The organism is Vibrio caribbeanicus ATCC BAA-2122 (assembly GCF_000165125.1).
Lineage (GTDB): Bacteria > Pseudomonadota > Gammaproteobacteria > Enterobacterales > Vibrionaceae > Vibrio > Vibrio caribbeanicus.
This window is the reverse complement of record NZ_AEIU01000023.1, coordinates 1-57,671: the sequence shown is the minus strand read 5'-3', so window position 1 is coordinate 57,671 and position 57,671 is coordinate 1. Positions and strand designations below refer to the sequence as shown.

The 57,671-nt window shown below is 42.3% G+C and carries 50 protein-coding genes, 1 other RNA gene and 1 pseudogene (1 of these 52 running past the window's edge); 34 read left to right on the top strand and 18 right to left on the bottom strand.

Features of this window, described 5'->3' with window-relative positions; all coding sequences use genetic code 11:
* Both leuB and leuA read right to left on the bottom strand, forming a co-directional pair.
* Window positions 1-662: the 5' portion of a 3-isopropylmalate dehydrogenase gene (leuB, locus tag RH40_RS02840; protein WP_009599806.1), read on the bottom strand. It extends 430 nt beyond the left edge of the window; only the first 662 of its 1,092 coding nucleotides appear in the window; it begins with the start codon at window positions 660-662; its stop codon lies off the left edge, out of view.
* Between the two features lie 51 nt (window positions 663-713).
* Window positions 714-2,261, bottom strand: coding sequence for a 2-isopropylmalate synthase (gene leuA / locus RH40_RS02835; RefSeq protein WP_009599805.1), 1,548 nt, complete (start codon window positions 2,259-2,261; stop codon window positions 714-716).
* Window positions 2,262-2,663: 402 nt separating this feature from the next.
* On the opposite strand from leuA, the gene RH40_RS02830 reads away from it, so the two are divergent.
* The 6 genes from RH40_RS02830 to ilvN all read left to right on the top strand — a co-directional run bounded on the left by RH40_RS02830 (window position 2,664) and on the right by ilvN (window position 10,157).
* A complete protein-coding gene (locus tag RH40_RS02830; RefSeq protein ID WP_009599804.1) occupies window positions 2,664-3,191 on the top strand; it encodes a phosphatase PAP2 family protein in 528 nt (175 codons plus the stop codon).
* A 4-nt stretch (window positions 3,192-3,195) separates the two neighbouring features.
* Window positions 3,196-4,266: an MJ1255/VC2487 family glycosyltransferase gene (locus tag RH40_RS02825; protein WP_039954088.1), complete on the top strand. Its 1,071-nt coding sequence runs from the start codon at window positions 3,196-3,198 to the stop codon at window positions 4,264-4,266.
* 365 nt (window positions 4,267-4,631) lie between these two features.
* Window positions 4,632-5,591, top strand: coding sequence for a transcriptional regulator LeuO (gene leuO / locus RH40_RS02820; RefSeq protein WP_009599802.1), 960 nt, complete (start codon window positions 4,632-4,634; stop codon window positions 5,589-5,591).
* A gap of 158 nt (window positions 5,592-5,749) precedes the next feature.
* On the top strand, window positions 5,750-7,552 hold the full coding sequence (locus tag RH40_RS02815) for an AMP-dependent synthetase/ligase (RefSeq protein WP_009599801.1): 1,803 nt from the start codon (window positions 5,750-5,752) through the stop codon (window positions 7,550-7,552).
* A 384-nt stretch (window positions 7,553-7,936) separates the two neighbouring features.
* Entirely contained in the window at window positions 7,937-9,661 is a 1,725-nt protein-coding gene (locus RH40_RS02810; RefSeq protein ID WP_009599800.1) for an acetolactate synthase 3 large subunit, read from the top strand.
* Window position 9,662: 1 nt separating this feature from the next.
* Window positions 9,663-10,157, top strand: a complete 495-nt coding sequence (ilvN, locus tag RH40_RS02805) for an acetolactate synthase small subunit (protein ID WP_009599799.1) — start codon at window positions 9,663-9,665, stop codon at window positions 10,155-10,157.
* 46 nt (window positions 10,158-10,203) lie between these two features.
* On the opposite strand, the gene serA is transcribed toward ilvN, so the two are convergent.
* The 5 genes from serA to zapA all read right to left on the bottom strand — a co-directional run bounded on the left by serA (window position 10,204) and on the right by zapA (window position 13,538).
* Window positions 10,204-11,433, bottom strand: coding sequence for a phosphoglycerate dehydrogenase (serA, locus tag RH40_RS02800; RefSeq protein ID WP_009599798.1), 1,230 nt, complete (start codon window positions 11,431-11,433; stop codon window positions 10,204-10,206).
* Between the two features lie 230 nt (window positions 11,434-11,663).
* Window positions 11,664-12,320 (bottom strand): ribose-5-phosphate isomerase RpiA, encoded by a 657-nt coding sequence (gene rpiA / locus RH40_RS02795; protein WP_009599797.1) that lies wholly within the window; start codon window positions 12,318-12,320, stop codon window positions 11,664-11,666.
* A 101-nt stretch (window positions 12,321-12,421) separates the two neighbouring features.
* Window positions 12,422-13,006 (bottom strand): 5-formyltetrahydrofolate cyclo-ligase, encoded by a 585-nt coding sequence (locus tag RH40_RS02790; protein WP_009599796.1) that lies wholly within the window; start codon window positions 13,004-13,006, stop codon window positions 12,422-12,424.
* Between the two features lie 29 nt (window positions 13,007-13,035).
* A non-coding RNA gene (gene ssrS / locus RH40_RS20215) (6S RNA) lies at window positions 13,036-13,219 on the bottom strand.
* A gap of 19 nt (window positions 13,220-13,238) precedes the next feature.
* Complete coding sequence (zapA, locus tag RH40_RS02785; RefSeq protein ID WP_009599795.1) at window positions 13,239-13,538, bottom strand: cell division protein ZapA; 300 nt, start codon at window positions 13,536-13,538, stop codon at window positions 13,239-13,241.
* 238 nt (window positions 13,539-13,776) lie between these two features.
* Here zapA and RH40_RS02780 point away from each other — a divergent pair, with 238 nt between their 5' ends.
* The 3 genes and pseudogenes from RH40_RS02780 to RH40_RS02770 all read left to right on the top strand — a co-directional run bounded on the left by RH40_RS02780 (window position 13,777) and on the right by RH40_RS02770 (window position 16,781).
* Entirely contained in the window at window positions 13,777-14,355 is a 579-nt protein-coding gene (locus RH40_RS02780; protein WP_009599794.1) for a YecA/YgfB family protein, read from the top strand.
* 11 nt (window positions 14,356-14,366) lie between these two features.
* Window positions 14,367-15,543, top strand: a pseudogene (gene ubiH, locus RH40_RS20585) (2-octaprenyl-6-methoxyphenyl hydroxylase).
* 20 nt (window positions 15,544-15,563) lie between these two features.
* Window positions 15,564-16,781 (top strand): FAD-dependent 2-octaprenylphenol hydroxylase, encoded by a 1,218-nt coding sequence (locus RH40_RS02770; RefSeq protein ID WP_039954086.1) that lies wholly within the window; start codon window positions 15,564-15,566, stop codon window positions 16,779-16,781.
* 39 nt (window positions 16,782-16,820) lie between these two features.
* Here RH40_RS02770 and RH40_RS02765 read toward each other — a convergent pair whose 3' ends face one another.
* The 3 genes from RH40_RS02765 to ygfZ all read right to left on the bottom strand — a co-directional run bounded on the left by RH40_RS02765 (window position 16,821) and on the right by ygfZ (window position 18,961).
* Window positions 16,821-17,027 carry a DUF1107 domain-containing protein gene (locus RH40_RS02765; protein ID WP_009599790.1) on the bottom strand — a complete coding sequence of 69 codons (207 nt, stop codon included), beginning with the start codon at window positions 17,025-17,027 and terminating at the stop codon, window positions 16,821-16,823.
* Between the two features lie 481 nt (window positions 17,028-17,508).
* The gene (locus tag RH40_RS02760; protein WP_009599789.1) at window positions 17,509-18,000 is read right to left on the bottom strand and encodes an aminoacyl-tRNA deacylase; all 492 of its coding nucleotides are present in this window, start codon (window positions 17,998-18,000) and stop codon (window positions 17,509-17,511) included.
* On the bottom strand, window positions 17,993-18,961 hold the full coding sequence (gene ygfZ / locus RH40_RS02755; protein WP_009599788.1) for a tRNA-modifying protein YgfZ: 969 nt from the start codon (window positions 18,959-18,961) through the stop codon (window positions 17,993-17,995). The genes RH40_RS02760 and ygfZ overlap by 8 nt, the downstream gene beginning before the upstream one ends.
* A 187-nt stretch (window positions 18,962-19,148) precedes the next feature.
* On the opposite strand from ygfZ, the gene RH40_RS02750 reads away from it, so the two are divergent.
* Together RH40_RS02750 and RH40_RS02745 are read left to right on the top strand one after the other, a co-directional pair.
* Complete coding sequence (locus tag RH40_RS02750; RefSeq protein WP_009599787.1) at window positions 19,149-19,409, top strand: FAD assembly factor SdhE; 261 nt, start codon at window positions 19,149-19,151, stop codon at window positions 19,407-19,409.
* Window positions 19,378-19,776, top strand: coding sequence for a protein YgfX (locus RH40_RS02745; RefSeq protein WP_158091815.1), 399 nt, complete (start codon window positions 19,378-19,380; stop codon window positions 19,774-19,776). Before RH40_RS02750 ends, RH40_RS02745 begins: the two co-directional genes overlap by 32 nt.
* Before the next feature lie 13 nt (window positions 19,777-19,789).
* Here the strand turns inward: RH40_RS02745 and nadB are convergent, their stop codons facing one another.
* Window positions 19,790-21,403 (bottom strand): L-aspartate oxidase, encoded by a 1,614-nt coding sequence (gene nadB / locus RH40_RS02740; RefSeq protein WP_009599785.1) that lies wholly within the window; start codon window positions 21,401-21,403, stop codon window positions 19,790-19,792.
* A 502-nt stretch (window positions 21,404-21,905) separates the two neighbouring features.
* On the opposite strand from nadB, the gene rpoE reads away from it, so the two are divergent.
* The 11 genes from rpoE (at window position 21,906) to acpS (ending at window position 31,022) form a co-directional block, all read left to right on the top strand.
* Window positions 21,906-22,484 carry an RNA polymerase sigma factor RpoE gene (gene rpoE, locus RH40_RS02735; RefSeq protein WP_009599784.1) on the top strand — a complete coding sequence of 193 codons (579 nt, stop codon included), beginning with the start codon at window positions 21,906-21,908 and terminating at the stop codon, window positions 22,482-22,484.
* A 31-nt stretch (window positions 22,485-22,515) separates the two neighbouring features.
* The gene (locus RH40_RS02730; protein ID WP_009599783.1) at window positions 22,516-23,124 is read left to right on the top strand and encodes an RseA family anti-sigma factor; all 609 of its coding nucleotides are present in this window, start codon (window positions 22,516-22,518) and stop codon (window positions 23,122-23,124) included.
* Window positions 23,121-24,089 (top strand): sigma-E factor regulatory protein RseB, encoded by a 969-nt coding sequence (gene rseB / locus RH40_RS02725; protein WP_009599782.1) that lies wholly within the window; start codon window positions 23,121-23,123, stop codon window positions 24,087-24,089. Before RH40_RS02730 ends, rseB begins: the two co-directional genes overlap by 4 nt.
* Window positions 24,086-24,556 carry a SoxR reducing system RseC family protein gene (locus tag RH40_RS02720; RefSeq protein ID WP_009599781.1) on the top strand — a complete coding sequence of 157 codons (471 nt, stop codon included), beginning with the start codon at window positions 24,086-24,088 and terminating at the stop codon, window positions 24,554-24,556. The genes rseB and RH40_RS02720 overlap by 4 nt, the downstream gene beginning before the upstream one ends.
* Before the next feature lie 103 nt (window positions 24,557-24,659).
* The gene (gene lepA, locus RH40_RS02715) at window positions 24,660-26,453 is read left to right on the top strand and encodes a translation elongation factor 4 (RefSeq protein WP_009599780.1); all 1,794 of its coding nucleotides are present in this window, start codon (window positions 24,660-24,662) and stop codon (window positions 26,451-26,453) included.
* An 85-nt stretch (window positions 26,454-26,538) separates the two neighbouring features.
* Window positions 26,539-27,435, top strand: coding sequence for a signal peptidase I (gene lepB / locus RH40_RS02710; protein ID WP_009599779.1), 897 nt, complete (start codon window positions 26,539-26,541; stop codon window positions 27,433-27,435).
* Between the two features lie 15 nt (window positions 27,436-27,450).
* A complete protein-coding gene (gene rnc / locus RH40_RS02705) occupies window positions 27,451-28,128 on the top strand; it encodes a ribonuclease III (RefSeq protein ID WP_009599778.1) in 678 nt (225 codons plus the stop codon).
* Window positions 28,121-29,098, top strand: coding sequence for a GTPase Era (era, locus tag RH40_RS02700; protein WP_009599777.1), 978 nt, complete (start codon window positions 28,121-28,123; stop codon window positions 29,096-29,098). Before rnc ends, era begins: the two co-directional genes overlap by 8 nt.
* Before the next feature lie 87 nt (window positions 29,099-29,185).
* Window positions 29,186-29,911 carry a DNA repair protein RecO gene (recO, locus tag RH40_RS02695; protein ID WP_039954084.1) on the top strand — a complete coding sequence of 242 codons (726 nt, stop codon included), beginning with the start codon at window positions 29,186-29,188 and terminating at the stop codon, window positions 29,909-29,911.
* Window positions 29,908-30,639: a pyridoxine 5'-phosphate synthase gene (gene pdxJ, locus RH40_RS02690; protein WP_009599775.1), complete on the top strand. Its 732-nt coding sequence runs from the start codon at window positions 29,908-29,910 to the stop codon at window positions 30,637-30,639. Before recO ends, pdxJ begins: the two co-directional genes overlap by 4 nt.
* Before the next feature lie 2 nt (window positions 30,640-30,641).
* On the top strand, window positions 30,642-31,022 hold the full coding sequence (gene acpS, locus RH40_RS02685; RefSeq protein ID WP_009599774.1) for a holo-ACP synthase: 381 nt from the start codon (window positions 30,642-30,644) through the stop codon (window positions 31,020-31,022).
* 11 nt (window positions 31,023-31,033) lie between these two features.
* On the opposite strand, the gene barA is transcribed toward acpS, so the two are convergent.
* Window positions 31,034-33,817 (bottom strand): two-component sensor histidine kinase BarA, encoded by a 2,784-nt coding sequence (gene barA, locus RH40_RS02680; protein WP_009599773.1) that lies wholly within the window; start codon window positions 33,815-33,817, stop codon window positions 31,034-31,036.
* 218 nt (window positions 33,818-34,035) lie between these two features.
* Between barA and rlmD the strand changes: the two genes are divergently transcribed.
* From rlmD to eno, 5 genes are all read left to right on the top strand, one after another.
* Window positions 34,036-35,355 (top strand): 23S rRNA (uracil(1939)-C(5))-methyltransferase RlmD, encoded by a 1,320-nt coding sequence (gene rlmD / locus RH40_RS02675; protein ID WP_009599772.1) that lies wholly within the window; start codon window positions 34,036-34,038, stop codon window positions 35,353-35,355.
* Between the two features lie 68 nt (window positions 35,356-35,423).
* Entirely contained in the window at window positions 35,424-37,643 is a 2,220-nt protein-coding gene (relA, locus tag RH40_RS02670) for a GTP diphosphokinase (RefSeq protein WP_009599771.1), read from the top strand.
* A gap of 74 nt (window positions 37,644-37,717) precedes the next feature.
* Entirely contained in the window at window positions 37,718-38,521 is an 804-nt protein-coding gene (mazG, locus tag RH40_RS02665) for a nucleoside triphosphate pyrophosphohydrolase (protein WP_009599770.1), read from the top strand.
* Window positions 38,522-38,671: 150 nt separating this feature from the next.
* Window positions 38,672-40,312: a CTP synthase gene (pyrG, locus tag RH40_RS02660; RefSeq protein ID WP_009599769.1), complete on the top strand. Its 1,641-nt coding sequence runs from the start codon at window positions 38,672-38,674 to the stop codon at window positions 40,310-40,312.
* 77 nt (window positions 40,313-40,389) lie between these two features.
* A complete protein-coding gene (gene eno / locus RH40_RS02655) occupies window positions 40,390-41,691 on the top strand; it encodes a phosphopyruvate hydratase (protein ID WP_009599768.1) in 1,302 nt (433 codons plus the stop codon).
* 71 nt (window positions 41,692-41,762) lie between these two features.
* On the opposite strand, the gene RH40_RS02650 is transcribed toward eno, so the two are convergent.
* A complete protein-coding gene (locus RH40_RS02650; RefSeq protein WP_009599767.1) occupies window positions 41,763-42,980 on the bottom strand; it encodes a multifunctional CCA addition/repair protein in 1,218 nt (405 codons plus the stop codon).
* Between the two features lie 88 nt (window positions 42,981-43,068).
* Here RH40_RS02650 and RH40_RS02645 point away from each other — a divergent pair, with 88 nt between their 5' ends.
* Window positions 43,069-44,682, top strand: a complete 1,614-nt coding sequence (locus RH40_RS02645; protein ID WP_009599766.1) for an ExeA family protein — start codon at window positions 43,069-43,071, stop codon at window positions 44,680-44,682.
* Window positions 44,675-45,421, top strand: coding sequence for a general secretion pathway protein GspB (locus RH40_RS02640; protein WP_009599765.1), 747 nt, complete (start codon window positions 44,675-44,677; stop codon window positions 45,419-45,421). Before RH40_RS02645 ends, RH40_RS02640 begins: the two co-directional genes overlap by 8 nt.
* 52 nt (window positions 45,422-45,473) lie before the next feature.
* On the opposite strand, the gene RH40_RS02635 is transcribed toward RH40_RS02640, so the two are convergent.
* From RH40_RS02635 to RH40_RS02625, 3 genes are all read right to left on the bottom strand, one after another.
* Entirely contained in the window at window positions 45,474-46,085 is a 612-nt protein-coding gene (locus tag RH40_RS02635; protein WP_009599764.1) for a TIGR04211 family SH3 domain-containing protein, read from the bottom strand.
* Between the two features lie 174 nt (window positions 46,086-46,259).
* Complete coding sequence (locus RH40_RS02630; RefSeq protein WP_009599763.1) at window positions 46,260-47,519, bottom strand: inorganic phosphate transporter; 1,260 nt, start codon at window positions 47,517-47,519, stop codon at window positions 46,260-46,262.
* A gap of 127 nt (window positions 47,520-47,646) precedes the next feature.
* The gene (locus RH40_RS02625; RefSeq protein WP_009599762.1) at window positions 47,647-48,327 is read right to left on the bottom strand and encodes a TIGR00153 family protein; all 681 of its coding nucleotides are present in this window, start codon (window positions 48,325-48,327) and stop codon (window positions 47,647-47,649) included.
* A 206-nt stretch (window positions 48,328-48,533) separates the two neighbouring features.
* Between RH40_RS02625 and RH40_RS02620 the strand changes: the two genes are divergently transcribed.
* Window positions 48,534-50,051, top strand: a complete 1,518-nt coding sequence (locus RH40_RS02620) for a CYTH and CHAD domain-containing protein (RefSeq protein ID WP_009599761.1) — start codon at window positions 48,534-48,536, stop codon at window positions 50,049-50,051.
* A 31-nt stretch (window positions 50,052-50,082) separates the two neighbouring features.
* Here the strand turns inward: RH40_RS02620 and RH40_RS02615 are convergent, their stop codons facing one another.
* Window positions 50,083-50,832, bottom strand: coding sequence for a potassium channel family protein (locus tag RH40_RS02615; protein WP_009599760.1), 750 nt, complete (start codon window positions 50,830-50,832; stop codon window positions 50,083-50,085).
* 263 nt (window positions 50,833-51,095) lie between these two features.
* On the opposite strand from RH40_RS02615, the gene glnE reads away from it, so the two are divergent.
* Both glnE and hldE read left to right on the top strand, forming a co-directional pair.
* Entirely contained in the window at window positions 51,096-53,930 is a 2,835-nt protein-coding gene (glnE, locus tag RH40_RS02610) for a bifunctional [glutamate--ammonia ligase]-adenylyl-L-tyrosine phosphorylase/[glutamate--ammonia-ligase] adenylyltransferase (RefSeq protein WP_009599759.1), read from the top strand.
* 52 nt (window positions 53,931-53,982) lie between these two features.
* The gene (gene hldE, locus RH40_RS02605; protein WP_009599758.1) at window positions 53,983-55,413 is read left to right on the top strand and encodes a bifunctional D-glycero-beta-D-manno-heptose-7-phosphate kinase/D-glycero-beta-D-manno-heptose 1-phosphate adenylyltransferase HldE; all 1,431 of its coding nucleotides are present in this window, start codon (window positions 53,983-53,985) and stop codon (window positions 55,411-55,413) included.
* Window positions 55,414-55,456: 43 nt separating this feature from the next.
* Here the strand turns inward: hldE and arcA are convergent, their stop codons facing one another.
* On the bottom strand, window positions 55,457-56,173 hold the full coding sequence (gene arcA / locus RH40_RS02600) for a two-component system response regulator ArcA (protein ID WP_009599757.1): 717 nt from the start codon (window positions 56,171-56,173) through the stop codon (window positions 55,457-55,459).
* Window positions 56,174-56,490: 317 nt separating this feature from the next.
* On the opposite strand from arcA, the gene RH40_RS02595 reads away from it, so the two are divergent.
* Both RH40_RS02595 and RH40_RS02590 read left to right on the top strand, forming a co-directional pair.
* Window positions 56,491-56,895, top strand: coding sequence for a DUF3293 domain-containing protein (locus RH40_RS02595; protein WP_009599754.1), 405 nt, complete (start codon window positions 56,491-56,493; stop codon window positions 56,893-56,895).
* Entirely contained in the window at window positions 56,892-57,377 is a 486-nt protein-coding gene (locus RH40_RS02590; RefSeq protein ID WP_009599753.1) for a putative 4-hydroxy-4-methyl-2-oxoglutarate aldolase, read from the top strand. Before RH40_RS02595 ends, RH40_RS02590 begins: the two co-directional genes overlap by 4 nt.
* The last annotated feature ends 294 nt before the right edge of the window (window positions 57,378-57,671 follow it).

The following is a 57,671-nucleotide window of genomic DNA, read 5'->3' as shown; positions in this document are numbered from 1 at the left end:
TCAACATCTGGATAATCAACCGCAACCTGTTCCACAACTTCACGCCATAGAATGGAGCTTTGCAACACATTGGCTTTATCAATCGAGCACACTTTTTTGTTTCTTAGACGAGCGGATTCAAAGGCAATTTTTGCAATACGTTCTATTTCAAAACGGTGGTAGATCTCAGTATCATAGGCTTTTTCCATTGGACCACTGCCTTCGCGTCCTTTTGGCTGGCCAAAGTAGATCCCCCCAGTTAATTCACGAACGACAACAATATCGAATCCACGTTGTGAAATATCTGCTCTTAAAGGAGAAAAGTTTTCTAGACCAGCATGGATCTGGGCCGGCCTTAAATTACAAAATAACTGAAAATGTTTACGTAGCGGAAGAAGTGCGCCTCGTTCAGGTTGTTCATTTGGCGGCAAGTTTTCCCATTTAGGGCCGCCTACTGAACCAAATAAAATTGCATCGGCTTTTTCACACGCTTTGAGAGTAATTTCTGGTAACGGACAACCGTGTTTATCGATGGCAATGCCACCGATATCGTGTTCTTCTCGGGTGAATTGAATGCCATGTTTCTTCTCTATGGCATCAAGAACTTTTTGAGCTTGTGCCATAACTTCTGGACCAATACCATCTCCTGGTAAGATTGCAATTTTGTGTGATTTGTCTGTCATATAAATCCTTAGATAAAGAGTCGTATAATGTGCTGTGTTAAATCACACGATTTATACGGTTGTTATTTTTTTCTTTTTGATAGCATCAATCTTATCGGCACGATGGATGCTATTAATAACATGGAGTAAGGCTTGCCCAGATGCTTCAACAATATCTGTAGAAACGCCAGTTCCATGGTATTTGCGACCTTTATAATTAGCGATAATATCGGCTTGCCCCAAACCGTCTTCACCTTCCCCTTTCGCTGTTAAATCGAATTTATCTAAAACGATGTCATAGCCGGTTACTCGATAAATACATTGATACAGTGCATCAACAGGGCCGTTTCCCACAGCGGCTTCTGATTGTTCTGTATCGCCACATTGCAACTTGATACTTGTGGTTGCCATGACACTACCAGACTGAACACTGAGGTAATTCAATTTGTAGTGATCGTCTTCTTCGCGAAGATTAGAGAAATGCATCAAAGCTTCTAGGTCATAGTCAAAGACTTGCCCTTTACGATCAGCCAATTTCAAAAAGTCTTGGTATAACACGTCGAGATTGTATTCATCTTCTTTGTATCCCATTGTGTCCATATGACTTTTAACGGCGGCTCGACCGCTGCGACTGGTAAGGTTCAGAGCTTGGTTTTTTAACCCAATGGATTCGGGAGTCATGATTTCATAAGTATTTTTGTTCTTTAACATTCCATCTTGGTGAATACCTGATGAATGGCTGAAGGCGTTTGCCCCAACAATGGCTTTGTTGTCTTGAATCGGCATATTGCAAAGTTGACTCACCAACTTGCTGGTTCGATGAATTTCATCGTGTTTCATACCAGTCTTAACATTTAGTAGTGACTCTCTGGTTTTAATGATCATGGCAATTTCTTCCAATGAACAGTTTCCAGCTCTTTCACCAATACCATTGATGGTTCCCTCTACTTGCCTTGCCCCCGCTTGAATGGCTGCGATGGAATTAGCTACTGACATGCCTAAATCATCATGACAGTGTACTGAAATCACCGCTTTATCAATATTAGGAACTCGATCGAACAGTGTTGCTATGATCCCACCAAACTCATTTGGAACCGTATAACCAACAGTATCCGGAATATTAATGGTATTGGCCCCCGCATTAATCGCGGCCTCTACCATACGGCAAAGGTTATCAATCGGCGTTCTGCCTGCATCTTCACAGGAGAACTCGACATCATCCGTGTAACGACGAGCATGTTTAACCGCTTTCACTGCCATATCAACAACGTCGTCGTAGCTGCGGCGAAGTTTATCTTCTACATGGATGGTTGAGGTTGATATAAAGGTATGAATACGGAATTGCTCTGCGACTTTTAGTGCTTCAGCGGCAGCATCTATATCTTTTGGTACCGCGCGGGAAAGAGCGCAGATACGACTGTTTTTGATATGTCGAGCAATGGTTTGCACCGACTCAAAGTCACCAGGTGAAGAAACAGGGAAGCCTGCTTCGATAACATCCACGCCAAGTCTTTCTAACGCGTAGGCAATCTGTAACTTCTCTTTTACTGTTAGACTAGCAGACAATGCCTGCTCTCCATCACGCAACGTAGTGTCGAAAATAATGACTTGATCGTTCATGTTTACTTCCTTAGTGACCCGATGTTAAAACATCTGTTGAGTTATATACTTCCCAAAATTAGGTATAAAAAAACCCGCATCTCTGTGCGGGTCTTTGCTATTCGTTGTGGTTATTTTCTTTCCACAGCCTACCCGCGCGACTTAAACACGATAAGGAGCAGGCCCAGCAGAATAGAAAAATGCGTTATCATTGTTAACGAATCCTCAAAAAGCGTTACATAAACCACAAAATTAAGTTAATTAATTAGTATCGCACTCGAAGAACAACGTCAACCATTAAATGAAATTTTTATCTGGATATCTCTGAATAACATTATTCATCGAAATGGTGTTAAAGGTTCACCAACTTGTCACCAAAGCCGATTAATTTGATCTGACTTCAAGTGAAATGAGGAATAGATGATGCGATCTATTGAATCTCTTATCAAGCTCGATCTTGCTTTCTCGATAATGTGCTTACGACACAAATATCATCGGCCAATGGTGCGTTTGAGTCGGGCAATTTCCCATACCGGAGATGGTCATTTGTACGCAGTAGTGGGATTGCTCGCTTTTTTATTCGGTGGCGAGCAAGGTAAAACATTGTTGGTGGTCGGATTACTGGCCTTTAGCATTGAGCTTCCTGTTTATTGGCTTGCTAAAAATACGTTTAAGCGTGAGAGGCCAAGTGAAATTTCACAATTAATTGTCTCTTTTATTACCCCTCCAGATCGTTACAGCTTACCTTCAGGACACTCTGCCGCAGCCTTCCTTATGGCATTGAATATTAGTCATTTTTATCCTCAACTCACATTGTTTGCTTTTACTTGGGCGGTGTTGATAGCGTTTTCAAGAGTTGTACTGGGTGTCCACTTTTTGAGCGATGTTGTATTAGGGGCAGTGTTAGGGCTCGGCTGTACGATAGTCTCTCTTGCTATCGCCGGAGGATAGCGCGTTGAAAATACTTTATGGTGTGCAAGGAATGGGTAATGGCCATATTGCTCGCGCCAGAGCAATGTCTCAGCATTTAAAAAAAGAGAGCTTTCAAGTTGATTATCTTTTTAGCGGACGCGCTTTCTCAAAGTATTTTGATATGGAATCTTTTGGCCAGTACCAAATGAGGCGAGGTCTTTCATTTTCTACTAACAGAGGTCAAGTCAGCTATGCGAAAACTCTGTTGCATAATAATATGTTTCAATTTTACTTGGATGTAAATTGTCTTGATCTCTCTGGTTATGATCTAGTGCTGCATGACTTTGAGCCGGTTTCTGCTTGGGCTGCGAGGCGGCAGAATATTCCCTCGATAAGCCTCTGCCATCAAAATGCGTTTCGCTATAAAGTGCCGCAAAAAGAAGTGAGTTGGTTTGATAAAGTAATTCTTCGTTACTTTACTCCCGCAAATCATTATCTGGGTTTACATTGGCATCACTTTGAACAGCCTATTTTACCCCCGATAGTGCAGAAAGGCTTATTACCTAAGTGTGAAGAGCCTTTTTTTCTCGTTTATTTACCTTTTGAAAGTCTCCAAGATATAAAAGGACTCTTATCTAGATTTAGTAACCAGAGCTTTCTTTGTTATCACCCAGATATTATGAAAGCTCACTCGGTGAATAATATTCAATGGTGTCCACCTAGCTTTGATGCATTTAAAAGAGATCTTAGTTGCTGCCAGGGCGTGATTGCAAATGGGGGCTTTGAGTTGGCATCAGAAGCTCTATTGTTTGGAAAGAAATTATTACTAAAACCTCTTTCTGGGCAGTTTGAGCAAGTGAGCAATGTAGCGACACTTGAAGCTATGGGGTTGGCATCTAGTATGGAAATCTTAGATCCATCAATCGTTCGTTTGTGGCTCGATAAACCACAAAACTCTCGCATTTATTATCCAGATGTTGCCAAAGAAATCGTCAGCTGGATAAAACATGGAGATTGGGACGATAAACATTCTTTGGTTGAACGGTTATGGCAACAAGTCGATTTTCCAGTGGTTACGCATCATTCCACTCCGTCATCCATTTCATTTTTATAATATAGAAATATTGACAGGATCTTTATATTTAACAAGCCATCAATAAACCCGGCAAATAGCTGAAACTACGATTTAACATGCCAAGAAAGATCCAATTCTTTATCAATATTTATAAAAACTCTTTTTTTATTATTTTTTATGACAAATTTAACCATCTGTTATTTATAGGTATTTTAATATTCGAGGTGAAAAATTATGATAAGTTGTCAATCTTGTTGCTTATCCCAGAAGTATTCGTTGATAGTACGTGTTAATCGCAAACCATGCGTAGTGTAAATATAAATGGTGATGCGAATAGTAAGTTTTCTATTTCGAGTTCAAATGAATTGAGAACATTTATATTGATGAATTAAAGAGGCTGACCCATGATTGACAAACCAGAGTCTATGAGTGCTATATCAAGTTACCGTATGGAAAGTACACTACGTGGTGTAGATCTAAATTTACTAACTGTATTTGATGCGGTAATGCAAGAACAAAATATCACTCGCGCAGCACACAATTTGGGGATGTCCCAGCCAGCGGTAAGTAATGCGGTAGCGCGTCTTAAAGTGATGTTTAATGATGAACTATTTATGCGTCAAGGTCGTGGTATTCAGCCAACTCAGCGTGCCCGTCAGTTATTTGGCCCGATTCGTCAAGCTCTACAGTTGGTTAGAAACGAGCTTCCAAGCTCAGTATTCTCTCCTGAAACATCGACGCGCCTATTTAAGCTTGCTATTTGCAGCCCTTGCGACATCCGTTTCGCACCTAAAGTTATGTCGACCATCCATGAGTCCGCACCCAATGTTCAACTTCATTTAGATGCAGAATTTGATCGTCATTTAGCCGAGCGGATGCGTTATCAGGAAATTGACTTTGTGATTGATTATGCGCGATTTGATGAGCAGGGTTTCTCTAGTACGGAAATTTTCCAAGATGAATTGGTCGTGGTTGCTTCAAAATCTCACCCACGTATTCAAGGGCAAGTGTCGCCAGAAACGCTATTGAAAGAGCGCCATGCGAAACTTTCTAGAGTTCATGGTTTACGTAGTTTTTCTGAACAAGCATACCGTGAGCTTGACGTTCAAGCGTATTATGAAGGAACAAGCTTAAGTAATGTCCTTTACGTTGTGGGTCAGTCAGAGTTAGTCACCATTGCTCCTCGTTGGATGGTGGTTAATGCGGCAAACAAAGATCAGTTGCAAGTGATCGATTTTCCTTTTGAAAATGGAAAAATTAGCGGTTATCTGAGCTGGCATGAATCAAGTGAAAAAGATAAAGGGCACATCTGGCTGCGTGATCAACTAATGATGAGCTGTGGCGAGGTTGTTGCTTTAAGCTAACGTTAATATTTTTATAAAGACCCAACAAGCTGATGTTTGTTGGGTTTTTTTATAAACGATTTTTATAACTTTGAACCCAGTTGGTTGCCTTTTTCGACCTTAAATGTACACTTGTGCGCTATTCAAAGCTTACGGGTGTAAGCTAAAGGTAATGAAAGATGACCAACCCAGATTTTCATATTGTAAAACGAATCCGAGAACAAGTTTCTCAAGGCTCAGAACGGATTGCCTTAAAATACAAAGTGGGCGATTGTTGGAATGGTATAAGCTGGAGGCAGTTTGGCCAGAGTACGGATAAATTATCACTTGCACTCCTTGCTTTAGATGTGTTGCCTCAAGATAAAATCGGCATCTTTTCTGAGAATATGCCACAGTGGACGATTGCTGATTTTGCATCACTACAAATCAGAGCCATCACAGTACCTATCTATCCAACCAGTACAGAGCAGCAACTTGCATATATCTTAAATGATTCTGATGTGGAGATATTATTTGTTGGCGAGCAAGCTCAATTTGATGCTGCCACCTCCATATTTTCTCAATGTGATCGGCTCAGATTAATCGTAACTATGTCTGATAACATTGATACTCATCAGTACCCATATGCAACTTCTCTCCAACGGTTAATTTCAAATGCAGAGTCTAACTATCTTCCCTTGCTAGAGCAGCGACTATCAGATGCGAATTTTGACGACTTGCTGACTTTGATTTACACGTCCGGAACCACAGGGAAACCAAAAGGTGTCATGTTGGACTATGCCAATGTTGCGGCGCAGCTAGATGGTCACAATCAACGTTTAAGCTTAACTCAGGATGATGTCTCTCTGTGTTTCTTGCCTTTATCTCATGTTTTTGAAAGAGCGTGGAGCTTTTACGTTTTGTATAAAGGAGCAACCAACTGCTATTTGCAAGATACATCAGCGATAAAACAAGCGCTGGTGGAGGTTCGTCCAACGGTCATGTGTGCCGTTCCTCGTTTTTATGAAAAAATCTTTTCTGCAATTCATGAAAAGGTAGCCAAAGCCCCTTTAGTGCGCAAAATCATTTTTACCTGGGCGGTCAATATGGGGGCTAAGTTGGCACATTGCCAACAGACAGGTAAAACTCCCTCTTTGCTATTGAAAAAATCCCATCAGCTAGCAGATTCAATGGTGCTGTCTAAGTTACGCTCACTGGTGGGGGGCAATATCAATTTTATGCCCTGTGGTGGTGCAAAACTGGATGAAACCATTGGTCGTTTTTTTCACGCAATTGGTATTAACGTCAAGTTAGGTTACGGCATGACCGAGACGGTAGCGACCATTTCTTGTTGGGATGATGGGTGCTTTAATCCAGATTCAATCGGATTGCCAATGCCGGGGGCAGAAGTGAAAATCGGCCCAAATAACGAGATTTTAGTTCGCGGTCCTATGGTAATGCGTGGCTATTATAAGTTGGCCGAGGAAACGCAAAAGACGTTTGATGATGAAGGCTTTTTGAAAACAGGCGATGCCGGTTATATTGATGATAAAGGCAATGTATTTATCACCGATCGCATTAAAGAGTTAATGAAAACTTCTGGAGGGAAGTACATTGCTCCTCAGGTTATTGAAGGAGCAATAGGGAAAGACCATTTCATTGAACAAATTGCTGTGATTGCGGATACGCGAAAATTTGTTTCAGCACTTATCGTTCCTTGTTACGACGCACTTGAGGATTATGCTAAAGATCTTAACATCAAGTATCACGACAAAGTTGAATTGATAAAAAATAATCAAATCATTGAAATGCTCGAAAAGCGTGTTGAAAACTTACAAAAAGAACTGGCCAAATTCGAGCAGATTAAACGTTTTAAGTTGCTGCCGAAGGCATTTTCGATGGACAGTGGCGAACTTACACCTACGCAAAAACTGCGCCGCAAAGTTATTCATGATAAGTATCAAGATGAAATCGAGGAAATGTACCGCGATCAATCAAAGTGATGCCTAAAGTGCGTTTGCACTTTCAGAAACGAACCCGCAGCTATGGCTTGCGGGTTTTTTATTATCCAAACAATGCCATTAATATTTTTCACTATATTTTGTTTTTATTTTGGTCTTTTATTTTGCATTAGTGGGGTCAAGTAGTAATGATAGATAATTTGCGTTTGATATCTAGAGTTTTGTTAAAAATGAGAGTTAGATCGTATTAGACCAAGCAATAATAAAACGTTACATTGTGAGTGTGATTTGATTCATGGTGCCCATGAACAATGCATAGCCGAAAAAGTGGAAGTATTTCGAATTAGGCTACGAATAAGACCTAGACTATGAACATCCATCTTATCTCTATTGACCTTATAGAGTAAGAATGTGAAGGAGAAAAATATGACAGCAATGTTGTCTGGTGCAGAGATGGTCGTACAGTCTCTCATTGAGGAAAATGTCGAGCAAATCTTTGGCTATCCAGGAGGATCGGTTCTAGATATTTATGATGCTTTGCACGTAAAAACAGACCAAATTAAACACGTCCTTGTTCGTCACGAACAAGCTGCGACTCATATGGCTGATGGGTATGCACGGGCAACCGGCAAACCGGGCGTGGTGCTCGTGTGCTCTGGACCTGGTGCCACCAATACGATTACTGGTATCGCGACAGCTTATATGGACTCGATCCCTATGATTGTTATTTCGGGTAACGTTCCAAATAACATGATAGGTAATGATGCCTTTCAGGAGTGTGACATAGTCGGTGTCTCTCGACCGGTAGTGAAACACAGTTTTTTGGTTAAAAAAGCGCAAGATATCCCAGAAACTGTCAAAAAAGCCTTTTACATTGCAACAACGGGCAGGCCTGGCCCCGTGCTGATTGATTTGCCAAAAGATGTGATGAACCCGCAAGTTAAGCTACCATATGAGTACCCTCAATCACTCTCAATGCGCTCTTATAAACCAACAACGACTGGCCATAAAGGTCAAATTAAAAAGGGTTTAAAAAAGCTACTTGAGGCCAAAAAACCGGTATTGTACGTTGGGGGTGGGGCCGTTATTTCTCAGGCAGAGGCGCCTTTGTTAAAATTGGCGGAGAAACTCAATTTACCTGTAGTGAGTACCTTAATGGGGTTAGGTGCTTTTCCCGGTACTCATAGCAATGCGCTCGGTATGCTGGGTATGCATGGTGTTTATGAAGCGAATATGGCCATGCACAAGGCCGATCTAATTTTTGGTGTTGGCGTTCGCTTTGATGATAGAACCACTAATAATCTAGAAAAATACTGCCCCAATGCACAGATTATGCATATCGATATTGATCCTTCGTCTATCTCTAAAAATGTCAAAGCGGATCTCCCCATTGTTGGTTCTGCCGATAAGATACTCAACAGCATGGTGGGCTTATTAGAAGATCAAGGCAGCACCAATGACAGCGCTGCATTGGATCTGTGGTGGAAAGACATTAACCAGTGGCGTGGCAAACAGTGCCTCTCTTATGAGAAATCTCCAGAAAGCATTAAGCCTCAACAGGTGATTGAGACACTGCATCAGCTCACTGGCGGTAATGCCTATGTGGCATCCGATGTGGGGCAGCACCAAATGTTCGCCGCTCTCTATTACCCATTTAATAAACCGCGGCGCTGGATTAACTCTGGTGGCCTTGGAACCATGGGGTTTGGTTTGCCCGCAGGTATGGGGGTAAAGTTTGCCAAACCGGATGAAGAGGTGGTGATTGTGACTGGTGATGGTAGTATCCAGATGAATATCCAAGAGCTGTCAACGGCGATGCAATATGATATCCCAGTGAAGATCATTAACTTGAATAATCGTTTCTTAGGTATGGTTAAGCAGTGGCAAGATATTATTTATCAAGGAAGACACTCAAATTCCTATATGAGTTCGGTTCCCGACTTTGCCGCTATTGCTGAAGCGTACGGTCATGTGGGTATACGAATTGAATCTCCCGATGAACTGGAATCAGGACTTAAAAAAGCGTTAGATATGAAAGATAAATTGGTGTTTGTGGATATTAACGTTGATGAGACTGAGCATGTTTACCCAATGCAAATTAAGGGTGAAGGCATGGATAAGATGTGGCTGAGTAAAACGGAGAGAACGTAATATGAGACATATTATTTCGCTATTAATGGAAAACCAGCCTGGTGCACTATCACGCGTGGTGGGTTTATTTTCTCAGCGCGCCTACAATATCGAATCTTTGACCGTGTCGCCAACCGATGACGAAACGCTTTCTCGATTAAACATCACCACCATTTCTGATGATATGGAACTTGAGCAAATACAAAAGCAGCTTAATAAGCTTATTGATGTATTGAAAGTTCAAGAGATCTCGGAAGTTGAACATATTGAGCGCGAGCTTATGATGGTGAAATTAAAAGCCAGTGGTGAGTCAAGGGCAGAAGTGAAGCGCACCGCAGATATCTTCAGAGGACAGATTGTCGATGTGACAGCGAGTCAATACACAGTGCAAATGGCAGGCACCAGTGAAAAGCTTGATGCGTTTATTCAAGCGGTATCTGAGGTGACAGAAGTTATCGAAGTAGCACGAAGCGGCGTTGTTGGCATTGCTCGGGGAGAACGGGCGTTAAAAGCTTAACAATGAAACTGTTTATAGAAAAGCCACCCTAGGGTGGCTTTTTATTTTAGTGAAGGATCCTTGCGCGAATGGTACCTTCAATCGCTTTGAGCTTTCTGAGCGCCTCATCAGCCCTTTCACTCTCGATATCGATCACCACATAACCAATATCAGCACTGGTTTGCAGATATTGACCAGCGATATTAATACCGTCCTCTGCGAAGATAGTATTGATCTGAGTTAGGATACCAGGTCTGTTTTTGTGGATATGAAGCAGGCGTGAGCAATTGCGATGTTCAGGCAAAGACACTTCGGGAAAGTTAACACTGGATACTGTTGAACCATTGTCAGAATACTTCGCGAGTTTACCTGCTACCTCAACACCAATATTTTCCTGTGCTTCTTGGGTAGAGCCGCCGACATGTGGGGTAAGAATAACATTATCAAACTGCTGCAATGGGGACTCAAAAGGGTCTTGGTTAGTTTTAGGCTCAACGGGAAATACATCGATGGCAGCGCCAGAAATGTGGCCCGACTCCAGATTATGACACAGCGCTTCAATGTCTACGACAGTGCCTCTAGCGGCATTGATGAAAATAGAACCAGCTTTCATTTGTGCAAATTGTTCTTTCCCCATCATATTTTTGGTTTCTTCGGTTTCAGGAAGATGGACAGAAATCACATCGCTTTGGCTTAAAAGTGTTTCAAGTGATCGGGTTTGGGTGGCATTACCCAGTGGTAGTTTATTTTCAATATCATAAAAGTAGACACGCATACCCAGATTTTCGGCAATGATCCCAAGCTGAGTACCTATGTGACCATAACCGATGATCCCCAGACGCTTACCACGGGCTTCGTAGGAGTTTTCGGCGCTTTTTTGCCACACTCCACGATGCGCGAGTGCATTTTTTTCAGGTATTCCTCTTAATAGCAGCAGTGCCTGACCTAATACGAGCTCAGCCACACTTCGAGTGTTGGAAAAGGGGGCATTAAAAACAGGGATCCCTTTTTCAGCGGCAGCGGGTAGGTCAACCTGATTGGTTCCAATGCAAAAACAACCAATGGCAACTAACTTTTCGGCTGCATCAATTACTGACTTTGAAAGTTGGGTACGTGAGCGAATACCAATAAAGTGGGCATCCTTTACTGCTTCAAGGAGCGCTTGATCAGATAGCGAACCTTTGTGGTATTCAATATTGCTATAGCCTGCCGCTTCAAGGACTTCTAATGACGATGCGTGTAACCCCTCTAGTAAGAGAATTTTAATTTTGTCTTTTTCCAGTGAGACCTTAGTCATTATCTTCTTCCTTAAAGTATGGGAAAGGGGGCTTACATCTTAGTTTGCTTCAGTTTTCCATTATTGGTTCAATACTCAAAGCAAACGATTTCATGTGTCGAATACAGATAGTAACTTATCAAAAAAATGAGAGCTTGGGTAAGAAAATTAAGCAATAAGGAATAACCTTATCTATGAGAGGTAAAACAGCATCGTTTGATGCTGTTTTATGATTGAAATGAGTATAACAATTATTCTTCGATTCTTGCGCCTTCTGGCGTGCCAGTGATGATGACATCAGCGCCACGGTGAGCAAATAGACCGACAGTCACGACTCCTGATATGGCATTAATGCGTTCTTCAAGGGCTTTAGGGTCGGTAATTTTCAAACCATAAATATCTAAAATGACGTTACCGTTATCCGTAATGACGCCCTCTCGATAAGCAGGGTCGCCGCCCAATTTAACGATTTCTCTTGCAACATAAGAGCGGGCCATGGGAATAACTTCAACGGGTAAAGGAAAGTCGCCCAATACATCAACGGCTTTAGTATCATCAACAATGCAAATGAATTTTTCAGAAATTGCAGCAACGATTTTTTCACGAGTGAGCGCAGCACCTCCGCCTTTGATCATATGACGTTGAGGGTTTATCTCATCGGCGCCATCAACGTAGATATCGAGCTTGATGACGTCATTACATTCAAAGACCTCTATACCAAAAGATTTAAGCTTTTCCGTTGACGCTACTGAACTCGACACTGCTCCTTTTATGTCATCTTTGATGGTTTCAAGTGCATCGATGAAATGATTAACGGTTGAACCTGTCCCTACGCCAACAATACTGCCTTTTTCCACATATTTGAGGGCTGCCCAGCCAGCGGCTTTTTTCATATCATCTTGGTTCATGCTCATCTCCTAAAGCTATATAAAATCGTTTGCGGCGCGATTATAGCTCTAATGTCAGAAGAGTTGAAGTGATGGCTATCGAAACTGATCCTTGTCGCTTTTTACCAGCTCCAAATACGATCGGGGGTAATGATTTTAGGTAGAGGAACATCCCACTTTTCTGTCGGCAGCTTATCAACATATTGACATGAATGGGCGAGACCGATTGGCTTAGGGTTTGCTTTTTTCTCAAACCAAGGTGCTAAGGCTCTATCATAGTAGCCCCCTCCCATTCCGAGCCGATTACCCATACGGTCAAAAGCCACCAATGGCGTGCAAACCATATCGAGTTGAGTCAGGGGAGTGATCAATCTTTTGTCTAATACAGGTTCAGGAATACCGTAGGTATTTTCCTGCATTGGGGTGTTGGGAAGATAATGCAAAAAGAGTAAGTGTCCCGAAGAGAAAGGATGAAGTACGGGTAAATAGACATTTATCTCTCTAGCCCAAAGCTCGGAAATAATTGCCGTGGTGTTAATTTCCCCATCATTAGATAGATAGATAGCAATGTGTTTGGCATCAAGAACTTCTGGTAGAGAGAAAAATTGCTCACAGAGCGCTAATTCTGCTTTTTTTTGTTCGTTTGGTAAGAGGAGGTTACGTTTTTGGCGAATTACATTTCTAAACTCTTGACGGGATTGGGCCATTATTACTGTCCTAAGAAATATTATCGCTAGGGTACCCCGGAGTGCCGTTTGGAGAAATGGACCCTTGAACCAGCTGGTTCAAGGCGGATCGGCAGAGTTAACCGTAGGCTTCTCGATACGTGCCGAGCTTGCTCAATAGTTACCAAGTACCAACCCTTAAGTATTGCTTATCGGCTCAGGGACTTAATCCCCTTACGAACACTCCAGGGTAAATTTTTCTCGTATGTATCAGCTAGGCCTTATCGGTTCCAATACATTTATCTAGTGATAGAACTAGTTTTTCTATACGTTGGCAAAGCTCATTATCTGCTATTTTAGAGTTGATGTCTCGCGTTTCTAGTTCATGGCAAAAATTCAGAGCAACAAAGGTCAATAATTGAACTTCGTTGGTGATTTTAGTTTTGCTCATCATGTCTTTTAGGCGTTCATCGAGACACTCTGCTGCTTTTATCAAAGACTCTTCTTGTCCTTCGGGGCAGTTTACGCGAGTCAGTTTGCCTAAAATTTCGACTTCTACCGCTTGATTACTCATATCAACTCTATATCAGTTACTTGGGGTGATGAAGCAAATAATCACCGAAGCTGAAACTATAGAAAAAGCATTATTAAGATTCAAGCTTTTAAATGACCACAAACGCAAATCAGCGCGTAAATACACAGTAAATGGGCGATTTGTGTAAAAGCTACTCACTATTATACAATCCTTCGTTTTCGCCTGCATCGCTAAGTGGTACGATTACAGATATATTTTAGAGATTTGGATCAAATCGATGAGTAAAAAACAGCTACCTGAATACCTCAACTTCGCAAGTGAACTCCAGTCCGCGGGGCTTGCTGTAAATCCGAGTGAACTTCATGGACTGCTTACTGGAATGTTGAGCGGCGGGATGAACTTTTCTGATAAAAGTTGGCAACCATTGGTATTTGACTACGTGAGTGAGGGAATGGCTTGGCCGTCTAACGTTTTGTCTATCACTCAGGTGGTGCTCGATAAAACATCGGATGATCTTACTCAAACCACTCTAGAGTTAGCCTTGTTTCTACCTGATGAAGAGGCTGGCGCTACTCTTTTTGATGTGGCTGATGGTTTGGCTGATTGGGTTAACCACTTTATTTCTGGTTTAGGTCTCATAGGTGCATCATTAACAAAAGCGTCGAAAGACACCAAAGAAGCTTTGGCTGATTTGGAAGAAATTGCCAAGCTCGGTATCGATGAAGATGATGATATGCAGGAGCAAGGAGATTTACTAGAGCAGGTTATTGAGCATGCGAAAGCATGTGTCCTTATTATACATGCTGAGTTTGGTCAAAAAATAATGCCCTCTCCGCCTAGCCCAACGATCCATTAGAAAGGTCATTGATGAAGCAGTTCGATGTAATTATTGCTGGCGGGGGAATGACGGGAATGACGTTAGCCCTCGCTATTAACGCATTTAGTCAAAAAAGCCTATCTATTGCCATTGTTGAACCTTTCTCTAATACGCAAGACACTCACCCCGGTTTTGATGCGCGTTGTATTGCCTTAGCACAAGGGACTGTTGAAACCTTGGACAGGATGGGCTTGTGGTCTTTGATTGAAAAGCTTGCCACGCCAATACACCGAATCCACGTCTCAGATCGTGGACATTTGGGCATGACGGATATCACGGGTGAAGAAGTTAACTACAATACGCTTGGCTTTGTGGTTGAATTATCTGACATAGGGAAACTCTACCGCCATCAGGTAGAGCTTACAAGTAACATTCAGGTCTACCATCATGCGGTCTCTCATATAGAGCGAACCCTCGAAAATGTCACCGTGCAAATGGGTGATGAACATCATATTCAAGGTAAATTATTTGTTGCTGCCGACGGTACTCGGTCGGACTCTTGTCGTCAGATAGGGATTGATTGTCATCAGCATGACTTTGGGCAAACGGCAGTCATTGCTAATGTGAAAACTCAAAAAAAATCACCAAGGCCAAGCGTTTGAACGTTTTACTCATTCAGGGCCATTAGCGTTACTACCCATGAGCGAGGGTAGGATGTCATTGGCTTGGTGTCTCAGTAAAGAGGGCGCAGATGAGATCCTTAAACTCGATGATGCAGACTTTCTGTGTAAGTTGCAGCAAACCTTTGGGTGGCGCCTAGGGAAAATTTTTCATACGGGAAAACGCTCAAGTTATCCGCTAAAACTGGCTTATCGCGATGAAAATACCTCTCACCGTTTTGCTATGATAGGCAATGCAGCACAAACGCTGCATCCGATAGCTGGACAAGGCTTCAATCTGGGTATTCGTGATGTCGTAACCTTAGCTGAGCAAATCGCTATTCATCCTGAGGATCCAGGGTGTTATTCCGCTTTGAAAGAGTTCAGCCTAGCAAGAGCTAAAGATCGAAATGCGACCATAGCGATGACTTCTGGTCTAGTTCAGATCTTTTCTAATGATTATTTATCACTACGCATCGGTCGTAACCTAGGTCTTTTAAGTTTAGACCGTTTGCCTGTACTCAAGAAACCACTCATTCGGCGTTCACTTGGTTTGATTGCTCGATAAGATAAAAGGATAAGATGGAAATGATGCATAGTGTCGATATTGCGATTGTCGGTGGTGGCATGGTTGGCTTAGCACTGGCGGCGACATTCAAAGATACTGAGTTGCGCATTGCGGTTATTGAAAATCGCCTACCTGAAGAGCAGATAAGCGAGCAACATGATTCTAGAGTTTCAGCTCTCAATAGGGCGACTGAGAACTTGCTCACCCACTTAGGTGTTTGGCCTGATATTATGAGGAGTCGCTCGAATAGTTATACAGCTATGGAGGTGTGGGAGCAGGATAGTTTTGCTCGTATTGAATTTTCTGCAGAAAACTTTGCTCAACCCAACCTTGGGTACATAGTCGAAAACCAAGTTATCCAGCGAGCATTGTATGAGCAAGTAAAGCGGCAGAGTAATGTCACTTTTTTTGCGCCGACACAATGCGCTTCTATGGCGATTGGAGAGAGTGAAGCCTGGTTGAGTCTTGAGTGTGGGCAAGCGCTGACGGCTAAGCTTGTGGTTGGAGCCGATGGCGCAAACTCATGGGTTCGAAAACAACAGGATATTCCTCTGACACACTGGGATTATGGACATAATGCCATTGTTGCCAATATTAAAACATTGGAAGCGCATAATAGTCACGCACGCCAAATCTTTACTCCAAACGGACCACTTGCTTTTCTGCCTCTAGATCAACCCCATTTGAGTTCTATTGTCTGGTCTACATCGCCAGAGCACGCAGAACGTTTGATGAGCATGTCTCAGGCTGAATTTAATAAATCTATTACGGCAGAATTTGATAATCGCCTGGGTTTGTGTGAGGTTGTGAGTGAACGTCATGCTTTTCCTCTAAAAATGCGTTATGCGCGTGATTTTATATCTGAGCGTGTTGCCTTAGTAGGAGATGCCGCTCACACGATCCATCCCCTTGCTGGTCAAGGTGTGAACTTAGGCTTTATGGATGCGGCCTGTTTACACCAGCAAATACTATCTGTGTGGAAACAAGGTAAAGATATTGGTGCTTTGCGTCATCTAAGAAAATATGAACGTTGGAGAAAAGCAGAGGCAACGAAAATGATTGCCGCTATGCAAGGATTTAAACAATTATTCGATGGAAAAAGTCCACCTAAAAAGTTGTTAAGAGGAGTGGGAATAGCCATTACAAATCAGATTCCTCTATTAAAAGAAGAGATCATGAAGCAGGCTTTGGGGCTGAAAGGCGATCTACCTGAACTCGCTTGTGGGAATATTAACTAATCTCCCACTCACGAATATAATGGGGTTGGGGAGCCAACCCTATATATGTGCACAACGTAGCTTCATGACTTCCTGATTAATCTCTTTTACTGCCCGAAAATGCTTTCGTTCAGCTTTCTCTGGCAATATGAGCTTTCCGTTGTCAAACTCAAATCTACCGATACCGTAAATATATATTCTTCCTTTAAACAAGCGACTAATATGTTTAGCAATCATACTGGGTGTATAGCGCTTAAACAGTCTCATACATTCGTCCTTATTCTAGTAAGTGTCACAAAGTGTAATATATTTTCATTTTCAGTATTGTGATGCTAATGCCGAATTCTTCAGCTCATTATATATTTGCGCTTTATTTTCTTAAGTGTTAATTAAAAATTCTTAATAAGTGACTCTCGTCAGATTTTTATAAAATAAGCATCAAATTAATAAAAACCAAGCCATATTTAGCCTCAGGTTTATTACAAAAATAAGAATAGTCTGTGAAAGAAAAACAATTGCTAAAATAGTGTAAATTTTGATTAAAAAAGCCCGCTAGATTACGGGCGAAAAGTCACAGATGCATTACTCGAGGAAATCAATATTTTTTGTTAAACACCAAATTGAGACGCCAACAAATAGTAGGGTAACGTCCCTGAAAAATCAGTGTGATCCCAATAGATAAAGATCGCCTCTACGTCAAAGCATAATACAGAGTTGTGATGATTACAAATTCATTTATTTTGATTTTTTATTCTGTTTCCGTATTGTCTCGACAGATATCTCCCATTATGGGTTTACAAAGTTCAGCCAGAGCTTCCGATCTCAAAGCAAGTCCTGCCATTTTAGAGCCACTGCTTATGGTCACTTCTTTTTCATCGAAGATCTGATTGTCGAAAACGACAGCAATGGATTCATTGAGCATGAGAGGGACGACAGTACCGATCTCGTAGCCAGTAATACTGATAACCTCTTGTGGGGATACGCAGGTCATTCGGCGCCAACCAAGTAAATTGCGTACTTTCTTGGGATCGATGGACATATTGCCCGGCGCGCACGCGATTGCAAAGCGATTGCTCATGTCTCTGAGAACAATGGACTTGACCATTTGGGCAGTCCTGATCCCTCTTTGTTCAGCAGCATCCTCAATTGTCGTCGCTGGTCTACTATGAGGAAGCACTCTGAATTGAACAGAGAGAGATTCAAGGTATTGAGTAACGTGGGTTGAAATAGGCTCAGTCATTTTCTTCCAACGAGTAGGGCAATGGTGAGAAGTTTAATACACTGGTAGGGATATCTTTTACACGAAAATGAGTATCCTGTTCGAGGTTATTGGGTAAAACAACAAGGGCAAGCAGCTTATTATCGTTAAACCGATAATGGGCTATGATCTTTCCAGCTCCTCTCCAGTTTTCACCCACCGCTCGTTCTAATTCGGCATTGGCATCAAGTTCTTGGTGACATTCACCGTGTAGCAAGGCGAGTGAACGCTTGTTCGTACCTCGATATTTTGCTCGAGCAACGGTTTCTTGTCCTGTGTAGCACCCCTTGGTGAAGCTTATTCCATCCAGTGCATGTAAATTCAAAGCCTGAGGGATATGCTCTAATTGTTGTTCCCGAGTGAGCAGTGGAGAGGCTGATTTTATCTCGAGTAAGGTCCAAAGCTCTTCAGAGACTTTGGTTGCCTCGGTTGTGTTGAGTGTATCCATTGCTGCAGCTTGAGTGAGTAGCAGAAGCCAGCGTTGGTTATCAACTCTTACTGCTGTCCCCTGTCCTATGGAACGAACATCGCCTCTTTCAGTGGTGATTGAATCGACAAAGTCAGTCGATAGAGAGCCCATTAGGCCAAGAGCGATATCATCGGATTGTTCAAGTTCTACTTTAGAAAAGATGGCGTATTTTTTAAGTTCGGAAAGTTCTATTTCAATCAGTTCTTTGGGTTGAAACATGGTCAAGTTTGAATGATGGTAAAATAGTCGAAAAGCACTCCAAACTTTTCCTTTCGCATCGCAATGAGCGCCAAATGTGAAATTCGACTGTTCTAAGCTCACCACATCACAGGTGACTTGTCCTTGTAAGTACGCTTTGCTCTGTTCGCCAGACAAAGTAATTGCACCCCATGAGTCTAGGGCCGTGATAGCTAAATCAGGAATTGAATCATTTGATGAGAGATCAAGTCGTGGAAACTCGTTGTGCCATTTCATGCAAATTACCTCAGCAGTTTAAATTCGTAACATGTTATCCCTGAATGCTGCGTAGAAACAAGTATTAGCATCTGTTAACTCCGAGTGTTTTTTGCCGTATTGGGTGGGTTGTGTGATTAGAATGCTGGTTGTTCGCGTATTAGCTTGATAAACTCAAAAAAACAACTCTATTTGGTGGAGAAGAGTAATGTACACCACGGAAGAAAAAGCGCGTATTAAATGGGCATGCCGAAGAGGTATGCTTGAGCTAGATGTGGTAATAATGCCTTTTTTTGAAGAATGTTTTGAAGGTTTATCGGATGATGAGCAGCAGGACTTTGTAGCACTTCTTGAATGTGATGATCCAGATTTGTTTACTTGGATTATGGGACACGGTAGAAGTGAAAACCTCAAACATGCATCTATGATCGATAAAGTTGTCGCTCACAACCTCAGTAAAGTACGTTAGGTTCGTACTCTCTTCCTCCCGTTATGCCATTATCGCAGACTTTATCATTGTTTTCGGTGTCATGATGGGAGTGCTTTTATCGAACATACCTTTAGTAGCAAGCTTAGTTCTTTTGTCTCTATGTGTGGTTCAGCTCATCGGTTCTGAAATACTTATCAAGCCCTTGCATGGCGGCGTCATTTTTGGTGCTGAGCAAGAGCTTTACACCGAGAACAAAAAATACAAGGTCAAAAAAATCTTTTTTTCAGCTCGCAGTATCGCTCTGATCATTGTTTGTGATGGGGACAAACTCATTCTTTGGAGGGATAGCATAACGGAGCGTGACTACAGACGATTGATATGTTTTTTGAGAGGGAGCTACGACTAACTCCCTCTGAAGGTTACCCGATATTTTGGGGGGTTAATATGGTTGGCCCACTTTCTGGCAGTGCTTCGGGATAGTCTAGCGTATAATGTAACCCACGACTCTCTTTTCTACTCATCGCACATCTCACCATCAACTCAGCAACTTGAAGTAAGTTTCTTAATTCAAGTAAGTTATTACACACCTTAAAGTTACTGTAATACTCATGGGTTTCCTGTTGTAACAATTGAATTCTTCTAAGTGCACGCTCTAGACGTTTCTCGGTACGGACAATACCCATATAGTCCCACATAAATAATCGTAGTTCGTGCCAGTTATGCTGGATAACCACTTCTTCATCAGAGCAGCTTACCTGACTTTCGTCCCACTCGGGTAATGAGGGAGGAAAGTCACAAGTGTTGATTTTTTCAATGATGTCATTGGCTGAGGCCCAAGCGTAAACAACACATTCAAGCAATGAATTGGACGCCATTCGGTTGGCTCCATGAAGCCCTGTATAGCTGACTTCGCCAATAGCATAGAGCTGTTTAAGATCGGTTTGACCTTTACGATCGACCATAACACCACCACACGTATAGTGAGCAGCAGGCACCACTGGAATAGGCTCTTGAGTCATGTCAATTCCCAACTCAAGCAGCTTCATGTTAATAGTTGGAAAGTGTTTCTCTATGAAGTCAGCAGGCTTATGGCTTATGTCCAGATACATGCAGTCAGCACCCAAGCGTTTCATTTCAAAATCGATGGCTCGAGCTACAACATCTCTTGGAGCAAGCTCTTTTCGATCATCAAAGTCAGGCATAAATCGCGAACCATCGGGTCTGCGCAAATAAGCACCTTCTCCCCTTAGAGCTTCTGTTAAAAGAAAGTTTCTTGCTTCTGGGTGATAAAGGCAAGTTGGGTGAAATTGATTAAATTCCAAGTTGGCAACTCGGCATCCTGCGCGCCACGCGATAGCGATACCATCACCGGAAGAAACATCAGGGTTGGAGGTGTACTGATAGACTTTTGAGGCTCCACCAGTAGCAAGTACAACGAATTTAGCTCTTACAGTCTCAACGTGTTCATGATTTCTGTTCCAAATATAAGCACCAACAACCTTTTGACTATCTCCACCAATTTTATCCTCAGTAATGAGATCTAGGGCATTATGTCGTTCCAGTACGTGAATATTTGGATGGTTTCTCACGTTTTCTTGAAGGGAAGTCTGCATAGCCATTCCCGTGGCATCTGCAGCGTGAAGGATACGCCTATGGCTGTGTCCTCCCTCTCGTGTGAGGTGATAGCGTGGATTATCATCACTGTCATTTTCCTCACGATCAAATGGAACGCCACCATCAATGAGCCATTGAACACATTCTTTAGCATTTTTGGCGATAAATTCCACGGTCTCTTTATCACAGATTCCGCCGCCTGCAATGAGTGTATCTTGAACATGTGATTCAATGCTATCAGACTCGTCGAAAACGGCAGCAATGCCTCCTTGAGCATAGTAGGTTGACCCTTCGCTTCTTGGACCTTTGCTTAAAACAATGACCTTGCCATGTTTGGCTACATGCAAAGCGAGTGACAGACCTGCTGCACCACTACCGACCACTAGTACATCACATAGGTGTTCACGGTTTACGTTCATAATACTTTTAAATTCCCGAGTTAAAATCAACATCACTGCGCAGAGACGGAATAAACAGGATGTTATCTAGGCAAATGCCTGTTTTATAAATTATAAAATAGTCTTATCGGCTCAGCCAATAATGTTAGCCAGCCCAAAGTGACTTCAAGATACAGGGCCTAACGCATTATCTATGATGCAAGTTAAAAGAAAACGGCACCGTGGAACAGCGGACTTCCTCCAAGTTGTACCATGCCTATGATAGCATTTCGTGACTAAGTTAAACCAAAGACAATTCTTCGTAAATACCATTGCTTTTCTTGTTTTTGACCTCCACAATCTATTGCAAGTGGTAGTCCTTTATTCTTTCACATAAAAAATATGGATACTTTAGGGAACTTATATCCATATTCCAAGTCACAATACTGCTCATGTAAGTGGTGGTGTCAAGGCTACATTTTGCAAAATTGATACTCATGTCTAAGAAGGTATAGAGTGAATAACAAAAGGAGTATCGGCTCGAATGAACGAGCAATTGACCGATCAAGTATTAATTGAGCGAGTTCAGGCGGGAGATAAGCAGGCTTTTAATTTATTGGTCGTTAAATACCAAAACAAAGTCTGCAACCTTATTTCGCGTTATGTGAACAACCCTGGTGACGTTCCAGATGTAGCACAAGAAGCATTTATAAAAGCCTATCGAGCGATTCCTAGTTTTCGCGGAGAGAGCGCCTTTTATACATGGCTATATCGTATCGCCGTTAATACTGCAAAAAATCATCTTGTGGCACAAGGTCGAAGACCTCCTGCTCAAGATATAGATACAGAAGATGCGGAGTACTACGAAACAAGCAGTGCACTGAAAGAAATTTCGAACCCAGAGAACTTAACGTTGTCCAATGAATTGAAGAGTGTTGTTTTCAGTGCAATACAAGCACTTCCAGAAGATTTGAAAACAGCGATGACATTGAGAGAACTCGATGGTCTGAGCTATGAGGAAATTGCCGTAGTAATGGATTGTCCAGTGGGAACAGTGCGTTCACGTATTTTCCGTGCCCGAGAATCGGTTGAAAAAAAGATCCAGCCGCTTCTTCAACGCTAAATTAAGATCTGTGACATAAATGGTGGACAGAATGGTTGATAGAGAAAAGCTTTCAGCACTCATGGATGGGGAGTTGGTTGATAAAGCTTTAATTAGTGAATTAGAGAATGACCAAAGTGGGCAACGTGTATGGCAAGATTACCATCTAATTGGTGATGTCATACGCGGTGAGGCCCCTGAGAGCTTAGATTGGAATATCGCTGAGAGTGTCGCTTTTGCGCTTAATGAAGAAAAAAATCATAGCAACGTGATCCCAGTGGCTGACCACAATATAGAGTCTCAACCTTCTCCTGTAAAAGCGAGAATGCAGCTACCTAAATGGCTAAGCTCGATGGGACAAGTAGCAACAGCAGCATGTGTTTCTTTGGTCGTTATTTTAGGTGTACAAAACTATCCTGGTAACGAGCCTTCTGCAGCAAAAGTTGATACCTTACCTGTGCTCCAGACCGTACCTTTTGCCGGGAGTGTTGAACCTGTGAGTTTGACTCGTTCTTCACTTCAAGAACAGCATAACTCAGTAAATCTGCAAGAGCAGCACCGTAGAGTCAACTCTATGCTACGTGATTTCGAATTGCAGCTACGCTTAAATAGTGAGCGCAATACAGGGGAAAGTAATATCCCTAAAACGGTAGTCGAATGAAAAAATATCTGTTCAGTGTCTTAGCACTGTTCAGTTTAACAGTAGTACCGGTCTTTGCTGGAGTGAATTCTGCGAAGACTTTACTGATTGAAATGAACACGGCTAGTCAGCACTTAGATTATGAGGTGTCCTATATCCTTGTAAAGAAGGGCGGTATAGAACCTCTTATGTACCGTCATGCTTACTCTGAAAAAGGCGGGCAGCTAGCTCATTTGGTGTATTTAAGTGGGCCAATGAGAGAGGTTATTCGTCGTGGCAATGAAGTAAGTTATATCGATCCAGGTATTGAACCATTTACGATTGAATCAGGCACTATGGTTGGCCCAACGATTCCTTTTTTGAATACCAATGTTGATCATTTAAGCAATTTCTATGACTTTATTCAGGTCGGTCGGGCACGAGAGGCAGGTGCTACTTGCCAGGTGCTTCGTATTGTGCCTAAAGATGGACAGAGATACTCTTATGTCCTTTGGGTCGATGAAAAAACAAAATTGCCGCTGCGTGCTGACCTTGTTGATCGAGATGGTGAGACGTTAGAGCAATACCGTACTATCTCCTACGACATCAGCAAAAAAGTGGAAGAGACACTCAACGTATTAAAAACAGCAGCATTACCAGAGGTACTCTCTTTGCCTAAAGGGCAGCTCAAAAAGACGCATTGGGCGGTAGGTTGGATACCTGTTGGTTTTGAAGCAAAAGAAGTAAGTCGCTACCGAATGAATAATTCTGATCGAATGGTTGAAAGTCAACTATATAGTGATGGATTGTTTAGCTTCTCTGTCTACGTTGCAGATGCTGATAGTCTATCTTTGAAAGGTCAACTGATCCGACAAGGGCGGCGTACTTTACACAGTTTTGTGCGTGCTGGTAGAGAGATTTCTGTGATTGGCGATATCCCTCCAGCGACAGCAGAGCGCATCGCAAAGTCCATTAAAGTAACAAGCAGTGAGAGTGTTGTTCAATGATGACTGCATTAGCCACAGTGTTATCAGTAAAGTCATTGTCATCAGGCTTTGACGTTGAATTGAGCTGTGAGCAGAAAACCAGTTGTGGAACGTGTTCGTCGCAAAAATCGTGTGGTACAGGAATAATGAGTAAGGCTTTGGCTAGCAAAGCCTTACATTGGAACTTGAAGACCAGTACTGAAGTTAAAGCAGGTCAAATCGTTGAGATCGGCTTACCGGAGAAAAACCTTTTAGGTTCTGCTGCGCTGGTGTATTTGGTTCCTATCTTTTTTATGTTCGTCGGGGCTATCCTCTCTCAATGGTTCATTGCACCTATTCTTCTGCTTGGCGAAAGTGTCGTGATCATCGCGTCTCTTCTTTGTGGAGCCCTCGGTATTTTTATGGCAAGACAGTTATTGTCGCGCATAGAAAAGCACACCTCTAAAAAGGTTATTTTGCTCAGAGTGCTCGGTGATCCAATTAGCTAGTGCGAAGCGTTGAGAAATTGGGTAGAATCTGCCAACTTGATCGAAATACCGTCAGATGACGGTTTTCTTGTCCTTATTTAAAAGAGCTTAGTCACCCCAAATCATGAAGCACATTCGTAACTTTTCGATAATCGCCCACATCGACCATGGCAAGTCGACTTTATCTGACCGTCTAATTCAAGTTTGTGGAGGCTTGAGCGACCGAGAGATGGCTGCACAGGTTCTAGATTCTATGGATCTTGAGCGTGAGCGAGGCATTACTATCAAATCTCAAAGTGTGACTCTTAACTACACTGCTAAAGACGGTGAAACCTACCAGCTTAACTTTATTGATACGCCTGGGCATGTTGATTTTGCTTATGAGGTTTCTCGCTCTCTTGCCGCATGTGAAGGTGCTTTACTTGTTGTAGATGCGGGACAAGGTGTTGAGGCTCAGACATTGGCCAATTGCTATACCGCTATTGAGATGGATCTTGAAGTTGTTCCTATTCTAAATAAGATCGATTTACCAGCAGCAGATCCAGAGCGAGCAGCAGAAGAAATTGAAGAAATTGTTGGTATCGATGCCATTGATGCAACGCGTTGTAGTGCAAAAACAGGCCTTGGCGTGGATGATGTATTGGAAAATATCGTCTCTGCAATTCCTGCCCCAGAGGGTGACCCAAATGCACCACTGCAAGCACTGATTATTGACTCATGGTTCGATAATTATCTCGGTGTTGTTTCTCTTGTGCGGATTAAAAATGGTGAGTTGAAAAAGAACGACAAACTCAAGGTTATGAGCACAGGGCAAGTTTGGGGAGTTGATAGATTAGGTATTTTCACTCCTAAACAAGTTGACACACAGATACTCCGTACTGGCGAAGTTGGCTGGGTTGTTTGCGGTATTAAAGACATTCTTGGTGCACCAGTGGGTGATACGTTAACCCTAGCTAAGCACGGATGTGAAGAAGCTCTTCCAGGCTTTAAGAAAGTAAAACCGCAGGTATATGCAGGTCTCTTCCCTGTTTCTTCCGATGACTACGAGAATTTTAGAGACGCACTCGGTAAATTAAGCCTAAATGATGCCTCACTTTTTTATGAACCAGAGAATTCTGCAGCACTAGGGTTCGGCTTCCGATGTGGCTTCCTTGGAATGCTGCATATGGAAATTATTCAGGAGCGCTTAGAGAGGGAGTATGATCTCGACCTGATAACGACCGCTCCAACGGTGGTGTATGAAGTAGAGCAAACCGACGGCACGACTCTGTATGTTGATAGTCCTGCTAAGCTTCCTGCCGTGAATGATATTGGAGAGATCAGAGAGCCAATTGCTCGTTGTAACATCCTAGTGCCTTCCGATTATTTGGGTAATGTTATTACCTTGTGCGTTGAAAAGCGTGGTGTGCAAGTTGATATGGTATACCACGGTAACCAAGTTGCAGTGACGTATGATATTCCAATGGCTGAGGTGGTATTAGATTTCTTTGACCGATTAAAGTCTACCTCTCGCGGATATGCTTCTTTGGATTATAACTTTCAGCGTTTTGAAGCATCTAATATGGTACGGGTTGACGTATTGTTAAATGGCGATAAAGTAGATGCCTTGGCACTGATCACTCACAAAGATCAGTCTCAAACTCGAGGACGCCAATTAGTTGAAAAAATGAAAGAATTCATTCCGCGTCAAATGTTTGATATCGCAATTCAGGCAGCGATTGGTAATCATATTATTGCCCGCTCTACGGTAAAACAGTTACGTAAAAACGTTATCGCTAAATGTTACGGCGGTGACGTTAGCCGTAAGAAAAAACTGTTGAAAAAGCAGAAAGAGGGTAAAAAACGGATGAAGCAAATTGGTAATGTGGAGTTACCTCAGGAGGCATTCCTAGCCATTCTCCACGTCGGTAAAGACTAATATTGTTGGTTGAGCATTGTTCTGTTGGGATAAGTGAAAGAGTGCAGGCTCTTTCACTTTCGTATTTTTGAAAGAAGGAAAGTCGATGTCTAATACATTCTCACTCATCCTAGTTCTTGTTACTTTAGTAACTGGAATAATTTGGGCACTGGAAAAGCTTGTTTTCGCAAAAAAACGCGCTGAAAAGGTCGCGCAATTTGCCACACAAGCTGGGGCGCAAGATACCTCAATGGTTAAGCAGCTAGAGACTCAACCTTGGTGGATTGAAAATAGTGTTTCAATATTTCCGGTAATTGCATTTGTTTTGGTTCTACGTTCGTTTATTTACGAACCATTTCAAATCCCTTCTGGTTCAATGATGCCAACGCTACTTAACGGTGACTTTATTCTGGTTGAAAAATTCGCTTACGGAATAAAAGATCCTGTTTGGCGCAGTCAGTTGGTCGATACCGGCAAACCAAAGCGTGGTGATATCGCAGTTTTCAAATATCCTGTAAATCCGCAAATAGATTACATCAAACGAGTGATTGGATTGCCGGGCGATACGATTAAGTACAGTGCAGATAAACAATTATGTATACAAAAGGCAGGAGAAAACACGTGTAATCCTGTTGCGTTGTCGAATGGCAAAGAGAGTGTTTTCACAGCTAATGGCTATCCGCTGATCCAACTCGATGAAAAACTTGGTCAAGTTGATCATCAAATATTGATTAACCCGTTCAGCCCTAACTCAATCAGTCAATATCAGCCCCGCCCAGGTATTGCGGAGTGGGTCGTACCAGAGGGTCATTACTTTGCTATGGGTGATAATCGTGACAATAGTGCTGATAGCCGCTACTGGGGCTTTGTGCCTGAAGAAAACTTAGTTGGTAAGGCCGTTGCGATTTGGATAAGTTTTGAGTTTGATCGCGCGAAGGACAGCATTCTTCCTTCTTGGATCCCAACCGGTGTGCGTTTCAACCGCATCGGTGGAATTAACTAGAGAAATCGAGAGAGTATGAATTCTCCAATTGTAACATTAGAAAAAAAGCTTGGTTATCAATTTGACGATGCTGAGCTTATCTCTTTAGCACTGACTCATCGCAGTGCCAATAGTAAACATAATGAACGTCTTGAGTTCTTGGGTGATTCAATTTTAAGCTTTGTTATTGCCGATGACTTATACCAGCGTTTCCCTCAAATAAATGAGGGAGATATGAGCCGCATGCGTGCCACGCTTGTGCGTGGAAAAACGTTGGCGGAACTTGGACGAGAGTTTCAGTTGGGAGATTACTTAAAGCTAGGGCCTGGAGAGCTCAAAAGTGGAGGGTTCAGGCGTGATTCGATATTGGCTGATGCAGTAGAAGCTATTATTGGAGCCATCTACATGGACAGCAATATTGAAGTTGTTCGAGGCATTATTTTGGCTTGGTACCAAGGACGTCTTGAAGCAATTGAGCCAGGGGCATCGCAAAAAGATCCAAAAACGCGCTTGCAGGAATTTCTGCAAGGGCGAAGAAAACCTTTACCTGCTTATACAGTGACTAATATTAAAGGTGAGGCACACAACCAAGAGTTTACGGTTTCGTGTGAGGTAGCAGGAATAAATCAGCCTGTTGTAGGAAAAGGTACTAGCCGTCGTAAAGCAGAGCAAGCGGCAGCTGAATTAGCACTAGAGCAATTATCCAATGACTGATTCTACTGAAAATAATGAATTTGATATCGATGCGTTTTTCTCCAAAAGTGAAGAACCATCAAGTGAGCCTGAAAATCAACGTTGTGGCTTTATCGCTATCGTTGGTCGACCAAATGTTGGTAAATCGACACTGCTAAATCGCATCCTCGGGCAAAAAATATCAATCACTTCTCGCAAACCTCAGACAACACGACACAGGATTATGGGTGTTGATACTCAGGGAGATTTTCAAGCAATTTATGTTGATACTCCCGGTTTACACATTGAAGAAAAAAGAGCGATCAATCGCTTAATGAATCGAGCGGCAAACTCCTCGCTAAGTGACGTCAATCTAGTATTTTTTCTTGTCGACGGAACACATTGGACTGATGATGATGAAATGGTGCTAACTAAGTTACAAAAATCCAATTTCCCGGTCGTTTTATGTGTCAATAAAGTTGATAATGTTCCTGATCGTAATCAGGTCATGATGCATATGATGGATATGTCTAAAAAGATGGAATTTGTCGATGTTGTGCCTATTTCAGCCAAACATGGTAAAAATATCGACGTATTACGTGAGCATGTTCGTAAGCATTTACCGAAAGCGACTCATCATTTTCCGGAAGAATATGTCACAGATCGTTCGCAACGCTTCATGGCTTCTGAGATTGTGAGAGAAAAGTTGATGCGCTTTACGGGAGAAGAATTACCTTATTCCGTCACAGTTGAAATTGAGCGTTTCGACTACAACCCTGATACCGATGGCTTTCATATTAATGCCCTTATTCTGGTTGAAAGGCACGGTCAGAAAAAAATGGTGATAGGGAAAGGTGGTGAGAAGATAAAAACAATCGGTCGTGAAGCAAGGCTCGATATGGAAGAGCTTTTCGGTCGAAAGGTTTTTCTTGAAACATGGGTCAAAGTGAAATCAGGTTGGGCTGATGACGAAAGGGCATTGAGATCACTTGGCTATATCGATGACCTGTAATGCTTCTATCGGTGACAGCTCCGATATAAGAGAACAGGAGCCTATCGGTTCCTGTTTTTGTTAACAGAGAGTGATGATTGAGAGAATATGTCAGCGGAAGGTTTACAGCGATGTTTTGTGTTACATCGACGTCCTTACAGTGAATCAAGTTTGATTCTTGACGTGTTCAGTGAGGAGTACGGGCGAGTGTCTATCTTGTCAAAAGGGGCACGGAGTAAACGTTCGAGCTTAAAAGGGGCACTGCAGCCATTTACTCCGTTGTTATTAAAATGGTCAGGCAATGGTGCTTTGAAGACACTCCGTGAAGCAGAGCCAATCAGCCTAGGCCTCCCTCTCTCCGGTATTAACTTATATTCTGGATTCTATATTAACGAGTTAATTGGGCGGGTCTTGGCGCAAGAAGTGCCCATGCCAGGACTCTTTCATGATTATTTACATGCATTGACTGAGTTGGCACAAAGCAACAACCCAGAACCTGCATTGAGAAGATTTGAGTTATCATTATTGGCCGCAATGGGCTATGGTGTTGATTTTCTGCACTGTGCTGGAAGCGGTGAAATGGTTGATCCTGAGATGACGTATCGCTACAGAGAACAAAAAGGCTTTATTGCTTCAGTCAGAAAAGATCATTTGTCTTTCTATGGCAGTGAACTTATCGCAATCAGTGAGCGTAGGTTTACAACACCAGATCAACTTAAGTCAGCGAAACGCTTTACCCGAGTTGCTTTAAAGCCTTATTTGTTAGGCAAACCATTGAAAAGTAGAGAGCTTTTTTTTAAAATGTTCTCAAAAACAAGGAGTATTTTAAAATGACGTCAATCTATTTGGGTGTAAATATTGATCATATCGCCACGCTTCGTAATGCTCGTGGAACCCAATACCCAGACCCTGTTCATGCTGCCGAAATCGCGGAGAGAGCGGGTGCTGACGGCATCACAATTCATTTGCGCGAAGATCGTCGTCATATACTCGATCGCGATGTGAAAATTTTGCGAGAGACTATTCAGACGCGAATGAATCTAGAAATGGCTGTGACGGATGAAATGATTGCCATTGCCATCGATACTAAGCCTGAATACGTTTGTCTGGTTCCAGAAAAGCGCGAGGAGCTGACGACTGAAGGTGGGCTCGATGTTGTCGGGCAGCTGGAAAAAATTAAGGCTGCAACCAACAAACTTTCTGATGCAGGTATTAAAGTGTCGCTGTTTATCGATGCCGATAGAGAGCAGATTATGGCCGCAAAAGAGTGTGGAGCTCCGTTTGTTGAGCTACATACTGGTCAATATGCCGAGGCAAAATCTGATGAAGATAAGCAAAATGAGTTAAAGAAAATCGCGGCAGGAGCGAGTTATGCTCATGGCCTCGGAATTACGGTCAACGCTGGACATGGTCTTACTTATCATAATGTGACTCCGATAGCGGCGATTCCAGAAATCTTCGAGTTAAATATTGGTCATTCGATTATTGGACGAGCTGCTTTTGATGGTTTGCATAAGGCTGTTGGTGATATGAAACTCCTGATGACTGAAGCGCGTCGCTAGTTGTGGCTATTGTTGGCCTAGGTACCGATATTTCAGAGATACAGCGTATTGAAAAAGCTGCATCGAGAAACGGGGATGCTTTTGCTCAGCGGATCCTGACTCAAAACGAATTTTTGAAATATCAGGTATTGAAGCAAAAGACTCGTTTCCTTGCTAAGCGTTTTGCGGCCAAAGAGGCCGCTGCCAAGGCATTGGGGACTGGCATCGCCTGTGGTGTCAGTTTTCACGACTTTGAAATTACCAATAATGAGCTAGGTAAACCAGAGCTTCATTTATCCAATCAAGCTGCTGTGATAGCAAATACAATTAATGTTCGCTCTGTTCATCTTTCCATATCTGACGAGCGTCATTATGCTGTTGCAACGGTAATACTGGAAAACTAAATTGAATGCGGCTACAGATAGCCAATAGCCGCTTCTTTTACACGCAACATCTCATCTTGCAATTCAAATAATTCCGGCTCGATGTCATTAACATCAACTCCCGTGCGAAGTGACTTTTCTACCGTCATACAAATATTTTTTAGTTTTGGCACTCCACAATAAGAGCAACTGCCATGAAGTTTGTGAATATGATGAGTGAGAGTATCAATATCCGATTTATTTTTCAGAGCGAGCTCGATGACGTCGTTGACTTCAGGGATATAATCTACCAGCATCTGTAGCATTTCTTTGGCAAGATCCTCTTTCTGCGCGGCTTGCTTCAGTGCTGCAGGCCAATCAATGATCGAAGACTCTACACTGGTTGAAACAACCGTATTGAGTGTACTTTGGCTATCTCCAACCTGAGTTGAAATATCGAGTTTACCTAAACTACTTTCGTCAGCATTTGGATTCCAATGCATCAGTACTTGCTGTAAAACGTGCTCTTCAATGGGTTTTGTGACGTAGTCATCCATTCCAGCTTTAAGAAGGCGATCACGTTCGCCTGCCATGGCGTGGGCAGTTACAGCGATCACTGGCGTATTGGCATTTAAGGTTGTTGTTTTAATTTTTTCTCGTGCTGTAACACCGTCCATGTGTGGCATTTGAATATCCATCAAAATCATATCAAAGTGCTGACTCTGTGCTTTGTTTAGCGCCTCTTGACCACTTGAACAGGTAATCACATTTTCAACGTGTTCATTGAGTAAAGCAGCGATAAGTTTTAAGTTAGCTGGATTATCATCAACGGCCATAACACTCAAAGGTAGAATTTCGCTTTGTTTTTTGGTCGGTTGAAGATGTACGAGCAGGTTTTCTTGGCTCGAGCAAAGTGCTTGCAATAGTTTTCTTCTTGAAAGTGGTTTGGTAAGGCAGTGAACGGAGTACTCTTTACTCAAGTAATCCGATAAAGCTAAGTGTGTGCTCGGGATTCCAACCACAACATTAGGTGCGTATTTGATCGCGCTTTCGACATTAAGTTTAACTGAATCAATGTCATTACTTTCACTGGTCGGACAATTGAGCAGGACATGGTCATAGCTCTCATCGGTATCCGGCAGAGATGTTCGGTATGTCACGTTCAGACCTTGTTGTATCAACACTTGCTGAATGACCGAAGCCGCCTGCATGTTAGATTCAATTAATAATAAAGAGCGACCTTGTAAAGATTGAGTATCAACCAGTTCACTAACGGGCATGTCCGTTGATGATAAGCGCAGTGTAAACCAGAAAGTTGAACCTTGGTGTAATCGACTGGTTAAGCTTATCTCTCCGCCCATTTGGCTGACTAGCTTTTGTGTGATGACGAGGCCAAGCCCTGTTCCTCCATATTTTCGAGAGATGCTAGCGTCAGCTTGACTAAATGCCTGAAATAGTTGTGACTGCTGGCGTTCAGAGATGCCAATTCCTGTATCTCTAACCATAAACTGAAGCTCAACGGAATCCTCTTTTTGTGAACGAAGTTCGACACTCACATCGATATTCCCGTATTCAGTAAATTTAATGGAGTTACCCACTAAATTGGTGAGAATTTGTTGAATACGTAATGGATCACCCACTAGACCCAAGGGTATTTTCGGATCTACTTTTAAGGTCAGTTCTAGACCTTTTTCATGGGCACTGGTTGCCTGGAGGCTAACCACTTCTTCAAGAGATTCTTGAAAATCAAATGGAATGTTTTCCAGTGCCAGTTTTCCTGCTTCTAACTTAGAGAAGTCGAGAATATCTTTGATGATGCTAAGTAGGTTGTCAGCAGACTTCTCGATGGTTTGTAAATAGTCTGTTTGACTCGCAGTAAGGGATGTTTTGAGCATCTGTCGGGTGAAACCAATAACGCCGTTTAACGGTGTTCTTAGTTCGTGCGACATGTTAGCAAGGAATTCAGATTTCACTCTCGCGGCTTCTTGGGCTCTCTTTTTCGCAATATCCAGTTCAACGTTTTGGATCTCGAGCTGTTCAAGTGTTTCACGTAAATCTGAAGTCGCTTGGTCAATGCTGTGCTGCATTTCAACATGATATTCAGAGAGTGAAACCGCCATGGCATTGATACCACTTTTTAGCGAATCGAGCTCTCCGTGCATTTTTCCTTCGATCCTCACATCAAGATGCCCACGGCGAATTCTATCGACCATTTTTTTCATGTGTGTGATCGGACGAGTGACGTCATACATCAAACGATGAGCAAAGACGGCAGAGAGTCCAAGACCAATTAAAAGTACCAAAAACGCAGAAAAAATTTCTTGGTACTGCTGCAACCTCAATGATGATAAATCTAGTTCGATAGCAATGTACCCTAAAGCGGGGTTAGGGGTTTGGCCCTTGATGGTGGCAACAATGCCTGTTTCAGCGATGACTGGAGCTCTTAATATGAGTGTGTTGTCTCTGAGCTCTGAACTGATGACCAATGGAATAGGTTTATTTTTCGGTAAGGTTAATACCTCAAAATTTGGGTGAAAGTTTGAGGTTACAAAAAGCTCGTGGTTGTAATCAAATACGGCGATGCTTCGCACGAATTTTGAATTTTTACGGTGGGCATAACTAATGATGCGTCGTACGGATTCACGACTGTTGTTTTTTAGCCCTTCCTCGCTGGCGATAGCCAAAGGCTCGATAATATTTAACCCCGAGGTCATGACTTGTTTTTCTAAATCATGATAACGATTAAATGAAAAGAAAGCGCTAAGTAACAGCCCTATAATTAGAGTGGGCGCTAGGGTAAGGGTAATAACACGTGCACGTAAACCATATCTTGTCATTATTATCTAAACATCGCGGTCGGGATATGGGAAAATAACATCCATATTACAATGGAAGCCTTCGAGTTTATACTTCGACTATTTAAAGATAGTTGAGTCAACTACTAAGCATAATAAACTCAGTCGGTTCAGACAATGATCCAAGTACAAAAGCTTGGTGAAAGAGCAATATTTTAAAGAATTAACCGAGCGATCGGTTACACAGGTAGGCAAAGAGCATGGCGCGTTTCTTTCAACCCAAAAAGAAAAAACAGACAAATAAAAAACATCAATTGTTTTCCATCGAAAAGTTAGACCATCATGGTGCGGGTATTGCGTATGAAAATAATAAGCCCGTTTTTATTGAAGGTGCGCTTCCTGGAGAGCAAGTGCTAGCTCAGTACTCGGAAGTTAAAAGCAAGTTTTCCCGAGCGAATCTTATTAAGATTCAGTCCGAAAGTGAATCTCGTATTGAGCCTTTTTGCTCGCACTACCATGAATGCGGTGGATGTAATCAACAACACTTATCTCTTACAGATCAGCTTCGTTACAAACAGAAAACCTTGATAGAGTTAATGAGTAAGTTCGCGGGTGGCGTTGTGAGTCTTGAGCCTGTTGTTCAAGGGGAAACAAAAGGCTACCGTCGCCGAGCACGGATTAGCATTAAGTTTGACAGAAAAAGTCAGCAGTTGAACTTTGGATTCCGTAAAAAGAGCAGTAGCCAGATAGCTAACATTACTCATTGTCCTATCCTTGATGTGAGCCTAGATGCTTTATTGCTTCCTTTATATGAACTTTTTAAACAATTCACTGCTCCTGATAGTATTGGGCACCTTGAACTTGTAAAGGGGGACAATACAACAGTGATTGTCATCCGTCATATCAAGCCTTTACATCCCAAAGATCAAGGAAGCCTTGAAGCTTTTGCGTCAGAAAATAAGTTAAGTCTATATCTGATGCCAGACACTCAGACGATTGAGCGAGTGGTTGGAGAGAGGGCCTATTACAGTGAGGGTGGGGTAAGGATACCTTTTGAGCCGAATAACTTTATTCAAGTAAATCAAATGGTAAATAAAGCCATGATAGATCAAGCACTGTCCTGGCTCGATATCAATCAGAGCGATCGGGTGCTGGATCTTTTTTGTGGGCTAGGTAACTTTAGTTTACCAATTGCACAGCGAGTGAAAAGTGTCATAGGTGTTGAAGGTATTGATGTTATGGTTAAAAAGGCATCAGAGAATGCAAAGCTTAATCATTTAAACAATGCTGAATTTTTTCAGGCAAACCTGGAAGAAAGTAGCACTAAATTTAGCTGGGCTCAGGAAAAGTTTGATAAAGTTTTACTTGACCCTGCAAGAGCGGGTGCGAGCGTTATCATTGATCAAATTTCTTCATTTGGAGCCAGCAAGGTTGTGTATGTTTCTTGTAATCCTGCTACTCTAGCGAGGGATTCACAAAGTTTGATTGCGCAAGGTTACAAACTGGAACGATTGGGGATGTTGGACATGTTCCCTCATACCAGTCATCTTGAGTCGATGGCTCTTTTTGTTAAAGAATAAGGCGAACTTTTTCTGGATAAAAGAGTCTGATAACGGTTAGTTTTAAGATAGAAAACAGGACGGAAGTAATGGTTGCGGTCAGAAGTGCGCATTTAAACCAGAATGAGCAATTTGATTTAGATAAGTGGGTTGCTAGCTTAGAACAAGAACCCAAGGTATCCAAGCGTCTGATCGAGGTCTATCAGCACGCAGAGAAGATTCTTGAGAACCATGAGCAAGCCTGCCTACTTCTTTGGCGTGGTCGCGAAATGATTGAGATATTGATTACATTATCAATGGATAAGGCTACCCTAGTTGCCGCCATACTATTCCCTCTTGTTGCAAGTAAGGCTTACCCCAGAGACCGCTTTGAAGAAGACTTTGGTCAAGAAACGATTAAGTTGATTGACGGTGTTGAAGAGATGGCGGCTCTTGGCCATTTAAACGTGACTCTCGAGGGTAGCGCTGCATCGTCTCAGGTTGATAATGTCAGGCGCATGCTTTTGGCAATGGTTGACGACTTTCGTTGCGTTATCATCAAGCTTGCGGAAAGAATTTGTAATCTTATTGAAGTTAAAAAAGCGCCTGATGACGTTCGTCGCTCTGCAGCCAAAGAATGTGCAAATATTTATGCTCCTCTTGCTAACCGTTTGGGAATCGGTCAGTTGAAATGGGAGATAGAAGATTATGCTTTTCGTTATCAACATCCTGAAACCTATCAACAGATTGCAAAACAGCTATCAGAAAGAAGAATCGTACGTGAGCAATATATTCAAGATTTTGTCGACGATTTGACTAATGAGATGCAAGGCTCTTCAATCAATGCCGAAGTGAGCGGACGCCCCAAACATATCTACAGTATTTGGCGCAAGATGCGTAAGAAAGGCCTGGCTTTTGATGAGTTGTTCGATGTTAGAGCGGTACGTATCATCGCTGATAAGTTGCAAGATTGTTATGCGGCACTGGGCGCAGTGCATACCAAATATAAGCATCTTCCCAATGAATTTGATGATTATGTCGCAAATCCCAAACCCAATGGTTATCAGTCTATTCACACTGTTATTTTGGGGCCCGAGGGCAAAACCATTGAGATACAGATTCGTACCAAAGATATGCACGAAGACTCTGAGCTTGGTGTTGCCGCTCATTGGAAATACAAAGAGGGTGGAGGCGGTCGAAGTGGTTACGATGAGAAAATCACTTGGCTACGAAAGCTGCTTGATTGGCAGGAAGAAATGTCAGATTCTGGTGAGATGCTCGATGAGCTAAGAAGCCAAGTTTTTGATGATAGAGTGTATGCATTTACTCCTCGTGGCGATGTCGTTGATTTACCTATGGGTGCTACGCCTCTTGATTTTGCATACCATATCCACTCTGAAGTTGGGCATCGATGCATTGGCGCTAAAGTGGCTGGGCGCATTGTCCCCTTTACTCATAAGCTGTCTATGGGGGATCAAGTTGAAATTATTACCTCCAAAGAGCCTAACCCTTCACGTGACTGGCTAAACCCATCGATGGGTTTTGTCACCTCTGGTCGTGCTAGGGCAAAAATCAACGCTTGGTTTAGAAAGCAAAGTAGAGAGAAAAACTTAGAGGCTGGCAGAGACATCCTTGAAGCTGAGTTGAATAAAATTGGTGCGACGATTAAAGATGCAGAGCAATATGCGCTGCAGCGTTTTAACGTTAAGAATACGGATGAATTATTTGTTGGTATTGGCAGTGGTGATTTGAGAATTAATCAAATAATTAATCATATCAATGCATTAGTTAACAAGCCCACTGCTGAAGAAGAGGATCAGCAAGCGCTTGAAAAACTGCAAGAAGCGGAACAAAAATCGCCAGTACAAAGCCGCCCCAAGAAAGACGCGGTAGTGGTTGAGGGCGTGGATAATCTTATGACCCATCTCGCTCGTTGCTGTCAGCCTATCCCAGGAGACGAGATCTCGGGTTATATTACACAAGGTCGAGGAATTTCCGTTCATCGCAGTGATTGCGAGCAACTAGAGGAACTTCGTCATCATGCTCCAGAGCGTATTATTGATACGGTTTGGGGGAGTGGTTTTGTCGGCTCCTATATTTTAACTGTTCGAGTTGAAGCCATGGAGCGCAGTGGATTACTTAAAGATATCACTACTCTGTTTGCCAATGAAAAACTCAAAGTAACGAGTATGAAGAGTCGTGTTGACTACCGTCGCCAGATGGCGGTGATGGATTTTGATCTGGAGGTAACCAATATCGAAGTATTGACTCGAGTAACCAACAGAGTGGAACAAATAAAAGATGTCATGAATGTGAGGCGCTTGGGGTAACGCTTGCAAGTGAATTTCAATTCGAAAACACAAAAAGGCGAGGCGAACTCGCCTTTTTATATGGAGAAAACCAAATGAGTCACCCAATCGAACAACTCGAAAAAATAATGATGATGTTAAGAGATCCTAAGTCAGGTTGCCCCTGGGATATTAAGCAAACTTTTGACACAATCGTGCCTCATACAATAGAGGAAACTTATGAGGTCGTTGATGCGATTCAAAAGCGTGATTGGGGCAATTTAAAAGAAGAGCTGGGTGATTTGTTGTTTCAAGTTGTGTTCTACAGTCAACTGGCAAAGGAGCAGAATTTGTTCGACCTTTCAGAGGTCATTGATGTGGTTAATGAAAAACTTACGCGCCGCCATCCGCATGTATTTTCAGAAAAAAAATTTAATAGTGATGCTGAGATAAATGCATATTGGCAGGAAGAAAAACAAAGAGAAAAGAGCTTGGCTGGAAAGTCATCAGAGGGAGTACTTAGTTCTATTCCAGACTCATTGCCTGCGTTAATGAAAGCAGAGAAGTTGCAGAGCCGCTGCGCAGAGTACGGGTTTGACTGGAATACATTAGATCCAGTTGTTGGTAAAGTACATGAAGAAATTGCTGAAGTGTTAGATGAAGTGAAAAAAACGCCAGTGGAAAGGGATAAACTAGAGATGGAAATAGGAGACTTACTGTTTGCTGTTGTCAATTTATCTCGCCATTTGGACACTCACCCCGAAGTCGCTCTATCAAAAGCAAATACCAAATTCACTCATCGATTTGAGGCGGTAGAAAGACTGGTTGCTGAGCGAGGGAAACGGCTAGAAGACTATGATTTAGAACAATTAGATATGTTTTGGGATCAAGTAAAATCGCAAGAAATGAATAAAGGCTAGCATTAATATCCAACATACCAATATCGATGAGGTTAAAATAAAAAGCACGGTGTGATAGATTTCACGTTGTGAGGTTTCATGGCTTCTGGTATATTTATATCCCGTCCAGAAGAAATCTATTTCCCTCATTCAACCAATTTCAGGTTAAACATGACGACAAATTACATTTTTGTTACTGGCGGGGTTGTATCCTCTCTAGGTAAAGGTATTGCAGCAGCATCGCTTGCAGCCATTCTTGAAGCTCGTGGTCTCAAAGTTACCATGATGAAGCTTGACCCTTATATCAATGTTGATCCGGGAACGATGAGCCCCACTCAGCATGGTGAGGTGTTTGTTACAGAAGATGGCGCTGAAACAGACCTAGATCTTGGTCATTATGAGCGTTTTATTCGTACAAAAATGACCAAGCGCAACAACTTCACTGCAGGTCGTGTTTACGCTGATGTTCTTCGCAAAGAGCGTCGTGGCGATTATTTAGGTGCAACAATCCAAGTCATTCCACATATTACTAACTCTATCAAAGACCGTGTTATTGCTGGTTCAGAAGGCCATGATATCGCGATAGTTGAAGTTGGTGGAACTGTGGGTGATATCGAATCACTTCCTTTTATGGAAGCAATTCGCCAGCTTGCTGTTGAGCTAGGCCGCGAGCGTGCCATGTTTATGCATTTGACTCTAGTTCCTTATCTTGCTGCGGCAGGTGAAGTGAAAACTAAACCGACTCAACACTCAGTGAAAGAATTACTATCTATTGGTATTCAGCCAGACATCTTGGTTTGTCGTTCAGATCGTATGATCCCTGCAAATGAACGTAAGAAAATAGCGCTGTTCTGTAATGTCTCTGAGAAAGCAGTTATTTCAATGAAAGACGTAGACTCTATCTATAAGATCCCTCAGCTAGTCAAATCCCAAGGTTTAGATGACTTGGTTTGTGCTCGTTTTGGTATCAATGCGCCAGAAGCAGATCTTTCTGAGTGGGAACAGGTTATTTACGAAGAGGCTAACCCAACAGGTGAAGTCACGATTGGAATGGTGGGTAAGTATATTGAGCTTCCTGACGCCTACAAATCTGTTAATGAAGCCTTGAAGCATGCAGGATTGAAAAATCGCCTTAGCGTAAAAATAAAATACGTTGATTCTCAAGATGTGGAGAGTAAAGGGGAAGAGGCCCTTGAGGGACTTGACGCTATTTTAGTTCCAGGCGGATTTGGCGACCGAGGCATCGAAGGTAAAATACGTGCGGCGCAATATGCACGAGAGAATAAGGTACCGTATTTGGGTATTTGTCTCGGTATGCAGGTTGCTCTTATCGAGTATGCTCGTAATGTTGCGGGTATGGAAGGAGCGCACTCTACAGAGTTTTGTAAAGAAACAAAATTCCCAGTGGTTGGTCTTATTACTGAGTGGGTTGATGGTGAAGGTAAAGTTGAAGAGCGTACAGAAAAATCTGATTTGGGCGGAACAATGCGTCTTGGCTCACAACTCTGTCATCTAGAGAAAGGTACCAAAGCTCGAGAGATGTATGGCAGCAATACTATTCATGAACGTCATCGTCATCGTTATGAGGTAAACAACAACCTTAGACCTCAGATTGAGAAAGCGGGCCTAAAAGTTTCTGGCTTATCAGCGGATAAAAAGTTGGTTGAGGTTATTGAGAACCCTAACCATCCATGGTTTGTTGCTGCTCAATTCCATCCAGAATTTACATCGACACCTCGTGATGGTCATCCCTTATTCGCTGGCTTTATTAAAGCTGCTGGAGAGTACCAGCGTAGCGAAATTGAAAAATAAAGAATACCAGCAGCAGCTCAGCAGAGCTGCTGCTTTTCATTTTGACATTTATATATTCAACGAGAAGGAAACAGTCAATGTCTAAAATCGTTAAAGTTCTTGGTCGTGAAATTATCGACTCACGCGGTAACCCGACGGTAGAAGCAGAAGTTCATTTAGAAGGTGGCTTTGTTGGTATGGCTGCAGCGCCATCTGGTGCTTCTACGGGTTCTCGTGAAGCACTTGAGCTACGTGATGGTGATAAAGCACGTTTCCTAGGTAAAGGCGTTTTAAAAGCTATTGAAGCAGTAAACGGTCCAATCGCAGAAGCCTTGACAGGAAAAGATGCGAAAGATCAGCCAGCCATCGATGGCATCATGATTGACCTTGATGGTACAGAGAACAAATCTAAATTCGGTGCCAATGCGATTCTAGCTGTATCTTTGGCTAATGCTAAAGCTGCGGCTGCATCAAAAGGTATGCCATTATTTGAGCATATTGCTGAGCTCAATGGCACTCCGGGTCAGTTCTCAATGCCTTTACCTATGATGAACATCATCAATGGTGGTGAACATGCGGATAACAACGTTGATATTCAAGAATTTATGATCCAACCTGTTGGAGCGAAGACATTAAAAGAAGGTCTACGCATTGGTGCAGAAGTTTTCCATAACCTGGCGAAAGTTCTAAAAGGAAAAGGTTTAAGCACGGCTGTGGGTGATGAAGGTGGCTTTGCTCCTAATCTAGAATCTAATGCAGCTGCGCTTGCTGCAATCAAAGAGGCTGTTGAAGCAGCGGGCTATGTATTAGGAAAAGATGTTACTCTCGCTATGGATTGCGCTGCGTCTGAGTTCTACGACAAAGAAGCAGGTAATTATAATATGAAGGGTGAAGGTAAGATATTCACCTCTGAAGAGTTTAACCACTACTTGGCTGATTTAGCGAATCAATATCCAATTGTTTCAATTGAAGACGGCTTGGATGAATCTGATTGGGATGGCTTTAAGCACCAAACTGAGCTTTTGGGTGATAAGCTTCAACTGGTAGGCGATGACTTGTTTGTGACTAACACGAAAATTCTTGCTCAAGGTATCGAGAAAGGTGTTGCTAACTCAATTTTGATTAAATTCAACCAAATTGGCTCTTTGACAGAGACACTAGCGGCCATCAAAATGGCGAAAGATGCAGGTTATACTGCGGTTATCTCTCACCGTTCAGGTGAAACAGAAGATGCGACAATTGCTGATCTCGCAGTAGGTACTGCAGCAGGTCAAATTAAAACAGGTTCAATGAGCCGTTCTGACCGTGTTGCTAAATACAACCAACTTATCCGTATAGAGGAAGCGCTTGGCGATCTTGCTCCGTATCATGGATTGAAAGAAGTTAAAGGTCAGGCTTGATCGTTGACTAATAAAAACGCTCGTAAGACGAGGCGTTTTATTTTATGAGCATTAGACCGAGAGTCATAAAGTTACTTGCCAGATTCTTTAATGGCTGTAATACGTCGTTGCTCTAATTCAGTCCGAATTGACGCTCCCTGAAATCCATCTTGAATCACATCTTGGACGTTTACGCTCAATGCTGCTTGATAGGCTTGCTCAAAGATATGTTTCTGCGGGTATGGGTGCTTTTCAAAGCCAGTACGTCCTTGGCTATCTGCCATACAAGTTAGCAAGATATCGTCTAATCTATGAGGCTTTCGCCAAACGTCACACTTATTTAAAATCTTTAGTTTGGTCGATGCTTTTAATTCCGATGCTCTATGAATATTAGAATGATGTTCGCAGACCATTAGCGCCAACTCTTTAAATTCATTGGGAATGCATACTCTTCCACAAAGCTCTTTGATTAATTTGAGGCCAGTGTGGCAATGACGTTTGTGGCTTGGCCATTCTTCTTTTGGCGTTATGCCTTTTCCAAGATCATGAACTTGAGCTGCAAACCTTACAACGGGAGATTCGCTCAGCATAGCAGCCTGTTCCGCCACCAAAAGTGTATGAATACCTGTGTCAATCTCAGGGTGCCATTGTTCGGGTTGCGGTACACCAAACAGAGCATCTAGCTCTGGCAAGATGACCGCGAGGGCTCCACACTCTTTCAGTGTTGATAAAAAAATTTGTGGATTGGGCGTTGCGAGCGATTTATTCCATTCTTGCCATATACGCTCTGGTGTCAGTGTTTTTAGGTCGCCTGCTTTTACCATATTTTTCATTAAAAGCAGCGTTTCTGGAGCGATGTTGAAGCCGAGATGAAAAAGCTTCGCATGAAAACGAGCCACGCGGAGTATACGAAGTGGATCCTCAATGAAAGCATCAGAGACATGGCGTAATTGACGATCTTTTAGATCTCTTCTTCCTTTGAATGGATCGATTATTTCTCCATCTAGATGTTGTGCCATGGCATTAATGGTTAAATCTCGACGAGAAAGATCTTCTTCTAATGTCACTGAAGGCGAAAAAAAACATTCAAACCCAGTGTGTCCTGAAGAAATCTTTCTTTCTGTTCTCGCTAATGCATATTCTTGTTTCGTTTTAGGATGAATAAAAACAGGAAAATCTTTACCGACGGGTAAATAACCTGCGGCAAGAAGCTCTTGTGGGGAACTGCCTACGACAACCCAATCTTGGTCACTGACTTTTATATTAAGGAGCGTATCGCGTACCGCGCCACCTACAAGATATATATGCACTCAGTTCACCTTTTTTATTACTTTGTATTTGGTTAATTCTACAAGCAATGGTACTTTCCTTAGGCATAAATTCCTAGAGAAGAGCGGTATGTACCAAGAATATTTTCAATTTACAGAGTGGCCTTTTTCTATTGTACCGAACTCTCGTTTCTTATATCAGAGTAGAAGACACAGTGAAGCTATTTTTCAAATCAAAGCAGGTTTGGGAGATGGTGGTGGTTTTGCAATGCTTACTGGAGAAGTAGGTACTGGAAAAACAACGGTCTCTAAAGCTATTCTGGCCACGTTAAACAGTAATATACAAGCGGGTGTTATTCTCAATCCTACTTTTTCAGATATCGAGTTACTTGAAGCAATATGTGATGAGTTTGGCGTTGAATATCCTTCTTCATCAACGTTGAAGATATTAAGCGATAGTTTATATGAATTTTTGCTTACTAATCATGCGCAAGGTTTACAAACACTGGTTGTTATTGACGAGGCACAACACCTATCTGTTCAAGTTTTAGAACAATTACGACTTCTGACTAATTTAGAAACTGAAAGCCAAAAATTACTGAAAGTATTACTGATAGGTCAGCCTGAGTTGCAGCAAAAGCTACAGATGCCTCAACTTCGTCAACTTGCTCAGCGTATGACGGGGCGCTATCACTTACTTCCTCTAAATCCGGATGAAACAAAAGAGTATATTAAGTTTCGTTTGGAATATGCCGGGGGAAAGACAACATTATTTGATACTGCCTCACTCAAACATATCGCCCATAGAACATTTGGTATACCTCGTTTAATTAACTTGGTTTGTGACGCTAGCTTAAAACATGCCTATGCCATGGGAGAGGTGTCTCCATCCCTCGCTACGGTCGAGGTTGCTTGCGAGGAAGTTATGAGTTTTCAGACTGGAACGATTCCTATAAGTTCTCAAAGTTCGGTTGAGCTGGGTAAGAAAATGGGGTGGGCGATTCCCGTTGTCTTTGCTTCTTTGCTCTCTTTAGCGGCTTATTACACCACTCCAAACCTCATACGACCTTGGATCGCATCTTATGTACAAGAGCAGTACCCAAAGACCCCTTTAATCGAAGAGGTAACAGAGGTTCCCAAAGAGCTAAGAAGCGAACTCAGCCATTACGGGAGCTTTGAAAGCGCAATGACGTCGTTGTATAAGGTATGGGGGTACAAAGCCTCTATGTCAGACAGTCTTTGTATTGACAATGATGAGAGTAAGTTCTTTTGTCAGCTTTCCCAAGGCGATATCGAAACATTGTTGAATCTGAATAGACCTGTGGTTTTATCTCTTTTAATTGATTCAGAAGAGCGTTTTGCCGTGTTATACGGTTTGTCGGACAGCCGTGTAAAGTTACTGATTGGAGAGCGTGTGTTTTCATTTGATAGAAAAGCTCTGAACCTAATTTGGCACGGAGACTATCACCAAATATGGCATTCCCGTTGGGATAGGACGCTGCAATTAGGGATGAAAGGAAAGGATGTCATATCACTTGATCAGTCTCTCTCTAAAGCTCTGGGTAAGCCTATTAGTGATAGTAAAGAATTTAACCAGCAGCTATTGAATAAGGTGAGAGAATTTCAGGGTTGGCAGGGCCTCAATGTGGATGGGATTGCAGGACAGCAGACATTACGCCATTTGGAGCGACTATCACAACCGGATGCACCAAGCTTAACAATTGAGGGCCCAGATAATGTCTAAGGTTATGCAAGCATTGGAAAATTCACAAAAACATCATGCCGCCGCCGGAAGCACCTTCGCTCCTCATCGTCACTTGGGGATGTCAAATGTGTCATCAACACGTTTAGCGACGAAAGTGGCTATCGTTGCTGCACTTGCGGCTGGTGGTGCTGCAATAGGGGTTTTCCAAGCTTATCAGCTTGAAAAAAGTGTTTGGCTTAATCAACACAGTGAGCCTACGGTAAATAAAGTCTCTTTTGACTACCAAAGTGCTACAGCTCCAAAGTTTAACGATTTACTGACAACAAATAAGCCACCTCCACCTTCCGTCTTGACGAAAAGTGATAGCAGCGAAAATACACGAGAGATTGAGTTTAAAAAGTCTCAACCAAGTGAGCAAGAGGGCTTTTTAGATAATATTGACTTATCTGCACTTTCTCCAGACATTGCGATGCGGGTTGAAGCGGCCATAAGTAACTCAAAACCTGCTGCAGACCGAAAACAAACAGAGGATGAAGTGTCGATTCTCTCCCAGCAAGTCGGCCGTTGGTCTGGCAAGCTCCCAGCAATGAACTTTCAAACTCATGTTTACTCTAGTGATTTTAAAAAGCGCTGGGTAAAAATAAATAACATCGAATATAGTGAGGGCGATTGGATTGACAATGAAACAAGGCTTGAAAAAATCGAGCAACAAACGTGTTTGATACGTTTTAAACAATCACTTATTGAAGTGCCAGCATTGTATGACTGGAAAGGGTAATTTATAACGAAACAATCAGGTCACATTTCAATGACCTGATTGTCTCAATAGATCAAGCCCATCCCGGACGAGAACGTTTTTTCCTAGGGATAATATGCGGTAAGATTAGGCCAAAGATAAGTCCTATCCCTGCTACACCGCCACCGTACATAAAGTATTTCACCAAAAGGTCGTCTTTTTGTGTGTCTAATTTTGCCCTCAGCTTTCTCACTTCTTCTTGTGAAGCCGAAAGCTGTTTGCTAACGTCACTGTATCCCTGCTCTAATTCACTAATTTGTTTGTTTCTTGTCTCTAGTGAATCGATGAGTCCTGCTTTCTCTTGGTCAGCGTTGGAACGTGCATTGGATAGTCTTGCTTTAATTTCAGACAGTTCCTTTTCTAACTTTGGTAGTCTTAGCGCCATACTCTCTTGATTGGTGACAAAACGACTTTCGATCCAACCAGTACGTCCTTTCCCATCTTGAATTTCGCTGTAGCCAGTATCGCGATTTGTTGAGAGAAGTTTGATTTTATCGCCAGCATCAATGCTTCCTATTATCCTGAATTGATTACTTGGACCTGAATGCATATAGGTAAATAACTTATCAGAAATGTAACGTTCTTTAGCAAAAGCTGCTGGAACAGCAAATAATGAGACTAAAACTACGCAAATCAGTTTTTTCACGGTAAATCCTTTAACAGTCTATCAGGGTTGGTAACCCCGCCATTGTTGTCGTTGTATGGTCAAATAGTAAGTAGTTTCTAAGTGGACTGCAACAAACAAGGGGAGCGAAGGCTCCCCTTTGTGAGTTTTTGAGACAATAATGACAGCCAGCTTACACATCACTGTCATTATTGTTTAAATAAATATCGCTCGAATGACATAGAAAAAGGTAACAGCAAGCAAAGCACCCGCAGGTAGTGTTACTATCCAAGATGCAACGATATTTCTTACAACACCTAGGTTTAGTGCAGCAATACCTCTTGCAAAGCCAACGCCGAGTACTGCGCCAACAAGAGTTTGTGTTGTTGAAATGGGCAATCCAGTGCCTGATGCTAGAACAACAGTACACGCAGTTGCAAGCTGAGCTGCGAAGCCTCGGCTTGGTGTTAGTTCGGTAATTCCCGTACCTACGGTAGCCATTACTTTATGTCCTAAAGTTGCTAGGCCTACCACTATGCCGAAGCCGCCCAATGGAAGTATCCACCAAGCAATTGTACTTTTGTCTGTGATTTCTCCCATGTGTTCAATGGTTGAGACAACCGCAGATAGAGGACCTATAGCATTGGCAACATCGTTAGAGCCATGAGCAAATGCCATTGCACAGGCTGTTATTACCATGAGTACGCTGAAGATGCCTTCTACGCCAGCAAAGCCATGATCGTCCTCTCTAGACGCAAATTTTTTCTGGATATAGAGATAGCCACCAACCATAACGAGTCCGGATACAATCGCCGACCACATCCAAGCCTCACCATTAGTGAGATGCAGGCCAACGTGTTTTAGTCCCTTTTTAATGGTAACCAATGCAATAACCATTGTGGTAATGAACATGTAAACTGGGACAAAGCGCTTTGCATTAAACAGAGGCTTCTCGGTATCGAAGATTAACCTTTGTGCACTCACAAAAATAACGTAGGCAAAGAAGCCGGATATGATAGGTGTGACAATCCAACTGCCTACTATGCCTTTGACACTGTTCCAGTCAACGGCATCTGTACCAACAGAAACACACGCAAAACCTATGATTGCACCAATAATTGAATGAGTTGTGGATACTGGCCAACCCATATATGAGGCCAGTAGAAGCCAAGACCCTGCGGCTAAAAGTGCTGACATCATGCCGTAAACTAAAATATCGGGCTGGTCAGCAAACAAAGATGTTTCAATAACTCCTTTGCGTATTGTATCGGTGACTTCTCCACCCGCTAAATAGGCGCCGGCAAATTCAAAAATCATTGCAATGATAATTGCTTGCTTGACAGTGAGGGCTTTTGAGCCAACCGAAGTTCCCATTGCGTTAGCGACATCGTTCGCACCAATGCCGATAGCCATCATAAAGCCAAAAGCGGCCGCAATAATAATCAGGACAGTGCCGTAGTTTGCAAGGATATCCATCGTAATACCTAGTTGTTGATAACAAGCGGAGCAAAAATTAAGCGTGATAAAACCCCTTCGGCAGGAATACCTAATGCCGATATGGGTAAACTAGTTAGATGCTCTTCGTTATTGGGTTAACTTATGTTTATGTGCGAGATAGCATGACTTCCAGACGCGCGCCTACACGCTGAGCCTGATCGGCAATACCACCTACCCACTCTAAAATTTTGTACAAGAACATAACGTCAATTGGGTTAAGTTCATCTTCAATCGACATCAACTGTTGTCGAAGACATATTTGCATAGCATCAGTATCATCTTCGATTAAGTCTAATTGATGGATCATTTCAGCAACGAGTGTCACCTCGCGACCTTTGAACCCAGTCTCTAGTAATTCATCAAGCTCATTGATCACCTTTTGCGCTTGATTGGCTGCATCTAGGCAACGCTTAACATACGCAATGAAGTTTTCTTGAAGGGATGCAGGAATAACTAGCTGGCGACCGTATACACGACCAGCGATATCCTTTGCTAAATTGGCTAGTTTATCTTGTTGAGTCAGCAGCTCTAACATATCGCTGCGATCAACAGGCATAAACAATCCACGGGGAAGCTTTAGGCGAATTTCACGTTTTAAAACGTCCGCCTCTTTCTCTAAGTGAGAAATTTGCGCTTGGATCTCAGCTGCTTTTTCCCAGTCACCTTTTGAACTGACTTCAAAAAAGTTAACTAGGTGAGAGCAACATTCATTTACGCACACAACGTGGCGCTGCAAAGGTTTAATAGGGGACTTTGCAAATAACCCCATAATTGTATTCACTGGCATTGTGATTCAACCTAATTAATATAACCCAAAAACTAACATACACTATGTCATGGTGAAATGTTGAACTATGGCTATAAAGGCGCGCATGTTAACCCATTAAACCTTTCATTAAAACCGTTTTAAGTCATCATTGTGTCGATATTTCTCTCTTGCTGACTCAAGCGATAAGCAATATCCTGTAGATATCTGTTTTTTAAGGTACGACTATGGAAACTGAAATAGAGCTGAAGTTTTTTGTATCTCCCGAGTTTTCTGACATTTTGTTTGAGAAAATGTCAAAAGCAAAAGTGCTTCAACATAGCCTTCGCACGTTGAGCAATACCTACTTTGATACTCCCGATAGCTGGTTGATGCAACATGATATTGGTATGCGCATACGTCAATGTGATGGAGTGTACATTCAAACCGTGAAAACAGCAGGTCGAGTCGTGGCAGGCTTGCACCAAAGACCAGAATATAATGCAGAGCACGATTGTAATCAGCCTAAACTCAGTCTTCACCCCGTTGATATTTGGCCCGATGGAAGGGATTTTACAGAAGTGCAACAGCAGCTCTACCCATTATTCTCTACCAACTTTACCCGAGAGCAGTGGTTGGTGGGAACATCAGATGGCAGCCAAATAGAAGTCGCTTTTGATCAAGGAAAAGTCGAAGCAGGAGATCGCGAAGATTCTATTTGTGAGGTTGAACTTGAATTAAAATCAGGCCAGACGGATGCATTATTTACTCTTGCCAGAGCTTTAGCCGAAGATGGAGGAATGCGCCTCGGAAATCAGAGCAAAGCAGCGAAAGGCTATCGTCTTGCATTGAGCTACGAATCCGATCAAGTGAAAGATTTAGCTTTAGTAAATACAACTCAAGCGGACTCTGTTGAATTATGTTTTATACAATCTTTGGAGCATGCTCTGGCGCATTGGCATTATCACGAGCAAATTTATATAGAGAGTGAGTCTGTTGAAGCATTACTCGAAATTAAAAATGCGATCAGCTTTATTCGCCAGATTCTGACGGTATACGGTGGGGTTGTCCCACGTCGAGCCAGCGCTATTTTAAGGCAAGAGTTAAAATGGTTAGAGCAAGAATTAGAGTGGCTCAATGTTCACATTTATTTAAGTGAGCTACTCGAGGATAAAGGGCATGCTCTGCGTAAATTGGATGCTCGCAAGTTTCTTGTCGCAGAGCTTAAGCAGCTGCAAGAGCGTTTACCGTGTCGAGACCAGATGTTGAACTTGCTTAAATCTTCTCGCTACACTGGGCTTTTGCTCGATTTGAGTCGTTGGATTTTAACGCGAGGCTGGCAGCCATTTTTAGATGATAAATCTCGCGAAAAAATTGAACTCAATGTAGAGCATTTCTCTGCTCAGCAACTTGATCGTACATGGGCGGAACTCATGGAGGCATTCCCTCCTGAGAGAAATTTGGAGAGTGACGATTATATAGAGCAACAATATCGATTGATGCGAAGCCTCTATACTGGGGTCAGTTTTGCTAGCCTTTACGACCAAGAGGAAAGAAATCGATTTAGACTTCCTTGGAAAGACTTATTACAAGGTATTGATGATCTCTTAAAGTTGCGTACTCTGTTTCAGTTTATTACTAAACTCGAAGGAGAAGAGCGAGAACAATTGGAACGTTGGCTTGCCCGTCAAGAAAACTCTATGCTGCATGCTATGGAGCAAACTCGTGTGATTTGTATCGAAGCCAGTCCATATTGGCATGAATAGATCTCTGGTGTTAAAGGGTTCTACTAGAACCCTAATTTATCTTTTTTTCTAATTTTTCTAACCGAGATAATACGATTTGCTGGTGAGTTAATATTTCTTTGAGTAATTTTTCGGATTGTTCTGACGTCATATAATGTGTTGGGCGAGGGGCAACGATCATCGATGTGATAAGCCCTGATATCATACCAAATAAGCCAACACCACAAATAATCAAACTTGCTGCTAGTAATTTCCCAGCAGTGGTCACAGGGTAATGATCGCCGTAGCCCACCGTGGAAATTGTGACTAGTGCCCACCACAGAGCATCGCCGCCGTCTTTGATATTAGCCGCGGGTGATTGTTGCTCGATAAAAATCATCATACTTGAACCAACGGTGAGTAAAATCACCATGAGAAGTAGAATTGACGCTAGTGTGGTTTCATGTTTATTTTGAGACAACTGTCTTACTACACTGTGGCCGGAGCGAATCACTAAGATAACCCTCAAAATCGAAAAGATCCTCACGTATCTCAGCGATTCAATCATTGGCAGACTGGCAACCATGTCTAACCAGCGGTGTTTTACAAAGTTCATTTTGTATGAAGAACGAAAGAAGTCGATAAACCATTGAAGTATAAAAACACTGCAAATAATAAAATCGATTCCAACTAGGGTCTTTCTTACCTCTTCGTTTAGTGGTGCAAATAAAAGAGCTGAGACGACAAAAAGTGCAATAATTGATAGGGCAAATGAGAGTAAACTCATTGGTTTGGTGTCGTGTAGGTGGAGAACTTTGCTCATATGGTATTCATAGAAAGGAGTTAGAGTATTTAAAAGAATACTCTTAAGCTAGGCGGCTAAAAACTGTCGATGACAAAAAATGAGCGATAGATAGGAGGAATAGTATGATTGGAGCAACAGATAAAACGAACGCTCGGTAAGCCTCTCAGTTTTTGGTTAAACTAGGTGGGTATCTTTTCGCTTTGCTTTTTTAGCTGTTATAACTAGGGCCAACAGACCCTAACTCTTCCCTTATTTTATGGCGTTTTCTCAAGGATCCTCTGATGCAATTACCTGATAATTTGTTGGCTCATTCAAAACGATCGGTTGACTCGTTGCCCGAAGCATACCAGCAATGGTCGACTGAAATGAGAGAGCAACTCGTTTATGTAGCAGGTTTGAGCGATTTTATTGTTTCTAAACTAAAGCTGGATGTGACCTTGGCCGATGATTTGCCCAAAATGCTCAAGAGTGGCGATCGCTGCAATCACTATCGGTCAGTGCTCTCTGGTTTAATGGGAGAGGATGTAGATGAATCAAAAGGCCATCACCTATTACGCCAGTTTAGAAATAAGGAATTAGTTTATATCGCATGGCAGGACTTTACGCATTCATGGACCCTTGAACAAAGCTTAAAACATTTGTCTGAGTTGGCTGAGGCGATCATTTGTGAAACGTATCAATGGCAATATCGGCAGTGTTGTAAGTTATGGGGCACACCTCATAATGAGCAAGGTGAGCCACAACCTATGTTAATTATTGGGATGGGAAAATTAGGTGGTGGAGAACTTAACTTCTCTTCGGATATCGACTTGATTTTTACTTATCCAGACAATGGGCAGACACAAGGTACTCATCGTAGTATTTCTAATGCGCAGTTTTTTACCCGCTTGGGTCAAAGAGTCATAAAAGCGCTTGATCATCAGACCTTTGATGGTTTCTGTTATCGAGTTGATATGAGACTTCGCCCATTTGGTGAAAGTGGGCCACTCGTGATGAGCTTCTCTGCTTTGGAGGATTATTATCAAGAGCAAGGGCGTGATTGGGAACGGTATGCAATGGTTAAAGCGCGTGTCATGGGCGAAGAGATGTACTCTTGTTATGACGATTTGAGAGATATGCTCAGACCGTTTGTTTATCGGCGCTACATCGACTTTAGTGCAATTCAATCATTACGTCGTATGAAATCAATGATAACCAGTGAAGTTCGTCGGAGAGGACTTGAAAACAATATTAAAATTGGTGCGGGTGGGATAAGAGAAATCGAGTTTATTGCTCAATTCTTCCAATTAATCAGGGGAGGAAGAGAGCCTAGCTTACGTTATCAAAATTTGCTCGATACTCTTGATTCAATCGAAGTTTTACATCTGATGGATAAAACGGATTTAGATAAACTGCGACACGCTTACTGTTTTCTTCGGCGTCTAGAGCATTTTATGCAAGCTTTGGAAGATAAACAGACTCAGCTTCTACCCGATGATATTGATGAGCAATGTAAGCTTGCTGTTGCGATGGGGTATCAAACTTGGGACACCTTGTCTAAGGATATCATTGAGAATAGGCGAGAAGTGCATGAGGTTTTTAGTAACCTTATCGGCGAGGAGGAAGAGGGTTCACCAGAAGTTGAGAAACATTTTATTGAGCTGTGGGACATGGCCTCCCACCGTGAAATTATCGAACAAATATTCCAATCTGAACTGCAATTACCTGAACCGAATGAGTTTGTCGAAACCATCATCAATTTTAAGCAGGGGCTCACGAAAAAAACACTAGGCAATCGAGGGCGTGAGGTTATTAACCGATTGATGCCAAAAGTTTTTTCAGTCATATTTTCGTACGAAAAAGCGAAGTTTGGTTTGTCTCGTGTTCTCCATTTGCTCAATAATATTGCCACTCGTACAACTTATCTGGAACTTTTAGATACCCATGATGGGGCATTGAATCAACTGGTTCGCCTCTGTATGGCAAGTCCTATGATCTCTGAGCGCTTGGAGCGGTATCCTATTTTGCTCGATGAATTGATCGATCCCCAGCACTTGTATAACCCGACACCGCTGCAAGATTATGGCCATGAATTGCGGGATTTTTTGGCACGCATTCCTGAAGATGACATGGAACAGCAGATGGAAGCGTTACGTCAATTTAAACAAATATCAATGTTGAGGATTGCTGCCGCTGACATTACAGGGGCATTACCGGTCATGAAAGTCAGTGATCACCTCACTTACCTAGCTGAAGCCATTATTGATTCTGTTGTCCATCAAGCATGGCGACAAATGGTCGAAAAGTATGGGGCACCGACTCATCTGATGGAAGGAATGGGCAATGGCTTTGCTGTAATAGGTTATGGAAAGCTAGGCGGTTGGGAGTTGGGGTATAACTCTGATTTAGATTTGGTTTTTATCCATGATTGTCCGATGAATATTGTGACTGATGGGAAAAAACAAATCGATGGACGTCAATTTTATTTAAAATTAGCCCAACGGATCATTCACCTATTTGCGACTCGGACCACATCTGGGATTCTCTATGAGGTCGATACTCGGCTGCGGCCCTCTGGGAGCTCAGGGCTGCTAGTCAGTCCGACTCATTCATTTGAGGAGTATCAACATAATGAAGCTTGGACATGGGAGCATCAGGCATTAGTTAGAGCAAGAATGGTATTTGACTCCGGTCAATTGAGTCAAACATTTCATCGTATTCGTCACGAGATACTCAGTATTGCCAGAGATAGAGACCAGTTACGCTCTGATGTGACGGGAATGAGAAATAAAATGTATCAACATCTCGGTAGTAGCAAATCCGATCGTTTCGATTTAAAGAAAGATCTTGGCGGTATTACGGATATTGAATTCCTTGCGCAGTTCATGGTTCTCAAACATAGTCACTTATGTCCATCACTTACGATTTGGAGTGATAACGTGAGGATCTTTGAGAAGATGGCTGATGAGGGCGTGATCGATCGAAGTGCTTCTGTGACTCTCATTGAAGCATACACTTCCATGCGAGATGAAATTCACCACAAAAATCTGGTAAACATGCCTCCAGAAGTTTCTTCAGAGAAGTTTTCTTGCCATAGGGAAGCCGTCATAAAGCTATGGAAAGAGTGGTTAGAATAATCGTAGAGCTTTGTGTTAGACTCTGGCGTGAAGTAAACTTTGGAGAACCATAATGAAGCCAATTCTACCTGACTATCAAAATTCAGGTGTACTTATCATTGGTGATGTCATGCTCGATCGTTATTGGCATGGTCCTACAGGACGGATATCACCCGAAGCCCCTGTCCCTGTCGTTAAGGTCGAAAATAATGAGGAGCGTCCAGGTGGCGCGGCAAACGTTGCGATGAATATTGCCTCTTTGGGTGGACACGCACACATTGTTGGTTTGACCGGGATTGATGAACCCGCCAAAGTGCTTAATGAAACACTGTCTGCTTTAAAAGTGAAATGTGATTTTGTAAGCATACCTAATTACCCCACTATTACCAAACTCAGAGTTCTGAGTAGAGGACAGCAATTACTCCGTCTTGATTTTGAAGACAAATTTGAAAATGTTGAGCCTGAACTTATTTTAGACCGGATGGATCAAACTCTACCCAAAGTCAATGCGGTTGTGTTATCTGACTATGCCAAGGGAGCACTTGATCAGGTACAACTGTTTATTCAGAAAGCGCGGCAGTCAGGGGTGCCAGTTTTTGTTGATCCGAAAGGAGCTGACTTTGAGCGTTATCGCGGCGCAACCTTGTTGACGCCAAATATGACCGAATTTGAATTGGTTGTAGGGAAAGTCAAGTCAGAAGCTGATCTAGTGAGCAAAGGCTTAGCTTTAATTGAACAGTACGATTTTGATGCTTTACTTGTGACACGTAGCGAACATGGTATGACCCTGCTTCGTCGTGATAAAGCGCCTTTTAATCTTCCGACACTAGCAAAAGAAGTTTTCGATGTGACCGGTGCTGGTGACACGGTTATCTCTGTTCTTGCCGCATCTGTCGCTGCTGGAAAGGAATTAGATGAAGCTTGTGCATTAGCCAACGCGGCCGCAGGAATAGTGGTGGGTAAATTAGGTACATCTACAGTATCAACAATTGAGCTAGCAGAAGCGGTGCATGGCAGTCAGGATACAGATTACGGTGTAGTGAATGAGCAAGCACTTATCGAAGCGGTAAAAAATGCTCAAGCAAAGGGTGAAAAGGTTGTTATGACCAATGGATGCTTTGATATTTTACATGCTGGGCATGTGTCATATTTGAATCATGCTGCTGAACTTGGAAACCGCTTGATCGTTGCTGTGAATACCGATGAATCGGTAAAACGTCTCAAAGGTCCTGGTCGCCCTGTAAATTCAACGGATCGTCGTATGGCAGTATTAGCAGGGCTAGGTGCTGTAGATTGGGTAATACCATTTAGCGAAGAGACTCCTCAAAGGCTGATTGGTGAGGTTTTACCCGATTTGCTTGTCAAAGGTGGTGATTACAAAGTGGAAGAGATTGCTGGCGGTAAAGAGGTTATCGCAAGTGGTGGTGAAGTCAAAGTTCTTAACTTTGAAGACGGATGCTCAACAACTGAGATTATCAATGCGATAAAAGGTGGGCGTGACTAACTCGTTATAAAATAAAAATGGAGCCTTGCGGCTCCATTTTTATTTACTCTTCAATATCACCACAGAAACGATAGCCTTCACCGTGAATGGTAGCAATAATTTCCGGTGTACCTGATACCGATTCGAAATGCTTACGAATTCGACGTATAGTGACGTCTACGGTACGGTCATGAGGTTTAAGCTCACGTCCGGTCATTTTCTTCAAAAGGTCGGCCCTTGTTTGAATTTTGCCAGGGTTCTCACAGAAGTGAAGTAGAGCTCGGAACTCTGAACGTGGCAGTTTGTAATCTTCACCAGATGGGCTCACTAAAGAACGGCTATTAATGTCTAATACCCAGCCATTGAATTCATACTTTTCTACGCTACGCTTTTCATCACTCGACGACGCTGAGTTCATTGAGCGGTTCAATAGGTTGCGCGCTCGTATAGTTAGCTCTCGTGGATTAAATGGTTTAGTAATGTAGTCATCGGCACCAATTTCTAGGCCAAGGATTTTGTCCACTTCGTTATCTCGACCAGTCAAAAACATTAGAGCCACGTTTGCCTGTTCGCGTAGTTCTCGGGCAAGGAGTAGCCCGTTTTTACCCGGAAGATTGATATCCATAATAACAAGATTGACTTGATTATTGGATAAAACTTGGTGCATTTCTTCGCCGTCACTGGCCTCAAAAACAGCGTATCCCTCTGCTTCAAATATACTTTTTAAAGTGTTACGAGTTACTTGCTCATCTTCAACAATAAGAATGTGCGGGGTTTGCATTGGCTGTACCTAAGCTTGTGAAAAATTTTTGCTAATAGATTAAAATGTAGGCAAATATCTATCATACGGGTAATTAAGTGTATTGATGATAAATCAAAGGCAGTAAAAACACGACCTATGATTGCCTTCATCCTTGGTGCACTATTTGTTGACCTTAGCGTTCCATATCCGTGGCATTCTATTAAAATCTACATCTGATTCTATAATGTTAACAGCATGCTAACAATGTCGATTTAGCGATTATAGCGATATTCTTAACCTTGTCTCAAATGATTTTGCAATAATTTATATTAACTAGTTAATAAATTGGAGTTTTTTTGGAACAGCATTTATTGAATATTTACTGTGACCCTTATTTTTATTTTCACCAGCATGTTGAACTTAGTGACTTTATGGTGGTGACGGCTTGGAATCCGCGAAGCTTACCGCAATCGAATCGGGAGAATGCCGAAAATAATCAGCGCTTGTTAGCTGAAATCAACCATACTGACTGTTATAGAGTGAGTGTGGGCAATGCAGATTTTTCTTGGTGGGAGGAAAGTTATGCAGTTGATATCCAGCTAGCTGAGGCGCTTTTTCTAGGAAACCGTTTTGATCAGAATGCAATCTATCGTGTAGAGGGCGAAGAACTGTTTTTGGTTACGTGTTTAAATGGCCAACATGTTCATTTAGGAGGTTGGCGTCGGCGATGTGTTAAGCATTTTAGTGAGGAGCAAAAATGAAAGATATAACACCGGATTTATGTGACAAATATGAAGATGATGTTACGTTACTTGATTTAGCTTTACACAGTTTTGGCAAAAAGGATGCCTTTTCTGGCCAAATTGTCACCGTTCGTTGCTATCACGATAACTCTATGGTGAGAGAAGCTCTGTCTGACAAGGGTAAGGGCAAAGTTCTTGTGATTGACGGGCATGGTTCATGTCAAAAGTCTCTCTTGGGTGATCAACTTGCTGAGCTTGCTATAAAGAATCATTGGGAAGGGGTTATTGTTAACGGTGCTGTTCGTGATGTGGGAGCACTGTCTGGGATGAAGATTGGTATACAGGCATTGGGCACCTGTCCTTTTAAAACAGAGAAGCGAGGAGCAGGTGACATCAATGTCACGCTGACAATTCATGATCAAATGATCCAACCTGGAGATTATATTTATGCAGATTGGAATGGTGTTCTGATGTCAAATAAAGAATTGAAAATTGGTTGATGATTTTACTCTCTACTTTTCTTTAAAAATAATACAAAACAATGGTTTGTTGTTTTTGAGAGATGATTCGCAGGTACGGTAGTGTTTCTAATGACAAATCATTTCTCTAGAAAACTGAAATTTTGATTGACTCTTGTCTATCAAATAAGGTAAACGTATTAATAAGTCGTTAAACAAAGAAATACGAACAATTTCAATGCAAACATTCAGCCTAGTAATGACCACAACCATTATTACAACCGACATTATTACCGTTGGGGCAGGCTGCTGAGCGAAACAAAATTACAAAAAAAA

Excerpts from the sequence above, each read along its gene's own strand:
- leuA (WP_009599805.1), bottom strand. The coding sequence starts at position 2,261 with ATGAACGATCAAGTCATTATTTTCGACACTACGTTGCGTGATGGAGAG.
- RH40_RS02830 (WP_009599804.1), top strand. The coding sequence starts at position 2,664 with ATGCGATCTATTGAATCTCTTATCAAGCTCGATCTTGCTTTCTCGATA.
- leuO (WP_009599802.1), top strand. The coding sequence starts at position 4,632 with ATGATTGACAAACCAGAGTCTATGAGTGCTATATCAAGTTACCGTATG.
- RH40_RS02815 (WP_009599801.1), top strand. The coding sequence starts at position 5,750 with ATGACCAACCCAGATTTTCATATTGTAAAACGAATCCGAGAACAAGTT.
- RH40_RS02810 (WP_009599800.1), top strand. The coding sequence starts at position 7,937 with ATGACAGCAATGTTGTCTGGTGCAGAGATGGTCGTACAGTCTCTCATT.
- ilvN (WP_009599799.1), top strand. The coding sequence starts at position 9,663 with ATGAGACATATTATTTCGCTATTAATGGAAAACCAGCCTGGTGCACTA.
- serA (WP_009599798.1), bottom strand. The coding sequence starts at position 11,433 with ATGACTAAGGTCTCACTGGAAAAAGACAAAATTAAAATTCTCTTACTA.
- rpiA (WP_009599797.1), bottom strand. The coding sequence starts at position 12,320 with ATGAACCAAGATGATATGAAAAAAGCCGCTGGCTGGGCAGCCCTCAAA.
- RH40_RS02790 (WP_009599796.1), bottom strand. The coding sequence starts at position 13,006 with ATGGCCCAATCCCGTCAAGAGTTTAGAAATGTAATTCGCCAAAAACGT.
- zapA (WP_009599795.1), bottom strand. The coding sequence starts at position 13,538 with ATGAGTAATCAAGCGGTAGAAGTCGAAATTTTAGGCAAACTGACTCGC.
- RH40_RS02780 (WP_009599794.1), top strand. The coding sequence starts at position 13,777 with ATGAGTAAAAAACAGCTACCTGAATACCTCAACTTCGCAAGTGAACTC.
- RH40_RS02770 (WP_039954086.1), top strand. The coding sequence starts at position 15,564 with ATGATGCATAGTGTCGATATTGCGATTGTCGGTGGTGGCATGGTTGGC.
- RH40_RS02765 (WP_009599790.1), bottom strand. The coding sequence starts at position 17,027 with ATGAGACTGTTTAAGCGCTATACACCCAGTATGATTGCTAAACATATT.
- RH40_RS02760 (WP_009599789.1), bottom strand. The coding sequence starts at position 18,000 with ATGACTGAGCCTATTTCAACCCACGTTACTCAATACCTTGAATCTCTC.
- ygfZ (WP_009599788.1), bottom strand. The coding sequence starts at position 18,961 with ATGAAATGGCACAACGAGTTTCCACGACTTGATCTCTCATCAAATGAT.
- RH40_RS02750 (WP_009599787.1), top strand. The coding sequence starts at position 19,149 with ATGTACACCACGGAAGAAAAAGCGCGTATTAAATGGGCATGCCGAAGA.
- nadB (WP_009599785.1), bottom strand. The coding sequence starts at position 21,403 with ATGAACGTAAACCGTGAACACCTATGTGATGTACTAGTGGTCGGTAGT.
- rpoE (WP_009599784.1), top strand. The coding sequence starts at position 21,906 with ATGAACGAGCAATTGACCGATCAAGTATTAATTGAGCGAGTTCAGGCG.
- RH40_RS02730 (WP_009599783.1), top strand. The coding sequence starts at position 22,516 with ATGGTTGATAGAGAAAAGCTTTCAGCACTCATGGATGGGGAGTTGGTT.
- rseB (WP_009599782.1), top strand. The coding sequence starts at position 23,121 with ATGAAAAAATATCTGTTCAGTGTCTTAGCACTGTTCAGTTTAACAGTA.
- RH40_RS02720 (WP_009599781.1), top strand. The coding sequence starts at position 24,086 with ATGATGACTGCATTAGCCACAGTGTTATCAGTAAAGTCATTGTCATCA.
- lepA (WP_009599780.1), top strand. The coding sequence starts at position 24,660 with ATGAAGCACATTCGTAACTTTTCGATAATCGCCCACATCGACCATGGC.
- lepB (WP_009599779.1), top strand. The coding sequence starts at position 26,539 with ATGTCTAATACATTCTCACTCATCCTAGTTCTTGTTACTTTAGTAACT.
- rnc (WP_009599778.1), top strand. The coding sequence starts at position 27,451 with ATGAATTCTCCAATTGTAACATTAGAAAAAAAGCTTGGTTATCAATTT.
- era (WP_009599777.1), top strand. The coding sequence starts at position 28,121 with ATGACTGATTCTACTGAAAATAATGAATTTGATATCGATGCGTTTTTC.
- recO (WP_039954084.1), top strand. The coding sequence starts at position 29,186 with ATGTCAGCGGAAGGTTTACAGCGATGTTTTGTGTTACATCGACGTCCT.
- pdxJ (WP_009599775.1), top strand. The coding sequence starts at position 29,908 with ATGACGTCAATCTATTTGGGTGTAAATATTGATCATATCGCCACGCTT.
- barA (WP_009599773.1), bottom strand. The coding sequence starts at position 33,817 with ATGACAAGATATGGTTTACGTGCACGTGTTATTACCCTTACCCTAGCG.
- rlmD (WP_009599772.1), top strand. The coding sequence starts at position 34,036 with ATGGCGCGTTTCTTTCAACCCAAAAAGAAAAAACAGACAAATAAAAAA.
- relA (WP_009599771.1), top strand. The coding sequence starts at position 35,424 with ATGGTTGCGGTCAGAAGTGCGCATTTAAACCAGAATGAGCAATTTGAT.
- mazG (WP_009599770.1), top strand. The coding sequence starts at position 37,718 with ATGAGTCACCCAATCGAACAACTCGAAAAAATAATGATGATGTTAAGA.
- pyrG (WP_009599769.1), top strand. The coding sequence starts at position 38,672 with ATGACGACAAATTACATTTTTGTTACTGGCGGGGTTGTATCCTCTCTA.
- eno (WP_009599768.1), top strand. The coding sequence starts at position 40,390 with ATGTCTAAAATCGTTAAAGTTCTTGGTCGTGAAATTATCGACTCACGC.
- RH40_RS02645 (WP_009599766.1), top strand. The coding sequence starts at position 43,069 with ATGTACCAAGAATATTTTCAATTTACAGAGTGGCCTTTTTCTATTGTA.
- RH40_RS02640 (WP_009599765.1), top strand. The coding sequence starts at position 44,675 with ATGTCTAAGGTTATGCAAGCATTGGAAAATTCACAAAAACATCATGCC.
- RH40_RS02630 (WP_009599763.1), bottom strand. The coding sequence starts at position 47,519 with ATGGATATCCTTGCAAACTACGGCACTGTCCTGATTATTATTGCGGCC.
- RH40_RS02625 (WP_009599762.1), bottom strand. The coding sequence starts at position 48,327 with ATGCCAGTGAATACAATTATGGGGTTATTTGCAAAGTCCCCTATTAAA.
- RH40_RS02620 (WP_009599761.1), top strand. The coding sequence starts at position 48,534 with ATGGAAACTGAAATAGAGCTGAAGTTTTTTGTATCTCCCGAGTTTTCT.
- RH40_RS02615 (WP_009599760.1), bottom strand. The coding sequence starts at position 50,832 with ATGAGCAAAGTTCTCCACCTACACGACACCAAACCAATGAGTTTACTC.
- glnE (WP_009599759.1), top strand. The coding sequence starts at position 51,096 with ATGCAATTACCTGATAATTTGTTGGCTCATTCAAAACGATCGGTTGAC.
- hldE (WP_009599758.1), top strand. The coding sequence starts at position 53,983 with ATGAAGCCAATTCTACCTGACTATCAAAATTCAGGTGTACTTATCATT.
- arcA (WP_009599757.1), bottom strand. The coding sequence starts at position 56,173 with ATGCAAACCCCGCACATTCTTATTGTTGAAGATGAGCAAGTAACTCGT.
- RH40_RS02590 (WP_009599753.1), top strand. The coding sequence starts at position 56,892 with ATGAAAGATATAACACCGGATTTATGTGACAAATATGAAGATGATGTT.